We start from the raw sequence: 57671 nt of genomic DNA, 5'->3' as shown, positions 1-57671 counted from the left end.
CGCCGCCACACCGATGGGGAAGGACAGCACCAGGGTCACCAGCAGGGTAAACAGCGAGCCCACCAGGGCCGCGCGGATACCCGCCTGCTCCGGCTCGCGGGAATCGCCGTTGGTGAAAAAGGTTTTGTTGAAGCGCTTTTTCAGTTCACCGGAATCGCGCAGCGCGTTGATCCACACCGCCTTCTGTTCGGAGGTGCGACCGAGGAAGCCGTCCTTGCTCTTCGACAGGCTCTTCACGTAGGTGTCGACATCGTCGTCCGCGTTGACCCATACGGTTTCGCTCTGCCCCAGCAGTTCCGGGTTGTTCTGCAGGCGCTCGCGCAGGTCGAAGCCGGCACCGCTGGAAACCAGCGAATACAGCTCGCGTTTTTCGGATCGCCCGGTCACATCGGGAAAGCGCTCGCGCAGGGCATTGCGGATCACACCGTCGAAATTCGCCCAGGCGAGACTCTCCTGGTCCACCTTGTCGATGCCCAGCTCCGCCGGATCGTAATTCACCTGCAGCTGGATCTGCGACTGTACGAAAGCGCTGCTGCCCTTGCTGATGATGTCGGTAAACAGCACCAGCACTGCCAGCACACCAAAGGCAATACTCGCGATACCGAAACCGCGGAATATTTTTTCCTTGCGATGGCGACTGGCAAGCCTTGCAGCGATGCGCTCGCGCACCTGTTTCTGTGTCAGGTTGGTTTGGGTCAGATCAGTCATACTGTTCCCGGTATTTTTTCACGACGTGCAGGGCAATAAAGTTCAGAATCAGCGTGCTGATAAACAGCATCAGACCGAGCGCAAATGCCGCGAGGGTTTTCGGGCTGTCAAATTCCTGGTCGCCCACCAGCAGGGTCACGATCTGCACGGTGACGGTGGTAACGGATTCCAGCGGATTGGCGGTGAGATTGGCGGCGAGGCCCGCGGCCATCACCACGATCATGGTCTCGCCGATCGCGCGGGATACCGCCAGCAACACGCCGCCGACAATGCCGGGCAGGGCCGCCGGAATCACCACCTTGCGCACGGTTTCGGATTTGGTGGAGCCGAGGCCGAGGGCGCCGTCGCGCAGGGACTGGGGCACCGCGTTGATCACGTCATCGGAGAGGGAGGAGATGAACGGGATGATCATCACCCCCATCACCAGGCCGGCGGCCAGCGCACTCTCGCTCGACGCCTCGAGCCCGACGGACTGGGCGAGGTCGCGAATAAACGGCGCCACAGTCAGCGCGGCGAAAAAGCCGTACACCACCGTGGGCACACCGGCGAGGATCTCGATCAGCGGTTTGGCAAAGGCGCGCACGCGGTTGCTGGCGTACTCGGCGAGGTAGATCGCCGACATCAGGCCCACCGGCACCGCCACAAACATGGCGATGGCGGACACCATTAGCGTACCGGTAAACAGCGGCACCGCGCCGAAGGCACCGCTGGAACCCACCTGGTCGGCGCGCATCGCCATCTGCGGGCTCCAGTGCAGGCCGAACAGGAATTCGGTCACTGGCACCGCCTGGAAAAAGCGCAGGGATTCAAACAGCACCGACATCAGGATGCCGACGGTGGTAAAGATAGCGGCACAGGCGCACATCAACAGGATGACCCGCAGTACCTTTTCCACCTTTTCCCGCGCGCGCAATTCCGGGGTCACCCGCATCAGCGCGTAGGCACCAAGGCCGACGGCCAGAATCAGAATCAGCGCGGTCTGCAGCCACTGACCGCTCTGGCGCAGGCTGTTCAGGTGCGCGGCGGCGGCGGCGAGTTGCGGCGTGGACTCGCCCACGAGACTGCCGGCGGCGAGGTTCTGGATCTGCGCGTACAGCAGGTTCTGCCCGGACAGGGTCTCGGGCCGGTCAGCGACACCGCCCAGCACCAGCGCGCGGATGATGGCATCGTCGAACGCCAGCCACACGCCAAGGATGACCAGCGCCGGCAGCCCGCACCAGAGCGCGGTGTGCACGCCGTAATAACTGGGCAGGGAGGCCAGGCTGCGAATACCGCCGCGACTGCGGGCGGCGCCGATGGCGCGGCTGAAGCCGGTGCCATAGGCCACCAGAATCAGCAGCAACAGCAGGGCGAAGAGAGTGGGAGTCTGCATCGAATCGCTCGGTTGTCGGTTTTGCCGGCCATTATCCGGTCTTGTGTCGGCAATTTATATGGAAACGGCCAGACTCCCTGTTTGCAGAAACGGGAGCCTGGCCGGCAATTCCATCTACCTCGTTGCTGCCAGATTATTTGACGGCGAGGTTGGTCAGGGCGTTCAGCTTGCGCACATCGGTGGCCACCTGCTGGCGCTTGCTGTCGTGCAGCGGGATCATACCCTTGTCCGCCAGATATCCGTCTTCACCCCAGGCGCGCTCGTTGGTGAATTCTGCCAAGAACTGCTTGATGCCGGGCACCACGTCCACGTGGGCTTTTTTCACGTAGATGAACAGCGGGCGGGAAACCGGATAGCTCTGGTCGGCGATGGAGTCGAAGGTCGGTTCCCGGCCTTCGATCAGCGAGCCCTGTACCTTGTCCGCGTTCTGGTCGAGGAAGCTGAAACCGAAGATGCCCAGGGCATTCGGATTGGCCGCCAGCTTGTTCACGATCAGGTTGTCGTTCTCGCCGGCTTCCACATAGGCGCCGTCTTCACGGATGTTGTGGCAGATTGCCTTGTAGGCGTTCTTGTCGGATTTCTCCTTGGCGGCGACCCAGGGGAACTGCTGGCAGCCACCTTCCATCGCCAGCTCGGCGAAGGCGTCGCGGGTACCGGAAGTGGGGGGCGGGCCAAGCACTTCGATTTTGTGTGCGGGCAGTGCCGGGTTCACGTCTTTCCAGGTTTTGTAGGGGTTGGCCACCAGGGTCTCGGAACCGTCCGGGTTGGGCACGTCTTTGGCCAGCGCCAGGAAGATATCCTTGCGGGACAGCTCAAAGCGCTGGTCGCTTTTGGCGTTGGCCAGCACGATGCCGTCGTAACCGATCTGTACTTCCACCACGTCCACGCCGTTGCCGTTACACATTTCCAGCTCGGACTGCTTGATGCGACGGGAGGCACCGGTGATATCGGCGGTATTCTCGCCCACGCCCTGGCAGAACAGCTTCATGCCGCCGCCGGTGCCCGTGGATTCCACCACCGGGGTTTTGAACTGGGTGGCGCGGCTGAAGCGCTCGGCCACCACGGTGGTAAACGGGTAGACGGTGGACGAGCCGACAATGCTAATGTGGTCACGCGCCGCCAGGGCGGCGTTGGATGCCGCGATGGACAGGGCCGCCAGGGCCGAGGCCAGAACTTTTTTGCTCGCAGAACGGTTGTTCATTGCTTTCTCCAGAAGTGGTCGCCAAATTGGCCAAAATCTCTATACGCGGCGCATGTTATGTCGGGCTGGTGACGATTCTATGAATGAAACGTTACAAACAGATTACAGTCCCACACCTCTGCAACCGACCCCACCCAACCCTGTGGTCCACCCCCGGTGCTGGCGCGATTCCTGACCAGCGGTTACGCTCTCCCCCCTGGATAACAGAACAATAAAGATGATTTGAGAGACTTCCCATGACGTTTCTGTTGCGCGCCGCCAATGGCCTCGATCGCTTTGCCGGCGCCTGCGGCCGCCTGCTGGGCTGGCTGACCCTGGCCATGGTTCTGATCCAGAGCCTGGTGGTGGCGCTGCGCTACGGGTTTGACGGCGGCTCGCTCGCCCTGCAGGACGCCGTCACGTATCTGCACGGCGCCGCCTTCATGCTCGGCCTGGCCTATGCGCTGCAGGCCGGTGCCCACGTGCGGGTGGATGTCATCTATCGCACGCTGTCGGCCCGCGGCAAAGCCTGGGTAGACGCGGTGGGCTGCCTGATCTTCCTGTTGCCGCTGTGCGCATTTATTGCCGTGGGCGGCTGGTATTTTGCCGCCAACAGCTGGGCGGTGCACGAAACCAGCAACAGTGCCGACGGCCTCGGCGGCGTGTACCTGCTGAAAAGCCTGATTCCGCTGGCCGCCGCCGCCCTGGCGCTGCAGGGCCTTAGCCAGTTCGCCCGCGCCCTCAATACCCTGATGCAGGTGGAAGCCGAGGCCGCGCGCCAGCACGCCGCGGTCGCGCCGACTCAGGTGAAGGAACAACCCCGCGCTCTGGTGCGGGAAGCCGCTGGAACGATGCGGGAAGCTGCCGGGGAGGCTGGCGCATGATGGAACTGATTCCATTGCTGATGTTCATCGTGGTGTGTGGCGCGCTGATGCTGGGCTACCCGGTGGCGTTTACCCTGGGCGGCACCGCACTGCTGACCGCGGGCCTCGGCATTGTCGCCGGGGTGTTCGACGCGGAACTGCTGCGCGCCTTCCCCGACCGCCTCTACGGCATCATGCAGAACGGCACCCTGATGGCGGTGCCGCTGTTCGTGCTGATGGGCGTAATGCTGGAGCGGGCGCGCATCGCCGAGGAACTGCTGGTCAATCTGGCGCGGGTGTTTTCCGGCATCCCCGCCGGCATGGCGGTGTCGGTGGTGGTGGTGGGCACGCTGCTCGCGGCCAGCACCGGTATTGTCGGCGCCACGGTGGTGACCATGGGCCTGATGTCCCTGCCCACCATGCTGAACCGCGGTTACTCGCCGAAGCTCGCCACTGGCACCATCTGTGCCACCGGCACCCTCGGCCAGATCATCCCACCGTCCATCGCCCTGGTTTTGCTCGGCGATACCCTGTCCAACGCCTACCAGCAGGCACAGTTGTCCCAGGGGATATTCAACCCAAAACCGGTGAGTGTGGGCGACTTGTTCGTGGGGGCGATCATTCCCGGCCTGCTGCTGGTGGCCACCTACATCCTCTACCTGCTGTTCATCGCCCGGCGCGAACCGGCCACGGTACAGGGTCAGCATGAACAGGTGGACCTGGCGGAAACCCTGAAAAGCCTGTTCCCGCCCATTGCGCTGATGCTGCTGGTGCTCGGCTCCATCATCACCGGCGCCGCCACGCCCACGGAGGCCGCCGCCGTCGGCGCACTTGGCGCGGGTGTACTCGCCTGGAGCCGCGGCGCGCTGAACTGGGCGCGCGCGGGGGAAGTGGGGCAGAGCACCCTGCAGGTCACCGCCATGGTATTCGCGATACTCATAGGCGCCTCGCTGTTTTCCCTGGTGTTCCGCGGCTTTGGCGGCGAGGAAGTCGTCACTCACTTCTTCGAAAACCTGCCCGGCGGTGTCATCGGCGCCACCCTGCTGGTGATGCTGGTAATCTTCCTGCTGGGTTTCATCCTCGACTTTATCGAGATCACCTTCGTAGTTGTGCCTATCGTCGGCCCGGTGCTGCTGGCCATGGGGCTCGACCCGGTATGGCTTGGCGTGATGATTGCACTGAACCTGCAAACGTCATTCCTGACGCCGCCATTCGGCTTTGCGCTGTTCTATTTGCGCGGCGTGGCACCGGCGGAAGTCGCCACCAGCGCCATCTACCGCGGGGTGGTGCCGTTTATCGCTATCCAGCTGCTGGTGCTGTGCCTGCTGGCAGTTTGGCCTTCACTGGCTACCTGGTTGCCGGGCTATTTGGCAGGGTAAGGAATTGTGGATTTGGTACTGGCGCAATGACCGTAGAGCGCGGTTGTGAAAACCTGCAACCGGTGCGCCGCCGCAACAGAACCCGCTATGAAACCTCTACAAAGCCACCTTAAGACCCCGTCCTTTCCACAACCGATATACCGCAGGCAGCACCATCAGGGTCAGCAGCATGGCGCTGACCATACCCCCGATCATCGGTGCGGCAATCCGCTGCATCACTTCAGAGCCAACCCCAGAACCGACCATTACCGGAATCAATCCGATAAACACTGTAGCGGTGGTCATCAACACCGGCCGCATGCGCTGTCCGGCACCGCGGCGAATCGCATTGCGCAGATCTTCCAGCATCGGCTTGCGCTGCTCAGCCTCACACGCAGCCAAAGCAGAACCCCAAGCCTGATTGAGATACACCAGCATGATCACACCGATCTCCACCGCCACCCCGGCGAGGGCAATAAAGCCCACCCCCACGGCCACCGACAGGTTGTAGCCCAGCCAGTACAGCAGCCATAGCCCGCCGATCAGCGCCAGCGGCAGGGTGCCCATGATTACCAGCACCTCGCCCACGTGGCGGAAGCTGAAATAGAGCAACAGCACAATGATCCCCAGGGTGATCGGTAGCAGCAGCCCCAAACGCTCGCGCGCGCGCTCCATGTATTCGTACTGCCCCGACCAGGACAGCGAATAACCAGCTGGCAGCTCCAGCTCCTGCGACACCAGCTGTTGTGCCTCCGCCACCCAGGAACCGAGATCGCGATTGTGGATATCGACATATACCCAGCCATTGGGCCGCGCGTTCTCGGTCTTGATCATTGGCGGGCCGCCTTGTACCTCTATCTTCGCAACATCGCCGAGGGACAGGTGCGTCCCGTTCGGGGCTACCAGAGGCAGCCCGCGCAAACGTTCGGGGGAATCGCGCCAGGCCTGTGGATAACGCAGGTTGATGGGGTAGCGCTCGAGGCCCTCCACAGTTTCACCCACTTTCTTGCCGCCCACTGCGGTGTCGATCACCGTCTGCACATCCTGGATGTTCAGGCCGTAGCGGGCCGCCGCCGCGCGATCAATGTCGATGTTGATATAGCGGCCGCCCTCCACCCGCTCGGCAAATACCGATGCGGTGCCGGGTATGCGCTTCAGCAGGGTTTCCAGGCCGGTGCCGATTTTGTCGATCTGGTACAGGTCGGCGCCGGCGATCTTGATCCCCACTGGGGTTTTGATGCCGGTGGCGAGCATGTCGAACCTGGTCTTGATCGGCATCACCCAGGCATTGGTCACCCCGGGCAACTGTACCGTCGCATCCAGCTCTTCGCGGAGTTTTTCCGGGGTCATGCCCTCGCGCCACTGGTCGCGGGGCTTGAAGCGCACGATGGTCTCCACCATGGTCAGCGGCGCCGGGTCGGTGGCGGTCTCCGCGCGCCCCATCTTGCCCCACACCTGCGCCACTTCCGGTACCTGCATGATCATCTTGTCGGTCTGCTGCAGCAGCTCGCGCGCCTTGCCGATGGAAATGCCGGGATGGGTGCTGGGCATGTACATCAGGTCGCCCTCGTCCAGCGGCGGCATAAACTCGCTGCCAGTGCGGGAAAGGGGATACAGGCTGCTGGCGAGCAGTAACAGCGCGATGCCGACCACCCACAGCGGATACCGGATCGCCAGCTCCAGCGCCGGCCGGTACGCGGCGGTAAAGGCGCGGTTGATCGGGTTGGCCTGTTCCGGTTTCACATTCCCGCGCACCAGGTAGCCCATCAACACCGGCACCAGGGTGATGGCGAGGCCGGCGGCGACGGCCATGGCGTAGGTCTTGGTGTAGGCGAGGGGGGCGAACAGCCGCCCTTCCTGACCTTCCAGCGCGAACACCGGCAGGAAGCTCAGGGTGATGATCAGCAGGCTGAAAAACAGCGGCGGCCCCACCTCGCTCGCCGCCTCGCCCACCACCTGCCAGCGGTTGTCGTCATTGAGCGGGGTGCGCTCCATGTGCTTGTGCAAGTTCTCGATCATCACGATGGCGCCATCCACCATCGCACCAATGGCAATGGCAATGCCGCCGAGGCTCATGATGTTGGCGTTGATGCCCTGCAGATGCATCACGATAAACGCACCGATGATGCCGAGGGGCAAGCTGATGGCGATAACCAGTGACGAGCGCAGGTGGAACAGGAACAGCGCGCACACCAGCGCCACCACGATGAATTCCTCCAGCAGCTTGTGCCACAGATTTTCCACCGCACTGTCGATCAGCTCGCTGCGATCGTAGGTGGGGACGATTTCGACCCCGTCCGGCAGGCTGCGCTGCAATTCCTTAAGCCGCGCGCGCACGCCGTCGATCACCGCGCGCGCGTTTTCACCGAAGCGCATCACTACCACGCCGCCCACGGCTTCGCCCTCGCCGTCGAGTTCGGAGAGACCGCGGCGCATCTGCGGCCCCAAGTGCACATCGGCCACATCCCGCAACAGCAGCGGGGTGCCGCTGGCGTTCACCATCAGCGGCAGCTGGCGCAGGTCGTCCACACTCTGGATATAGCCGCTGGCGCGCACCATGTACTCGGCTTCCGCCATTTCCACCACCGAGGCGCCGGACTCGCGGTTGCCGCGCTCGATCGCGGCCTGTATCTGGGGCAACGTAAGGTTGTAGGCGCGCAGCCGCAGGGGATCCACCTGCACCTGATACTGGCGCACCATACCGCCCACGGTGGCGACTTCGGATACGCCGGGCAGGGTCTGCAGCTCGTACTTGAGGAACCAGTCCTGCAGCGAGCGCAACTGCGCCAGGTCGTGCTGGCCGCTGCGGTCCACCAGGGTATAGCTGTAGATCCAGCCCACCCCGGTGGCGTCCGGCCCCAGCTCCGAGCGCGCGGCCGCCGGCAGGCGCGGGGCCACCTGGCTCAGGTATTCGAGTACGCGGGATCTTGCCCAGTACAGGTCGACATCGTCATCGAAAATAACGTAAACGAACGAATCGCCGAAAAACGAATAACCCCGCACCGTGTGCGCGCCGGGCACGCTCAGCATGGCGGTGGTAAGGGGATAGGTGACCTGATCCTCTACCACCTGCGGCGCCTGGCCGGGGTAGCTGGTCTTCACGATCACTTGCACATCGGAGAGATCCGGCAGCGCGTCCACCGGCGTGTTGCGCAGGCTGTAGAGGCCGGCGAGCGCCAGCACCACGGCGCCGATCGGCACCAGCGCACGGTTGTGCAGGGACCAGTAAATGATGCGCGCGATCATTTCTGCGGCTCCTGCTGCATCTCCTGTTCGGAACCGTGATCCATATCGCCGTGGTCCATGTCGCCGTGATCCATGCTGCCGTGGCCCACAGGATCTTTCAGCGGGGCATCGCTGGCCATGGCGCGGGTGGCGATCACCTCGTACTTGCCGTCCTCCCGTTTCCGCAGCTGCACGCGGATGCTGGCGCCACTCTCCAGCGCTGCGCGCAGAGAAGCCTGTGCGGCCTCCGCCACGTAGAAGCCCATCACCATGCCGGGCCAGTCCCAGGCCAGCACCGGCCCGTGCTCGAGGCGCGCATAGTGGTTGTCATCGGGCATGCTCAGCACCTTGGCCTCGGCCCAGGCGGTACCCGCAGCGTCTTCATTCGCGGATTTTTCCGGTTTCTTTACAGATTTTCCGCCGCCAATTCGCTGCAGATCGGCACTGATGCTCGACTCGGAGTCGATCAGGAACTGTGCCGAGGTCACCACCTGGGTGCCCGCTTCGATGCCCTCGAGAATCTCCACCCGGTCGCCCAGCTCGCGACCGGCACGCACACGCACCGAGCGGTAGCGACCACCGCCTTCGGCGATCACCACGCGGTCCATTTCGCCGGTGCGGATCAGCGCGCTGCGCGGTACGGTCAGCGCATCCACTTTCGGCCCCGCCAGCTGCAGGCGCACGAACATGCCCGGGCGCAGGGATTTGTCCGCGTTCTTCACCAGCACACGCACCCGCAGGGTGCGGGTCTTGGGGTCCAGGTCCGGCAGGATGTGCACCAGCTCGCCCTGCCAGCGGCGGCCGGGCGCAAAGTCACCGTACAGCGTGGCCGTGTCACCCACCTGTACCTGGGCGCCCTGCTTGGGAAACAGTTCGCCCTCCACCCACACGGTATCCAGGGGGCCAATACTCATGAGGGTGGTGGCGGGGGTGACGTACATACCCTCGCGGGCGGCGAATTCATTCACATAGCCGTCGGCCGGGGCGTACAGCGTGATGGTCTGGCTCACCTGCCGCGAGCGGCTGACCTCGCGCACCTGCTCGGCGGGCACACCCAGGCTGTTCAGCCTTTCGCGGGTGGCCTCGATCAGGGTGCGGTTGCCGTTCTCCAGTGCCGCCACCAGCTCACTCTGGGCTTTCACCAGTTCCGGCGAGTAAAGCGCCACCAGCGGCTGTCCCTGCTTCACGCGGTCGCCAACGGCGGTGACCCAGCTCTTGTGCACCCAGCCGCTCAGGCGGGTGTGCACGTGGTGCAACTTGTCTTCGTCCAGTTGCACCAGTCCCACCGTCTCCACTTCGGTGGCCACCGGGCCTCGCTGCGCGCGGGTAGTGCGCACGCCGAGATTGTTCTCCACCTGCGGTGAAATGGTCACGGTGCCCGGCGCCACATCGCCTTCCTCACCCTCGTAAACCGGGATCAGGTCCATCCCCATGGGCGATTTGCCGGGTCCGTCGCGACGGTAATTCGGGTCCATGGGCGCAACCCAGTAAAGGATCTTTTTCTCCTTGCCGGCACTCGCCGGGCCATCGCCACCGCCGGACAGTCCGCGTCCGATCAGGAAACCCGCCAGCAGGGTGAGCAGAGCGAGGGTGAAAATCAGTACTTTGTTGTTCATTTCAGTGGCCGCCGATCATTTGCTGTTGCCATCGCCTGGGATAGCGCGGAAGTAACGGACGCGGGCGAGGGCGCGGAAGTAGTTGTAATTGAGCCGCGCCGCGCTGATCTGGGTCTCGATGGCATCCATGCGCGCGGCGATGACCGCCTCCAGATCTGCGGTGTTGCTGGCGTAGCCCTTGAGCACGGCATCGGCGGTGGCTTCGGCCTGACCCAGCAGCGTTTCACGATATTCCGCATGTCGACGATCCAGTGACTGTGCCATCGCCACGGCACCATTGAGCTCGGCGTGCAGCTGTTGCAGTAGATTCTGGCGCTGCAGCATGCCGGCACTTTCGCGCGCGCGGCTGGCGGCGAGGCGCCGATCCTGGCGGTCGCGGTGGAACAGCGGCAGATCGAAGGACAGCATTACGCTGGCGAAATCCGCGCCGTCGCTCATGGGGGTTCGATCCCGCTGGCCATAGCTGATGTCGACACCGAATTGCGGCTTGTAAGCCTCTTCAGCCAGTGCCACATCCGCGCGCTCCGCGGCCACACGGGCGCTACTGGCCGCCACCGCCGGGTGCTGCTCCAGGATCTCCATGGGTACCGGCAGCGACTGTGCGCTGACCCAGTCGCGGGTGTCCGCCCAGGCCGGCGGTGTAATTTCCAGCACCCCCCAGGCAGCGGCACCGATCCAGCGGCTGAGTTCACCGCGCGCACGATTGATCTCGCCATCCGCGGCGGCGATGCGGTCGTCCAGGCGCGCCAGCGCCAGCTGGGACTGCAACAACTGTTGCGACTGTATCTGGGCCGTGGCGAGGCGGGCGCGGTTGTAGCCCACCAATTCCTGCATCCAGCGACGGTTTTGCGTGAGCAGTTCGCGCACCCGCAATTGCTCGGCGACGGTCAGGAAGGCAATGCCCACTTCGCGCGCAAGTGCCTGATCCAAATCCGCGGCGCCGGCATAGCCCGACTCGGCGATATACGCACCGCGCTCTCCCGCAAGCGCCGCGGAATTCCCGCGGGGAAACTTCTGGCTGATTCCGATCACCTTCTGCGTCATCGGCTGTTCGTCAAACGCAAAGGTATCCGTAGGCAAGTTGACGATGCCGAGCTTCAACGTCGGATCGGCCCACTGGGCGTCCGCCACCGCGCTCTCTGCCGCGGCCTCGGCGGCAGCCAGTGCAGCGGCTGATCGTGGATCCTGCTCCTGTGCAATACGGATGGCAGCCTGCAGATCCAGCTGCGCATGGGCTGGAGCTGCCGCAAACGCCAGCAGCAACACTGCCCGGCGCACGTAAAATTTCATGGGGTATTCCTGTCGGTCAGATGCTCTGGCGCCCTGGGGGCGTCGTTTATCGAAGCATCAGGCCCGTCTGGGAGGACGCAACAGGTTTTGCGGGATGGGGGAAATCGGAGAGGGGTACAAGGGGCGATAGCGCGCAGGACTCAAGGAGGTTTGCGGTAAAAAGCCCTGCGGTGCCATAGCGAGCCCACATCCACCACTGGCACAGATAAGCTGGCAAACATCCATGGAAACAGCGCCGGTCGACTCGCAGCAGGACATATCCGGATGTTCGGGCGCTGTGTCTCCGCCGCATCCGGAATCCGCCATGGGCAGGTCCAGCGCAAAATGTTGGTCACTCATGGCGTGATTGGCGGACGTCGCCGAGTTGTCCTGGATGGCAGCATCCTGATTGCACACGGGCGCATTCACCAGCGCCAGGCTCTGGACCGCGAAGCACCACAGGATCAGGATCTTTACAAGAATGCGCATAGCCGGAATTCTAGGTGACCGGCCGGGCGTACAGCAAGGCCATGCCCCGCGGGAGGGTTTGGAAAACAACCGATTCTGCTGTTTACAACAAATTTTCAGGCATTCGACTCTGGCTAATTAGTGCCCAGTTTGTGCTAGAATGCGCCACCCGGGCAAGGTGACCGATATGCGCCGCCGGGCCAATAAATCTAAGAATTGTGAGCACTCGCGATGTCCGCCATTGATGAAGAACCGACACCCAGCGGTACCCTGACCCTGCAGACCCAGTCCATGCCCCGCGACACCAACCCCCAGGGTGATGTTTTCGCCGGCTGGCTGATGTCGCAGATGGATCTCGGCGGCGCCATCCTCGCCCAGAGTATCGCCCGCGGCCGCGTCACCACAGTCGCCGTCGGCAGCATGGTGTTCCTGCGCCCGGTACCGGTAGGCTCCACCGTCAGCTGCTACGCCGAAGCCATCGAAGTGGGCCGCTCCTCCATCAAGACCATGGTCGAAGTCTGGCTGACCCGCGTGGATACCGGTGAGCAGGTGAAAGTAACCGAGGGCGAATTCGTCTTCGTCGCCATTGACGATCGCGGGCGCACGCGGCCGCTGCCCTAAGCGATTGATATGCAGTGAATTCTAAAACGGGGCCAGAAGGCCCCGTTTTGCTGTGCCCCTAACTATTCACAATCATTGCACGGTGGGCACCCATCTTACGTTGCCGCATTCACAACACATTTTCGATTCGGGGTTTTCGGTCGCGACCGTGCCTCAATGCAGCTCGCCGCCGGACAGCACCACACCCAGCCCACGCAGCTGCGCCGCCACCTGCGGGTCACCACTCTCCCGCCAGCGCTGATACAGCTGCAGGATATCCCCGGCATCAAGCACCTGACCTCTGCCACACACCAACGCCACCAGTTCCAGCAGCCGGTCGAAGCGTCGCGACAGTTCACTGAATACCGAGCGGTTGTGGCGCGCATTCTCGCCGAGGTAGTCGTAGGCGCCGCCGCCCATGCCGATAAAGTAGTCGCGGCCGATGCCGCGGCGGGCGTAGTTTTCCGGGAACAGGGCACCTAAGAAGAGGGCGAGGTCGCCGAGCTGGCGCAGCAGCAGACAGCGGTGGTGGTGGCTGTCGACCTCCAGCGCGTCGCGATACAGTAGTGCGAGCGGGCGGATGTCCAGCTCGCCGCGGTCGTAACTGAACACCTGGCCGCTGTCGCCGAAGCGCGCCAGCAGGTTGCCGATATACCAGAGGGTGTCTTCCTGGGGGCGGGGCTCAAGGCCCGCGGCCTCGTCCTGCAGGCGCACGCGGAAAAAGTCCGCGAGGGTGTGTTCAAAGGTGGTTTGCGATACGGATGGCATCAGCTCCTCCTTAAACCGTCTGTCTCTAAAACTATAAATCCGCCGTTATCACAGTTCTATTTTTTGGGTATGAATTTTTATAAAAAATTTTTATAAGAATTCCGGTTTTTGTCCCCTTGAAATCTGTCTGGCCGCACACATTTTCGGGCTTGTCAGGGGGCTACCCCTGGAATCCCAACCTTTAACCATTGATATTCCTAGTGCTTATTGGGAGGACATCCGATGAGTATCAAACCGCTCTACGACCGGGTGGTTGTTAAACGTCTTGCGGCGGAAACCACCACCAGTGGTGGCATTGTTATTCCGGACAAGGCCGCAGAAAAACCCACCCAGGGAAAAGTGATCGCCGTCGGTAACGGCGCGCAACTGGCAAACGGCGAGCTGCGCCCGCTGGCGGTCAAGGTGGGAGACCGGGTACTGTTCGGCCAGTACGCCGGCACCGAAATCAAACACGACGGTGAGACCTATCTCATCGTCAAGGAATCCGACATTTTCGCCGTGCTCGAAGATGTGGAAGAACAGAAACAAGATAAGGAGAAAGCCGCATGAGTGCCAAAACCGTCAAGTTTTCCGACGACGCCCGCGAGCGCATGCTGGCCGGCGTGAACATCCTCGCCGATGCGGTGAAAGCCACCCTCGGCCCGAAAGGCCGCAATGTGGTGCTGAGCAAGAGCTTCGGTGCACCGCGCATCACCAAAGACGGCGTGTCCGTGGCCAAGGAAATCGAGCTCAAGGACAAATTCCAGAACATGGGCGCGCAGATGGTGAAAGAAGTCGCGTCCAAAACCGCCGACGTGGCCGGCGACGGCACCACCACCGCCACCGTACTGGCGCAGGCGCTGGTGCGCGAAGGTCACAAGGCCATTGCTGCGGGCATGAACCCGATGGACCTGAAGCGCGGTATCGACACCGCGGTGAAGGCCGCGGTAGAGGAGCTGGCCAAACTCGCCAAGCCCTGTGAAGACACCAAGGCCATCGGCCAGGTAGGCACCGTGTCCGCCAACTGGAATGAAGACATCGGCCAGATCATCGCCGAGGCGATGGAGAAAGTCGGCCGCGACGGCGTGATCACCGTGGAAGAGGGCAAGTCCCTCAACAACGAGCTGGATGTGGTCGAGGGCATGCAGTTCGATCGCGGTTACCTGTCGCCGTACTTCGTCAACAACCAGGAAAAAATGCAGGCGGAACTGGACAACCCGTTCATCCTGCTGTTCGACAAGAAGATCAGCAACATCCGCGACCTGCTGCCGGTACTGGAGTCCGTAGCCAAAGCCAGCCGTCCGCTGCTGTTGATTGCCGAGGATATCGAAGGCGAGGCACTGGCCACTCTGGTGGTGAACAACCTGCGCGGCATCCTCAAAGTCGCCGCGGTGAAGGCCCCGGGCTTCGGCGACCGCCGCAAGGCCATGTTGCAGGATGTCGCCATCCTCACCGGCGGTACCCTGATCTCCGAGGAAGTGGGCCTAACCCTGGAACAAGTCACCCTGGAACAGCTGGGCAGTGCCAAGCGCGTGGTGATCGGCAAAGACAACACCACCATCGTCGACGGCGCCGGCAATAAGGTGGATATCGACGCACGCGTGAAACAGATCCGCGCGGAAATCGAGGCCTCCACCTCCGATTACGACAAGGAAAAGCTGCAGGAGCGCGTGGCCAAGCTGGCTGGCGGTGTTGCGGTGATCAAGGTGGGCGCCGCTACCGAAGTGGAAATGAAGGAGAAGAAGGATCTGGTGGACGACGCCTTCCACGCGACCCGTGCGGCCGTGGAAGAGGGCATCGTCGCCGGCGGCGGCCTGACCCTGGTGCGGGTTGCCGACAGCCTGCGCAGCAGCGGATTGAAGGGCGCCAACGACGATCAGCAGGTGGGTATCAATATCGCGCTGCGCGCGATGGAAGAACCCTTCCGCCAGATCGTTGCCAACGCCGGCGTTGACGGCAGCGTGGTGCTGAACAACGTGCGTTCAAATGACAGCGCAAATTACGGCTACAACGCCCAGACCGGCGCCTACGGCGACATGCTGGAATTCGGTATCATCGACCCGGCCAAGGTGACCCGTTCCGCACTGCAGAACGCCGGCTCCATCGCCGGGCTGATGTTGACCACCGAAGTAATGGTGGCGGAGGCCCCGGTTGAGAAAAAATCTGAGCCGGCGGCGGACGCCTACGATTACTGATCTTTTGGCGTAGTAAAAACCATCAACGGGGCCGTAAGGCCCCGTTTTCTTCCATTGTTTCGGTGGTGGTGATCAAATACCGCGTCCTTCTGCATGCTTCGCATGTAGTACCTGCTTGCTGATGCTATTTTAGTTCCCAAAACCAGATTTCTTTGGAATCGAAATAGCAGTTTGAACTACATACTGCCATGGCATTTGATACATCTATGAGATCGATGTGTCCGCCCCCATAACCTGTAATTTTCCAGAATAGAACTACGCCCTTCTTCGTGCCGACTTTTTGAATAAAGTCTGACGGCTTATACAGTGTTGTTCGACCGAAGACGTGAGAGCGCATTAACTGATCAGCTTCAACAATTCGAAACTGGGTCTCATTCTTCTTCCTTGCACGGTAATTTTTCAGATAGAGCAGACGTTATAATTTCAGATGCCCTTTTATTGAGGGTGGTTTGATCTGCGGATTTTAGAGCAACGTACACTTGCTCCTGTATGGAACCTGGCAGGGCCACTTTGTAGCCACACCAGAAAATCCCCTCCGTACTATCCAACACTCCGGATAAGTACATTTCTGCTAAACGCCGCTGCTGCATATCCCGGCTCATGTATGCAGATAAAAAATCAGAACCTTTAAAATTTAGATTTTCGATAGACAAACGTTGCTTTTCATCTGACGGTATTTTTATGGATTGGCTCTGCGCATCGCATGAGATAATACCCACACACGCTAAAGTAGCGTAAATGTATTTACCAAACCTCAATTACCACTCCTCCCTAAGTTCGTTTAAAAAAGAAAAACAAGTTAAATCGAGTAATCACACCTTTCAGAACATGAAGTCTGGTCAGTGCACAAGCTTCTTTTGACAAGTTGTCAACGTGCCTTAGTGTCCAGCTTATCTTTAGAAAATATTTTCCTTGACGTCTGGAGTAACATCCCATCTACACTTAGTAATGAATGGCTGCCGGTCTACATTGATAATTTCATCTTTTTGTGTCAACTCACAGGTAACTACCAGAGGTTTGCCTCTAGACTCTGAGTTTTCTTCCCGTTTCCGTTTCACACCCGACCAGATCCTGAATTCTCTTCCACTGAAAAAAACGTTCACTAACTGCCCTACAACAAACTCCTGCGGCAAAAAATTAACAATATTTCGTTCAAAAATACCGGGAAGTTCAAAATACCCATTGCTATCAGTAAGTGTTTCGTCCTGAATTTTTTTCTGATAATCAGTGGTTCTCACGACTCTAGCACCAGCGGCCGGCTTCCCCTCAAATAAAATAACACCCGAGATCGGGGAGAATGTACAAACTTTACCGGCTTCGAAAATTGACATAGCAAACGCTGGACCTGGAATTATTACTAAAAGAATACACAATAAGCATCTACGCGACATATTCATGAGTACCCATGCGATGAGGCCATTTTGCGCTCCCTGATCGTGTAGAAATCGGTCTTTATACTAATAACCCACTCGCTAATGTCAAAAATATAAAACGGTGTCAGAGTCCATTTTTATAATGAGTACGTCCGTGCCATTTCTATAGTGGTTTTGTGAAGCATGATGTTATCGTCAACCACTCTTCATAAACAGCCTCGACCACTGGCACTGAATGGGGCGGACAATCACGGATTCCTGGTGGGGGAAATGGAGGCCTTATCAACGAGGCCATAGCGGTTTGCAAACGAGAAGGTCGTTGTTGCCGTGCAAATCTGCCGGAGGCAAATAAAGTGTTTTAAAAATAGCCGAATACATCGGCTATTGTTACGTCTGCTTTGTGTTTGTTATCTCAGTACCTGAGTACGGCTGACACTATCGGTGTTATATAGTTATTTTTTTACTCAGCGATGAGTAATAAATCAGGCTTATTGTCCACAACACTTTTTATATTTTTTGCCACTGCCGCAACTGCACGGCTCATTGCGCTCGGGAACCTTGTCGAGTTTGACCGTTCCCTTTTTATTGAGAATCGCGGTCAGTTCTGCAATGGACTCCACCGCGCCCTCGCTGCTGTCCACGGTGATCTCGGCATAAAGCTCAGCCTGCGCAACCAGTGCTTCCACTTCGCGCTTGCGCTCTTCGTTCGTCACCACCAGCAACAGGGGATATTTCCTGCTGCCGGATTTGTGCGAGCCCCGGGTTTCGTAGCCGAATTTGACGTGGTTTTCCCGCGGGTCCTGACGACCCTTGTAAAAGAATTTGCGGTTCGACATGTATTGATCCAGATGACGATAAAAAATCCGCGACCAGAAATATATGGTCGCGCTCAGAAGCTTTCGGGCTAATGCCCACAGAAAATTATTTCAGTTACAGCAGGCTCCGGCGGCCGGAGATGGCAGTTGCTATTCGTATTCCGCTTCGCGGATACGCTGTTGCCGCTCCTGCTCTTCACGCATCACAGCTTTGATTTCTTCCAGCACGCCATCAACATCCGCGCTGTCGCCGTCGTCTGTAAACGCCCCACTAAGAGGCGTGTCTGGCGTCAGGTTACCTTCCGCGTAAAGTGCCCACATTTCCTCGGCGTAGCGTGTGTGCAGCAGCTCGGGGGCAAATTCCCCGTAATAGCGGCGCATATTGTTGACGTCGCGGACAAACATTTCCCGCGCGCTATTGTTGGCGGCGGCGTTGACGGCCTGGGGCAAATCGATGATCACCGGGCCGTAATCATCCACCAGCACATTGAACTCCGACAGGTCGCCGTGCACGATGCCCGCGCACAGCATGAGCTTGATGTAGTGCATCATGAGCGCGTGATCTTCGAGTGCCTGTTCCTCCGAAATAAGTACTTCGCCGAGTCGCGGCGCCACGTCGCCGGTGTCGTCGGTGACCAGCTCCATGAGCAACACGCCATCGACACAACCATAGGTTTCCGGTACCCGCACGCCGGCCCGGCTCAGACGGGACAGGGCGTCGATTTCCGCGTTCTGCCAGATTTCTTCCTGCTGTTTGCGGCCGTAGCTGGAGCGCTTTTGCAGAGCCCTCGCCTCGCGGCCGCTGCGCACCTTCCTGCCCTCCTGGTATTGGGCGGCCTTTTTAAAGCTGCGTTTGACCGCGTCTTTATAGACCTTGGCGCAGCGAATATGGTCACCACAACGGACAATGAATATGTCGGCTTCTTTGCCGCTCATCAGGCGGCTGATCACTTCATCGATCAAGCCGTCATCGACGAGGGGTTGTAGGCGTTTCGGAGGTTTCACAGGCGTCCACTGGTTACTGGGAAGGGCGGCATTATGATACCAAAATCGTCGATTAAATAAGCAGTATCCGCGACATTCCGCGGTCAGGATGGCGACCGGTCGGCCACCATTGGCCGGACATTCCCACTTGGGCGCTTTCGCCGGATTATTTTCCCGGTTCGTTGCCACGTTTGCGCGATATTAAAAAGGGCCGACATAGTCGGCCCTCTTGCGATTGGCTTACGGCAACCGCCTACTGGATGGCACGGGTCTGATAATAGGCTTCTTCACTGATCCGGTGATAGGGAATTACCTGGCTTTCAAATTCTTTAAACGCCTTGTACACGCGATTGAATTGCGGATCTCTGGCCGCGGTTTCCTGCATGATCTGGTCGTTGATGGTTTTCAGGTGGGCGATGACATCGTCCGGCAGTTTGCGCAGCTCCACCCCGTGCTGCTCCACCAGCTCTTTCAGCGCGCGATTGTTGCGCGCGGTGTACTCGTCGAGCATGTCCTGGTTGGCGTCGCGGGCGGCAGTGCGAACGATGGCCTGCAGATCCTTAGGCAGTTTTTCGAAGGCGGTTTTGTTGATGATGATCTCGAGAATCGAGCCGGGTTCGTGCCAGCCTGGGTAGTAATAGTATTTGGCAATCTGGTGGAAACCGAAGGCGAGGTCGTTGTAGGGGCCGACCCATTCGGTGGCATCGATCACGCCGGTCTGCAGCGCCGTGTACAGCTCACCGCCGGGAATGGTGACCGCGGTACCGCCGGCGCGGTTCAGCACGTCACCGCCCAGGCCGGGAATACGCATCTTGAGCCCCTGAAGATCGGCGACGGAATTGATCTCGCGATTGAACCAACCCGCCATCTGCACACCGGTGGAGCCGCCGGCCATGGGGATCAGGTTGAACGGCGCATAGAGCTCTTCCCACAATTTCAGGCCGCCGCCGTAGTGCAGCCAGCCATTCATTTCCTGGGCGTTCAACCCAAACGGCACCGCGGTAAAAAACTGCGCGGCGGGGAGCTTGCCTTTCCAGTAGTAGGCGGCGCCGTGGCCCACCTGGGCGGCGCCATCGGAGACCGCGCCGAAGACGCCCATGGCCGGAACCAGTTCGCCGGCACCGTAGACCTTGATCTTCAGGCGGCCGTTGGACATCTCTTCGACTTTTTTCGCGAAGCGTTCGGGGGCGCTGCCGAGGCCGGGGAAATTTTTCGGCCATGTAGTTACGAGTTTCCACTCGAAGGTCTGCTGGCCAGTGTTCTCTAACGTTGTGATTTTCTGCTCTTGCGTTGAGCGGGAAACCACCAGCGCACCGAAGGTGAGTACCAGCAGGGCGAGCAGGCCGAGGATGACGGGGGGGTACCAGTTTATTTTTTTCATGCGCTTTCTGTTCGTTTTTATTTTTTCCGCCCCGGGGCCGGGGCGGTTCGCCTGCAGGCAGGCTCCTACATTCCGTGTATTTTGCAGAGCTCGATAGTGAATCAGAGAGGTTGCAGTTTGGCCATGGATACTACCAGCCATTTGGCTCCGGCATCGTCGAAGTTGACCTGCACCCGCGCGCGCGGGCCGCTGCCTTCGAACTGCACCACGGTGCCCTCGCCGAACTTGGCGTGGTCCACGCGGCCGCCCAATGCCAGCGGCGGCAGGTCGTCGTCGAAGTCCGGCGCGGCGTCGGAGTAGGGATTTACTCCGCCAGAAAACTTACCCCAATCCTTTCCAAAAGAGTTGGGTTGAAACAGCGGTTTGGAAATCTCGGTTTTGAGACGCACCTCGTGGATATATTCCACTGGAATTTCATTCACAAACCGCGACGGTTTGTTGTAGGTCTCGCTGCCAAATAACCGGCGGCTCTCGGCGTAGGTAATGTAGAGCTTCCGCATGGCGCGGGTGATGCCGACGTAACACAGGCGGCGCTCCTCTTCCATGCGCCCCGGTTCCTGTGCGGACATCTTGTGCGGGAACAGGTTTTCCTCCACGCCGGCCATAAATACCAGCGGGAATTCCAGTCCCTTGGCCGAGTGCAGGGTCATCAGCTGCACCGCATCTTCGAACTCGTCCGCCTGGCCCTCGCCGGCATCCAGTGCGGCACTGTCGAGGAACTGGTTGAGCAGCGGCACTTCCTCTTCTTCCACCACTTCGCCGTCGGCGTCGGTGGCCTGGGGCACGCCGTCGAAGCTGCGGCAGGCGCTCACCAGTTCCTGCAGGTTCTCCACCCGGGTCTGGCCTTTCTCGCCCTTTTCCTTGCTGTGGAAATCCACCAGGCCGGTCTGCTCGATCGCCATTTCGGCGATATGGTCGAGGGTCTTGTCGGTGCTCTCCTCGTCCAGCGCGTCGATCAGGCTGAGGAAGCTCGCCAGCGCGCTGCCGGCGCGGGCCGCCAGCACTTTCTGCTGCAGCATTTTCTCCGCCGCCGCCCACATGGAGCTGCCGTGTTCGCGCGCAAACTCGCGCACCATATCCACGGTGCGCGCACCGATGCCGCGGGTGGGGGTATTCACTACACGCTCGAAGGCGGTGTCGTCGTGGCGGTTGGTGATCAGGCGCATGTAGGCGAGCGCGTTCTTGATCTCGAGGCGCTCGTAGAAACGCTGGCCGCCGTAGATGCGGTAGGGCACCTGTTCGCGCAGCAAGGCCTCTTCCAGCACCCGCGACTGCGCGTTGGAGCGGTACAGGATGGCGACGCTGTCGCGGCCGTTGCCGTCGCGCACCCAGTCGCGGATGCGCTCGACAATAAAGCGCGCTTCGTCCTGCTCGTTGTAGGCGGAGTAGAGCGCGATGGGTTCGCCTCTATCGCCCTCGGTCCACAGCTCTTTGCCCAGGCGCCCGGTGTTGTGGGCGATGACCGCGTTGGCGGCGTTGAGGATGGTACTGGTAGAACGGTAGTTCTGCTCCAGGCGCACCGTCTGCACGTCTTTGCGGTCGACTTCGAAGTGCTGGATGTTCTCGATCTTGGCACCGCGCCAGCCGTAGATGGACTGGTCATCGTCGCCGACGGCGGTGATATGGCACTCGTCCCCGGCCAGCAGGCGCAGCCAGGCGTATTGGATGGTGTTGGTATCCTGGAACTCGTCGACGAGGATATACGGGAAGCGGCGGCGGTAGTGGGCGAGGATGCCGTCGTTGTTCAACAGCAGCTCGTGGGCGCGCAGCAGCAGCTCGCCGAAGTCGACGAGACCGGCGCGCTGGCAGGCCTCCTCGTAGGCGGCGTAGATGCGCACCATAGTGGCGAGCCAGGGATCGCCGCTCTGCTGGATGTACTGGGGACGCAGGCCTTCGTCTTTCTGCGCGCCGATCCACCACTGAGTTTCCCGCGGCGACCACTTCTTCTCATCCAGTCCCAGCTCGTTTTGCACCCGCTTGATCAGGCGCAGCTGGTCGTCGCTGTCGAGAATCTGGAAGTTCTGCGGCAGCCTGGCCTCCTGCCAATGCGCGCGCAGCAGGCGGTGGGCGAGGCCGTGGAAGGTACCCACCCACATGCCGAAGGTATTCACCCCCAGCAGCTCCTCGATGCGCCCGCGCATCTCGCGCGCGGCCTTGTTGGTGAAGGTTACCGCCATGATGGAGTAGGGCGATGCGCCCTCGACCATCATCAGCCAGGCGATACGGTGCACCAGCACGCGGGTCTTGCCCGAGCCGGCACCGGCGAGAACCAGTTGGTTGCCCGGCGGCGCGGCTACGGCCTCGCGCTGGGCGTCGTTTAGAGGGTCTAAGAGTTCAGATACGTCCATGGGCGCGATTGTATCAGGGGTCGGGGGAGAACTGGGTATATAAACAGGTTTTAAACAATCTGCGATTGCTTGTAGGAGCCTGCCTGCAGGCGAACCGCCATGGACTCCGCGAATGTTCGCCTGCAGGCAGGCTCCTACAGGGGTGCATCGACCGCCACGCAAAGCGCTGCCAACGCTCGCCAGCACTCCGCCATGCCGCTAAACTGCACAACCTGAACCAGAGAAGGTGTTGTCGTGAAGCCAGCGGAAGTCACGCAAAAAATCAGCGAACAGCTGAGTTCCATGCGCAAATCTGAGCGCAAGGTCGCGGAGTATATCCTCGCCAACCCCGGCGAAATCATCCATATGCGCATCGTCGACCTGGCCACCGAGGCCCAGGTGAGCGAACCGACGGTGGTGCGTTTCTGCCGCGCCGTGGGCTGTTCCGGGTTCCAGGAATTCAAGCTCAACCTGGCCCAGCAGCTGGCCTCCAGCCCCAGTTTCGGCCAGATTGCGGTGACCGAAACCGACACCATCGCCGAGTACAAGCGCAAGGTGTTCGACTCCACCGTCGATACCCTGCTGAACGTGCGTGACAAGATCGACGCGCGCGCGCTGGAAGCCGCGGTGACCGCCATCGCCGCCGCCAAGCGGGTGGAGTTCTTCGGTTTTGGCGCCTCCGGTGCCGTGGCCGCCGATGCCCAGCACAAGTTCTTCCGCCTGCAGCTCGCCGCTGCCGCCCACTCCGACCACCATATGCAGAGTATGTCCGCCATGAGCATGGAGCCGGGCGATGTGGTTGTCGCCATCTCGCAAAGCGGGCGCACCTCCTCGCTGCTGCGCTCCATGGAAATGGCCAAGGCCCAGGGCGCCACGGTGATCGGCCTCGGTCCCAGCGGCTCGCCGGTCACGCGCAAGTCCAGTATCCCCCTGGAAGTGGACGTGGAAGAGGACATCGAGCTGTACACACCGCTGTCGTCCCGCATTGCCCACCTGGTGGTGATCGACGTACTCGCCATCGGCGTTGCCCAGCGCAAGGGCCCGCAGCTGCAGGAGCACCTGTTGAAGCTGAAGAAGGGGCTGTACAACCTTCGCGAAGAAAAACACTGATCAGGGTGTAATATGCAGGGAAGCAGCGGCGAACAGACGACAAACTTCTCTGATGCGGACAGTCTCGGCGCCCCTGAAAAGCACCTGATTCTCGCCGCGGCCCTGATCCAGGGCCTCGCGCTCTACGCCCTCAAATTCTTCACCGCCGTCGACACCTGGTCGCCAGTGTGGCCGTACCTCAGCTACACCCTCGTCATCGCCATTCCGCCGTTGGTGATCGTCACCGTCGCCCCTCGTCTCGCGCGGGGTTACTGGTGGCTGGTGACCGGCTACGCCGTGTTGCTGGCGGCACTCGCCGCTTACCGCGGCTACCAGTGCACCCCAGCAACCAAGGTGTACTGTGGTGATCCCCACGAGTTCGTGCCGACGATCGCCATCGCCACCTTTATCGTCGCCTTTCTGCTGCGCGCCTGCGCCACCGGGATGGCACGGCTGCGAAAGCCGGAGTACTCCGCGCTGTTTCACTACTCCTGGGACAACGCCCTCACCGCGGGCCTGACACTGGTGTTTACAGGAATTTTCTGGCTGATCCTGTTTCTGTGGCAGGCGCTGTTCAAACTGGTGGGAGTTGCGTTTTTTCAAGAACTGTTCGCGCAGGACTGGTTCTTTTACCCGGTAACCTGGTTGGTGGCCGGCAGCGGCGCCATCCTGTTCCGCTCACAACAGAGCTTTGTGCTGACCCTGAAGCGGCTGCTGCGCACCATGCTGGTGGCGCTGCTGCCGCTACTGGCGGTACTCACCATCGTGTTCCTCGCCACCCTGCCGTTTACCGGCCTGCAACCCATCTGGGATACCGGGCGCGGCAGCGCGCTGTTGCTGTGGCTGGTGGCGCTGCTGCTGTTTTTCACCAACGGCGTGATCCAGGACGACTTCCCGTTTGCGCGCTATCCGCGCTGGATCAACCGGGTGCTGCTGCTGGCTTTGGTGGTTGCGCCGTTTTACACGGCCTTCGCACTCTACGGCCTGTGGTTGCGGATAGCCCAGTACGGCTGGACACCGGAGCGGCTGTGGGGGTTCGTGGTGGCACTGACGCTGGCGCTGCTGGCACTGAGCTACAGTCTGTCGATCCTGCGCCGCGGCGAGCGCTGGTCGGAGTGGCTGCGCCGGATCAATACCGGGCTCGCGCTGTGGGTGCTGGCGGTGTGCCTCGTCACGCAGTCGCCGCTGGTGAATTTCTGGCGCATCAGTGCCGACAGCCAGCTGGCGCGCTTGCAGGACGGGCGCACGGAGCTGGCGGATTTCGATTTCTTTTTCCTGCGGCGGGAATTGGGGCGCCCGGGCTTCGAGGCTCTGCAGGCAGCCAAAGCACTTCCCTCCATTCAGCGAAATGCCGACGTCGTCGAACATCTGGATGCTCTACTCGCACAACCCGATGCTATTTGGGAGTTGCGAAAAAATCCTCTTCAGGCGAAGGCCGAAATACAAAAGTTGCGGGAAATCGAAGTCATTCCCGCCAATAGCAGCCTGCCCACCGACTTCCATAACCGGCGATTCAGCGAGAACTGCCAGCTCCCCGAGCGCCAATGTCTGTGGCTCGAACAGGATCTGGATAACGACGGCAGCAGCGAATTTCTGCTGTTTTCCTTTCGGTCACGGCGGGATCAACAAAATTTCCTGCAGATCGTGGCATTTGCCAGGGTGGATGGCCACTGGCGGCAGATTGGTGTCAATAGCCGCGATACTGACGAGAGTTTCGAGGCTCTTCGGCTGCGCTTGTCCGCTGGAGAAATGGAAACTCGCGCGCCGCGATGGCCTGCGCTGTACCTGGGCGAAGAATTGTTACTCGACCCCACCCGGTAGCTATTCACCGCAAAATTCCCGGTTGTCATGGAATCCACCCCCATCGCCGGCTAAGATGCGCGCGCTACCGATTCCCCATACCCCGACGTCTAAGCTTGCCTGAGCGCCGGCGTGATCGCCTGCCGATGTACAAATGTCCACGTTTCCCGGATTGCCATGCCCCCGAACTTTTTGAATGCCGACGGCCAGCCGCCGCGCTGGCTCGCTCCGTGTCTCGCCGCACTGGTTGCGCTGACTCCCTTTGCCATCGACACCTATCTGCCGGCCATTCCCGCCATGGCACGGACCCTCGGGGTCGAAGTGGCTGTGGTGCAACACTCGGTATCGAGTTACCTGCTTGGCTTTGCGGTAGGGCAGATCTTCGGCGGACCACTCTCGGACCGCCTCGGCCGCATCCTGATCGGCACCATTGGTCTCGCTATCTTTATCGCCAGCACCGCGCTGATCCTGTTCACCAATAACGCGGAACTGCTGGTGGCGCTGCGGTTCTGTCAGGCGGTGGGGGGCGGTTTTGCCACGGTAATCTGCGGTGCCATCGTGCGCGACCTCTATCATGGCCGCGACGCAGCGCGCATCATGTCGATGATCGCCACCATGATGCTGATCGCGCCCATGGTGGCGCCGGTAATCGGCGCTACGCTGCTCAGTTTCGGCGACTGGCACGCCATCTTTATCTTCCTGCTGGTGTACGGCGTGCTGATGATGGTGCTGGTGCGGGGCATACTGCCGGAGACGGTGTCGAAGTTCCGCCGCGCGCGCCGCCAGCGCGAGTCCCGCACCACGCTGTTTCGCAACTACGGGCAGATATTCCGCAGCCCGCGCGCACTGGGCTTCCTGTTCGGGCAGGCGCTGGTGAGCGGCTGTATGTTCATTTACATCACCACCGCGCCGTTCGTGTTTATGGAGCGCTTTGGCGTTTCCTCGGCGAATTTCCCGCTGATGTTCGGCAGCTGCGTGCTGGGATTGGCGGTGATGATGCAGCTGAATATCCGCCTGCTGAAGGTGTTCGAACCGCGCCAGATCCTGCTGGCGGGGATGACGATGCTGACCCTCGCGTGCGCGCTGCTGCTGGTGAGTACCCTCTACTTCGGCGAGAACCAGACTTTACTGGCGTGGATGATGCCGTTGGTGATGGCGATGGGCAGCATCGGCATCATTGCCCCCAACTCCGCGGCCTGTTATCTGGAATTTTTCCCCAAGATCAGCGGTACCGCCAATGCGCTCTACGGCGCGTCCCTGTTTATTTCCGGGGGGCTACTCGGCGGTCTGGTGAACGGAATCCACACCGGTACGCTGGTGCCTATTGCGGCCGGGATGTTGTGCTGCGCGGGCGCCGCGCTCGCTATGGCTGTGTTTGTCGCCAGAGCGCGGCTGCCAATTGAGATCGAAGGCAGACACTGAGCGCAAGCCGGGCGCTCGCAGCTTCGTCGTAAAAATTAAGTGGCCGGGAGAGGAAAATTCAGATCAGCCCCTCTTCCTGCAGCGCCTTTTTTACCGCCGGGCGCGCCGCCATGCGCTCGGCGAAGGCCTTGAGCTTCGGCCAGCCGCCGGTATCCACTCCCACCTTGTCGCACCAGCTGTACAGGGTGAACAGGTAGGCGTCGGCGATACAGAAATCGTCCCCCAGCAGGTAGTCGCCGGCCAGATGCTCCTCCACAAACTGCAGGCGTTTGCTTACCTGTTTCCTGGCGAACTCCTTTTCCCCATCGTCGCCGTTCCAGAACAGTGGCACAAAGGACTTGTGCACCTCGGTGGAGAGGTAATTCAACCACTCCAGCACCCGGTAATGGTCCAGTGAGCCGTACTCCGGCGCCAGTTTTTTATCCGGTTTCTGCTCCGCCAGGAACTGCACAATCGCCGGGCCCTCGGTGAGCAATTCACCGCCTTCCAGTTGCAGCGCGGGTACATAGCCCTTTGGGTTGATCTCGGTGTAGTCACCACCGCTGTCGGTCGCTTTCGTCTTCAGATTGACCTGACACAGTTCCAGGTCGATACCCGCCTCGCAGGCGACAATGTGCGGAGACAGCGAACAGGCACCGGGGGAATAGAACAGCTTCATGGTTGCTCCTGGTTATTGCGTTGGAACAGGGGTCAACCGCGACCGTGGGGGGCGGCGTAATCCAGTTCCGGGCCCAGCGGCACTATGCCGGTGGGATTGATGTGCTTGTGGCTGGCGTAGTAGTGAGTCTTGATATGGTGGAAGTCCACGGTCTCGGCCACCCCCGGCCACTGATACAGCTCGCGCACATAGCCCCACAGGTTGGGATAGTCCGCCAGCCGCTGCTTGTTGCACTTGAAGTGACCGTGGTAGACGGCGTCGAACCGAATCAGTGTCGTAAACAGCCGCCAGTCCGCCTCGGTGATGCGCGCGCCGGTGAGATAGCGGTTGTTGCCCAGTCTCTGCTCAAGCTTTTCCAGCGTCTCGAACAGGCGGTGGTAGGCGGCCTCGTAGGCTTCTCTGCTGGTGGCGAAGCCGGCGCGGTACACGCCGTTGTTGACGTTCTGGTACACCAGCTCGTTGGTGGCGTCGATATCACCGCGCAGTTCCTGTGGATAAAAATCCTGCCCGTCGCCGGTGAGGTCGTCGAACGCCGAGTTGAACATGCGGATGATCTCCGCGGACTCGTTATTGACGATGCACTCGCGCTCCCGATCCCACAGCACCGGCACGGTGACGCGGCCACTGTAGTCCGCGCGGTGACGGGTGTAGATCTGGTGCAGGAATTCGCTGCCGTAGAGGTCATCGCCGCTGCTGCCCTCATCTTTGTTGAAGGTCCAGCCGTGTTCCAGCATGTAAGGGCTTACGACCGACACCCCGATAACGTCTTCGAGTTTCTTCAGCTTGCGGAAGATCAGCGTGCGCTGCGCCCAGGGGCAGGCGAGGGAGACAAACAGGTGGTAGCGGCCCTTCTCCGCGGGGAAGCCGCCCTCGCCACTGGGGCCGGCGGCGCCGTCGGCGGTGATCCAGTTGCGCAGCTGGGCCCCCTCGCGCTCGAATTCACCGCCACTTTTGTCGGTGTCGTACCAGCGATCCTGCCATTGGCCCTTGATCAACAATCCCATGGCGAGCCCCCGTCAATGTCGGTGTTTCTTCCTTGCCATGGCGTGGTCGATACTGAATTTGCCGGCGCCGGCGCAAGCGAGCGCCAGAAAGCCACCGGCGATGGTGAGATTTTTCATGAACATGATCTGCTGCATCTGATCACCGGGGACATTGTGGAACAGCCAGGCGCTCAGCAGACAGAAGGCGGCGAACGCGAGCGCCAGCCAACGGGTGCAGAAGCCGAACAGGATCGCGAGGCCGCCGCCGAGCTCCAGCAGGATCACCAGGGGCAGCAGAAATCCGGGCAGACCGGCGGACGCCATGTATTCCTGGGTGCCGGCGTAGGCGCCAATCTTGCCGTAGCCGGAGACGATAAACATTACCGACATGAGAATCCGCGCCAGCAGCTTGCCCAAGTCGCACATAACACCGTCGTTGTTCATTGCTGAACCCTCTCTTGTTCGCTTCCGCTCTGGAATGCGTATGAAGTGACAACGCTGTTCAGTGTAGTTCGGCTTTTCGCAAACAAAACCGCATATTTTCGCGGGAAGGGGCGAGTTTATCGCGCGCTCTGCCCAGTGCTTGTTTCGGTGCGCATTTCCGCCTGCTGCGGACGCGCCTCGTTATCGCGACGCTCCGCCTGGTATCCGCGCAGTATCCGATCCATTACCCATGTCGCCTTGTGAGCTTGCCGTCCTGGTGACGGGTGTTCCAGCTCACCATTCAGGTGCCGGACCATGTTTTCGATATGGAAGTACTGGATGTTTTCCGGGTGCTCGATGGTCGATACTTCGGTACCCGCGGCGGTCTCGAGTACAAAGGGACTGTCGCCAAAAATCGAGAACCGGATACTGCCGGTACTGCCGTCGATGATGGCCTCGTCGCTGCGGGCACTGGCGCCGAAGTTCCAGAAACCGGAACCGGTCGTCCCGCTTTCGAACATCCAACAGGCCGCCACCGCATCCTCGGCCGGATATAGCCCCTGCTGGTTGGCGGCCACACCCTGGGCACTGGTGATATCGCCCAGCAGATAAATGAACAAATCCAGCCCGTGGCAGGCGAGGTCGATGAAATGGCCACCACCGGACACCGCAGGGTCAGTGTGCCAGTCGTATTCCGCCGACAGATCGCGGGGCGACGGCGGGCGGGTGAAGCGCCAGCTGACATGCCGCACGGAACCGATCCGGCCCGCCTCCAACCACTGCTTTATTTTCAGGAAGCGCGGCAGCGAGCGGCGGTAGTAGGCGACAAACAACTCGCCGGCACTCGCGTCGAAGGCGGCCAGAATGTCCTCGCACTCGCGGTGGTTGAGCGCCATGGGTTTTTCGATGCAGCAGTGCTTGTTGGCGCGGGCGACCTGCAGCGCATATTCCCTGTGACTGCCCGGTGGTGTGGCGATATAGACCGCGTCGATCTCGGGGGCTTGTATCAACTGTTCGGCAGAGGCGTAGGTTTTCGGCACACCGTGACGGCGGGCGTAATCCGCGAGCTTGTCCGGGTCCCGTCGCATCACCGCAAGCAGGCTGGAACCGGGCACCCGGTTGAACGCCGGCCCGCTCTTCACTTCGGTAACATCGCCGCAGCCGATGATGCCCCAGCGGATCGGCCCGCCGGTGGATTGCTGTTTGTTTACGGTCATTGGACCTCCCGGTTTGGTTGATGCCGCTGTTGTTGATGCCGATCAGTTCCCGCGCTCACGCTGTCCGACGCATTGCGTCACTCAAACGGCGGCAGCCCCTCCCGCAGCGCCTGCAGCAGCAGGCAGGCGGCGGGGCCGGCGCGGTCTTTGTCCGCATAGACGAGATATACGGTGACGTCCCGCTCCCACGGCTCCTCGGTGCGCAGCGGCAACAGGCGGTCGGCCGACAGAGAATCCCGGATGCGCGTCTGCGGCAGCCAGGCGAAGCCCAGGCCGCGCTCGATCAGCTCAATGGAGGTGTGCACATTGCTCACGGTGATGCGTTGGTCCGAGCCCAGCCAGCCGGCGTCCTGGCGGTTTTTCAGGGCGGAGTCCCGCATCACGATCTGCCGGGCAGCCTTCAGGTCCTCGCGATTCACCGCGCGGCCCAGGTGGTGCAGCGGATGGTCCGGATGGGCGACAGGCACGAATTTCACTCTTGAGACCGGCTCGCCCACAAAGCCCTGGGGCACCCGCGCCGACAGAATGAAATCCACTTCCTGCTGCAGCAGAAGCTCCTCGCCGCCAGACAGCACCGTCTCGCGGATCTCCAGGCGGGTGTGCGGGAATTCAGCGGCGAAACGTTCAACCGCATTGAACAGCGCCTCGTAATCAAACAGCACATCCACCGCCAGACGCAGCTGCGCCTCCGTGCCGGCGGCGAGGCTCAGGGCAACGGCTTCCAGCGCCTCGGCCTCGTCCAGCAGGCCGCCGGCGCGGTTCAGCAGTACGCGTCCGGCGTCGGTGAGCTCCGCCTTGCGCCCGCGCACTTCCAGCAGATTGACGCCGAGGCTCTCCTGCAGCTTGTGCACCGCGTGATTGATGGAGGACTGGCTCTTGTGCACCGCATCCGCGGCCTGGGAAAAGCCCCCGTACTCCACCACAGCCTGAAACATGCGCCACTGTTCCAGCGTAACTTTGGCCATAGACTGTCCTTCGTCCAGATTCGATTTGTAAAAAAGTCGTGGATTCTGATGTATCGAGCAGCTCGAATGTTAGCTGCGATTTTTTGCCATTTTCTGGCGATTTTATCGGCCTATACTGCCGGAAATGGAGGAACAGAACCATGTCTAATTTCACACAGAACAGTGCAGGCAGTACCGGCGTACGCCCCGCAGTGCGGGTAGTGGCAGGCCACCCGTCCGCCGACGGCGCCGGGGTGAAAATCCACCGGGTGGCAGGCTTTCAGCTGAAGGACCTGAGCCCTTTCCTGATGGTCGACGAGATTCGCTCGGAGAATCCCGACGACTATATCGCCGGCTTTCCGCCGCACCCGCACCGCGGCATCGAGACGCTCACCTATATGTTGAGCGGCGAGTTTGAGCACCAGGACCACTTGGGCAATCGCGGCGCCATCAAACAGGGCGGCGCGCAGTGGATGCGCGCAGGGCGCGGCATCATCCACTCGGAGATGCCACATCAGCCCAAAGATGGTGGCAGCACCGGCATGCACGGCTTCCAGCTGTGGATCAACATGGCGGCGAAGGACAAGATGAGCAAACCCGTCTGGCGGGATATTCAGCCGGAGCAGATGCGCGAAATTATGCTGGACGGGCGCGGCTCTAAGATCCGCCTGATCGCAGGCCAATGGCAGGTGAACGGCAAATCCGAAGATGCGCCGCTGCTGGAGGCGGCGGCGCAAGCGTCGGTGGCAGATCTGCGTCTGGCCGCGGGTGCCGAGGTCAACCTGCCGCTGCCGGCTGGGCATACGGTCATGACGTATGTCTACAGCGGTGCGCTCGACACCGGGCACGGTGTGGTAAACCGGGGCAATCTGGTGTTGTTTGGCGACGGCGAATCATTACAATTGCGTGCGCCTGACGATGCACCAGATGTGGGCACCGGAATGCTGATACTGCGCGGCAGTCCGCTCGGCGAGCCGGTAGTGCACTACGGTCCCTTCGTGATGAATACCCGCGAGGAAATCGAACAGGCGGTGCGCGACTACAATAACGGCACGCTGACGGATTGAGTCAGGCCAAGTAGTCCGCGCTTTAGTTTGTAGGAGCTTGTTGCTCACGAATCACTCTTGTTTCGCAAGCAGCCATCCGTGGAACAGTGTCCGGCCCGGCCATCCATGGCCGGTCGCACGGGAGAGCAGCGAGCAGTGCTCGCTAAACACTCTCGCGGGCCCTGCAAGCAGGCTCCTACAGTTAGAGGTAACCCCCACGCACCGGAGCCCCCGCGCCCACATGGACGTTTATTACACCTTCTGTTTTCTCGCCGCTGTCTCCGTTTTCCTCGGTTTCCTCAATCAGTACGTACTGCGCGCCCAGGCTACCATTGCCATCACTGCCGGTTCCCTGGCGCTGTCGCTGATTGTCATCGGTCTCGGCAAGCTGGAGATCGTCGAACTTCGCGACTGGGCCGACCAGCTGCTGCCGCTGATGAATCTGGAAGACCTGCTGCTGAAGGGGATGCTCGGGTTCCTATTGTTTGCCGGCAGTCTGCACATCGATCTGCTGATGCTGCGCAACCAGAAAGTGGAAATCACCCTGCTGGCGATTTTCGGTACCCTGATTTCCACCTTCGCGGTGGGATACATGCTGTACTTTTTCTTCGGCTTTATCGGCATGCCGGTAGCACTGGTGTACTGCCTGTTGTTCGGCGCGCTGATCTCCCCCACTGACCCCATCGCCGTGCTGGCGATCATCAAAAACCTGAAAGCGCCGGAACAGATCTCCATCCAGGTGGAAGGGGAGTCGCTGTTCAATGATGGCTTCGGTATCGTGGTGTTTGCGGTGATTTATGCCCTCGCATTCCAGGGCACCGAACCCACGCTGCCGGCCATCAGCCATCTGTTCATCGTGGAGGCGCTCGGCGGGATCGCCCTCGGGCTCGCTCTCGGCGGTCTGTTCCACTGGCTGATCTGTTCCACCAACGAACACAGCCTGGAACTGCTGCTGACGCTGGTGATTCCCACTGCGGGTTTCGCCACCGCCAATATTCTCGGCGTGTCCGGTGCCTTGGCCATGGTGGTAGCCGGTATCATCATCGGCAACTTCACCCGCGAACGCGGCTTCTCACGGGTGAGCCAGCATGAGCTGGACAACTTCTGGGCCATCACAGAGGAATTCCTGAACGGCATCCTGTTCCTGCTGGTGGGCCTGTTCCTGATCACCATCAACTTCCAGCCCATCGACTATGTCTTGATTGTCGCCGCCATTGTAATTGTACTGCTGGGGCGCATCCTGGCAGTGGGTACACCCTTCCTGTTGCTCAAACGCCGGCGCAAATACCACCCGTATACCGAGCGCATTCTGATCTGGGGAGGCCTGCGCGGTGGCCTGTCGCTGGCGTTGGCAATGTCGATTCCTTCCGGCTTCGTGATCGCCGGTGACCACAATCTGCGCCACCTGTGGGTGGTGATGACCTATGGCGTGGTACTCTTTTCCATCGTGGTGCAGGGTTCGACCATCGCACCACTGATTCAGCGCAGCCGCGAAGCGGTGTTCCCGGAGGGCGATCCCGCCACCCCGGCAGACTGACGCAGCCACCGACAACCCATAACACCAAAGAACGTTCATGCCGCACGACAATTTCCTGCTCCAAGCCGTCATCTTCCTTGCCGCCGCTGTCGTTTCCGTACCGCTGGCCAAGCGTCTCGGCTTCGGCTCGGTGCTTGGCTATCTGGTGGCGGGCGTACTGATCGGTCCACACGTCATCGGGCTGGTGGGCGACACCAGCGACGAACTGCACTTCGCCGAATTCGGCGTGGCGCTGATGCTGTTTCTGATCGGCCTTGAGCTGCAACCGCGCAAACTGTGGTCGCTGCGCGGCGCCATCTTCGGCACGGGGGGCGCCCAGGTGCTGGCCACCGCCGCGGTGGTTTGCGGCATTGCCATGACACTGTTCGGGCTCAACTGGCGCACCGCCACCGCCGTTGGTCTGATTCTCGCGCTGTCATCCACGGCTATCGTGCTGCAGTCCCTGTCGGAAAAAAACCTGCTCAAAACCGAGGGCGGGCGCAATGCGTTCAGTGTGCTGCTGTTCCAGGACATCGCCGTCATCCCCATCCTTGCGCTGCTGCCACTGCTGGCAACGGTGGAAGTGGCCACCGACCCCGATCACCTGCAGGGTTGGGCCTATGCGCTGGCAGTACTCGGTGCCATTGCCGCGCTGGTGCTGGCGGGGCGCTACCTGCTCACGCCGCTGCTGCGGCTGGTGGTGGGCGCGCGCACCCGCGAACTCTTTACCGCCTGCTCGCTGCTGATCGTACTGGGAGCCGCCGCGGTCATGACCTGGCTCAACCTGTCTCCGGCCCTCGGCACCTTTATTGCCGGTGTGGTGCTGGCGGACAGCGAATTCCGCCACGAACTGGAAGCGGACATCGAGCCGTTCAAGGGCCTGCTGCTGGGGCTGTTCTTCCTCGCCGTCGGCGCCAACCTCGATCTCGCGCTGGTGATGCAGAAACCACTGCTGCTGCTCGGGCTGCTGGTGATGCTGGTGCTGGTGAAGTTTGCGGTGCTGTTTGCGCTGGCGCGGGTGCGCGGCATGGCGCGGGGGGAGGACTGGCTGTTTGCGGTGTCGCTGGCACAGGCCGGGGAATTCGGTTTTGTGCTGCTGGCGTTCGCCAGTCAGAACCAGGTTCTGCCGAGCGATGTGAGCAGCCTGTTGATCGCGCTCGTCGCCCTGTCCATGGCGTTTACACCGCTGTTGCTGTTGGCCTATGAACAGTTGATCCAGCCGCGCTTTTTCACCGGCCCGCGCACCCCGGATGTCCCCGACAGCAATCCCCAGGACGACGGCTCGCCGGTGATCATTATCGGCTACGGCCGCTATGGCCAGATTTCCGGGCGCCTGCTGAACGCCTGCGGTTTCGACACCACCCTGCTCGAACACAACGCCGAACAGTTGGAACTGGTGCGCCGCTACGGTATCAAGGCTTACTACGGCGACGCCTCCCGCGGCGATTTGCTGCACGCTGCCGGCGCCGACAATGCCAAAATCGCCATCCTTACGCTGAGCGACCAGGTCGCCTCACTGGAAATCGTCAGCCGTATTCAGAAGCACTTCCCGCACCTGACGATTCTGGCGCGCGCGCGCAACCGCATGCACCAGTATGCACTGATGGAGGCGGGCGTGCAGTACATCTACCGGGAAACCGTCGACAGCGCGCTCGATATTGGCGCCGGTGCGCTGCAGGTAATGGGCTGGTCCAAACACCGCGCTCAGCGCGCCGCGCGCAAATTCAAACAGCACGATCAGCGTATGCTGGAATCCCTGTTCCCCTACTGGCGCGACGAATCCCAGCACATCGCCCAGACCAAAATCTACCGCGAGCAGCTGCTGCAGGCCTTGCGCGAAGACCGCCGCGACCCGGACCTGCACCTGGACCACCACTGGGACAACAAGCGCGCAAACGCCGACAAACTGGGGCAGAGCAAAGGCAGCAAGAAGCAAAAAGATAGGGCCCCGGTTATCCGGCCGGGGCTTTGACCGGTTGCGCGAATCGCCTCAGCGAAGCGGCAGTACACCCGCGTTTTCCAGCACGTCCCGATAGGGCTGCAGCTGCGCGGCAAAATGCTGCCAGCGCCCGCTCGAGCGGCGGTGAACGGGCTCGCGTACCTGGATGGCACTGGCGGTGGCGGCGGGGTTGGGTGTCTTGTGGGGTTGCAGGCAGGCGTCTTCAAAGGGCAACCCGAGCCCGTGCAGCAGCGCGCGGGTCTCCGTCTCTGGTGCGGCCACCAGCGCGTCGTAATTTACCGTCACCATGCGCTGTTGCAGTAACCGCGCCCATTGCTGCATCAACTGGTGGTACTGCACGTAGTACTGGCCCAGCTCTTCCAGATCGTAGGACCAGGGATAGGCATCGGCGAACAATTGCTTGTACATGGCAAAACCGGCATCCATCGGGTGGCGCGCAACATGCACAAACCGCGCCCCTGGAAACGCGCGTGCCAGCATCGGCAAATAGAGAAAATTACCGGGCAGCTTGTCGGTGAAGAAGGGACGCTGGTCCCGCCGGTGGCGGATGGCCGCGCAGTAATCGCGGGCGGCCGCCACCGGATCAATCGTCGACGCCGCAGCGGCAATTTCCGTACTGTAGAGAGGCGGGCCGCCCACAGCGGTCTGTTTTTTTACCACCAGCGGCCAATGCGGCAGCTCACCGAGAGATTGTACCTGTGAGTGGCTGCCGACAATGCGCTCCACCAGAGTGCTGCCGGCGCGAGGCAGGCTCACGATGAAGATAGGTGCCTCGCCGGTAGATGGCGTTTCTGCGCCGCGGCAAAACCACTCCTCAGTGAACCCCTGGCGAAGTGCGGCGAACAGGCGTTGTTCCTCCTCGCTGCGGTAGCGGATGTCCCGGCGCCGATATTCCGCGCCGCGCGCATAGTGGCGCCACGCCTGCTGCCACAATCCCAAATCTTCCGACACCTTGCCCATGGCGTAGTGCAGATAGGCCTGCGCATTGCCGTTTTCCGCATAGTGCGCACTCAGCACCAGCATGTTCCGGTAGTGCAATTCGTCCTCCGCCCGGCGCAGCTGGGCGAGCTGCCAGTGGCTGCGGAAATGCCGTGGTGCCAGCTGCAGGGCGCGTCGCAGATACGCTTCTGCCTCACCGGTGCGGCCGAGAAAGACCAGGATAGCGGCGGCGTTCGATAGCAGCGTTGCATTGTCCGGTGCGATCGCGACGGCGCGCTCCGCATAAGGTGCGGCTTTCTCCTGCTTGCCCAGGTGACTGTAAATGGTGGCGAGCAGATCGAGCTGGCTCGCGTCCTCGCCAATCAGGCTGGCACAGGTGTCCGCTTCACACTCGCCGGCCATATGCTCGCCGCTCTGTACCAGGCAGCGGGCCAGTTGCAAGCGGATATCGCCGCGCTCGGGGGCGAGCGTCAGCGCCGTGCGGAAGGCGCGCAGGGCGGTCGAGGCGGCGCCGGCATCGCCGGCGGCGCAACCGAGTATCAGGTGGGCGTCTGCCTGCCTGGCGTCCTGACGCAGCACGTCGATACACAGCCTGCTCGCCTCGCGCCAGTCGCGGCGGGCGGCGGCCTGGCGCGCCAGATTGAGTTGCTGCTGGAGAGGGGAATCGGACATATCGGGCCAGTTGCCTAGTCAGATAGAAAAATGGGTTCAACGATGTTTGTAGCTGGCATACGGCGGCCGGTCCAGAGAAAAAAAGGGCGGGGCAAGCCCCGCCAAATGATAGCCCTGTGAGACTGGCGATCAGAATTCGTAAGAGAGGTTCACCCCGAGTGTGCGCGGCTGGCCCACGTAGTAGAACTGTCCGCGCTCGCCGTATTTCTTCTCACTGCGACCGCCATTGAAGTAGTACTCGTTGGTGACATTGTCCGCGAACAGCGATGCGCGCCACTGTTCCACACGGTAATCCAGGGACAGGTTGGCCACAGTGTAGGCATCCAGGGTTTCGTTGTCGTAATTGTCGCCGACGCTGTTCAGCAGGGTCTGGATCTCATCCTTGTAGTAGGCGTTGCCGCGCAGAGTCAGCTCCCCCTGGGATACCGGAATGAAGTAGTCAAAACCGAGGTTGGCCTGGAGGTTGGGTACGCCGGGGAAGGCATCGCCGTCGAAGCCGTCGATCCCCGGGGCGTCGCCGTCGAGGCGGTGGTCGTAGTAGGTCACCCAGCCGTTCAGGCTCAGCCTGTCGGTGGCGGAGAACTGAGTGGACAGCTCGATGCCATCGATCACACCCTGGCTGCCATTGCCGGTGATGTTGATGCCGGCGACTTCGGATTTGGTGCCCACCTGCAGGTCTTTCCAGTCAACCCGGAAGAGGGCGCCGTTGAAGATCGCGCGCCCATCCGCCAACGTGGTGTGCCAACCCAGCTCGTAGTTCACGGCCTTGTCGGATGCATAAGTTCTTTCGCTTTCCAGCAGATTGGGACCGAAATTCAGGCCGCCGCGGCGGAAGCCTTCTGCCACCGTTGCGTACAGCATCACATCGTCGGAGAAGTTGTAGCTGCCGTTGAGTTTGAATACGGTGTCGTCGATGTCACCGCTGCCTTCCCGACAATCGCGCTCGGGGCCGGTGTACATGGGGTACACGTAGCAGTCGTAGGCAACACTCTCTTCCTGCTGGAAATAGCGCGCCCCAAAAGTCAGCTGCAGCGCGTCGGAGGCATGGAAGGTGGCCTCACCGAATACCGCGCGCTCTTCGAAATCGTCGTCACTGTAGTGCCAGTATTCCAGATCTGTGGAGCCCGCTTCCGCCAGGCCGTTGTCGTAGTCGTAATAGGCGTCCCAGCCCGGGATGTATTCGCGCGCATCCAGCAGGGTGTTGGTCTCCTCGTAATAGAAACCGGCAATCCAGTCGAGCCACTCCGGGGAGTTGCCGTCGGTGGACAGGAAGCGGGTTTCGTGCACCAGGGAGTCGGTCTGGTTGTCGTCCACGGCGTAGGTGGAGTACTGCGGGAAGTCGGTGTAGTGCGCGTAGAGGATCGCCAGGAAATCGCTTTGATCGCGGCGACCGTACCCCTCGTAGCTGGCCCGGGAGGTGGTGGAGAAGATTTCGATCAGGTCGCTGTTCCAGCCGAATTCGATATTGAACAGGTCGTCCTTGTTATCCCGCGGTTCCACATACAACAGCGCCGAAGTGAAATCGCCACCGGTGTACTCCGGGTTGACCGCCTGGCGGCCACCGGCCTTCTGGTCCTGCAGGTAGTAGGTTGCCTGGGCGAAGAACTCGTCGCTCGGTTCCCAGCGCAGGGCGGTGCGGATCGCGGTGGTTTCCTCGCTGTTCACATCTTTGACGTAGCGGGTATCGTTGGACACACCCGGCTCCACCAGCACATTTTCGTAGTCGACAAAGCCGGCGTCGTCCACACGGGTGCCGGATACGCGCAGCGCCAGAGTGTCGGAAAACGGCAGGTTCAGCACACCGCTCACCTCGCTGGAGAGGCCCTCGCTCTCGCTGTTCTGGTACAGCTCAGTGCTGACGGAGCCCCCGGTGGCTTCGGTACTGGGCTTGTTAAGGATATAGCGCAGGGTGCCGCCCATGGCGCCGCGGCCGTACAGAGTACCCTGGGGCCCGCGCAGTACTTCCACGCGCTCGACATCCACCAGCTTAAAATCGATCAGCAGCGGGGTGTCGTTGACGTAGCGGGAAATGATGTCCTTGCCGCCCTGGTTTTCCGACGCCTGCAGACCGCCCACGTTCATACCGCGCAAGGTCACAAGACCAGTACTGCGGGCGCCGGCGTCGATCATCTGCATGCCGGGAATAAACTGCGACATCTTGGTCAGGTCATCCACGCCGGCATTTTTCAGGGATTCACCGGTAATCGCGGTGATGTTGTAGGGAATTTCCTGGATGCTTTCGGCGCGGCGGCTGGCGGTCACCACCACCTCTTCGATCATTGCGTCTTTTTCCGGTTGGCTCTGGGCCAGCACCGCGGCCGGTGCGCCGTTGACCAGGGCTATGGCCAGTGCGAGCAGTTGCTTGTTGGATGGCTTCATCTCTTTACCCTCGGGTGTCGTTGTTTTTGTAGGTCTGTGATTTCGCCACGGCAAAGCAACGGCGCACGGGCGCGCAACCAGTCGCGGTGCCGGGAGAGGATTCTGGAGAAAAATTCAGGCAGGAATGCGCTGCCCGCTACCAGATCTGGCAGCGGTCAACTAATTATCGAACCACTCACTGAGGTGGAAATCGCAGGAGCGCTTGCACAGCGGATCGCCGGCTGCGCTTTTGGTATGCAACATAAAACCATTGTTCTCGGATTTATGTTCCGGTTCTACCGAATAGACCGAGGCAACACAAGGTAAAAAGTAACGGCGGGATATTTTGGTAAAGTTTTTGTCAGCAAGTTGCGGAATGTCAGCTTGCTGACAGGCTGCTTGTCCAATCTATCAGGCCGGCGTTGACGACGATGCCGGCCTGATAGATCAGCGGACTTCAGTGCAGGGTGCGCCCGGCCTGGCGTACCAGTTCTGACACAGCGTGATGAGCCTGGATAAATACCTGGCGGATGAAGTGCAGGGTCATTTCCGCCCCGTCGCGCAACGCGATGCCCAGCATCTGTGCCATACGCCGGATCAACCTGAGCACCCAGATGGAAATATCCTCGGCGAGTTGCAGGCCTTTATTCATCAACATAGCGAGACGGTCCAACAGGGTGAAGGTGGTACTGCCGGCCATCACCACCGCAATACCGGTGAGATTGACCAGCTTTTTCACAACCCACAGGATCGCGGCACTCAGCAGTCGCGCGGTATTCAATGAGAAGGAAATCACACCCTCGGCCTTCAGCCAGGCTTCGATGCTGGAGTCAAGAAAGTCCTGGGGGCGTCGGGATTTAAGTTTGGGCCAATCCAGCGGCTGGTTATCTTCACCTCGGGTGGACTTTGCGTATCGGTCCATACTATGAAATTCCCACGGCTTCAGATGCAGCCCGGAAGGCAATAGAAAATCGCCTTCTCCTCCATCGGGAACATGGAAAAATGGCCAGGTCGGAACCATCGGTACCGGATCTGTCTGGTGGTATACCCGATAAATATTGCTCGCGCCAATACGGCGCCCGGTTTTGGAGGCGTAGTATTCAAGGCCTACCCGGGGCGAACCAAAGGTATAGAGTTTTACCTGACGCCCCGAGTGGGATTTCAACCAGTCCGCCGTAAGCGTTGCCAATGCACCACCGAGACTGTGGCCGACACAGTGAATAGTGTGAATATTGGTAGAAAATTGGGGCAGCTGATCTACAAAGGAATTGAAGGCCGACAGAAATCCCTGGTGAACCATACCACCGGTTTTCGCACTCTTTAGTCCGGCATTCAAGTCTGTCAGTCCATCCATCAGGCTCGCGGTACCTTTGATCGCAATGATTGCCTGATCCTGATAGCTGCTACCGGATTTTCCTTCCGCCGCTACCGCCATCATATGGGACGTCTGCAGGAGAATACCCCCGGTTTTTCCTGTAAGCCCGGTGTTCTGTAGCTTCTTGTCTTCTCCAAGCTCAAGGTAGTTTTTGAATGCCGTATGAAACGCGCCTCTGGTTTTTTCGTTTTTTACCGCGTAAACACCGGAAGCCAGCCGCGCGGCGAAGTTCGGATCCAGTTCAGACATCATGATTTCCCTATGTAATTTTCAACATCAATTCCACTGACAATTGGTGACAAGAATCGTATCAAAATCTTCTATCGCTACCGGCTCGCGGGTAAGTTCGCACTTGAGGTCGAGCGGATGACCTCCCAATTCAGAGTTCTTGTCCGGGCTCATTTTGCTATTGACCCAGATCTCATACTCTTTACCTTCGAATTCGACATTGACGACCTGGGCGACCACAAACTGCACAGGCAGAAGCTGGCTGAGTGAACGCTCTTTGACCTCCGGTAGCGCAACATAACCATGTTCGTCTGCGGTGAACTCATCCACCTGCTCTTTCTGCCACTCGACAATTCTCGTCACCTTGGCATTTGCCGCCGGGTTTCCATCGTGTGTAATCTTCAGGTTCATTCCGGAAAAGGTATACGCCTTCCCAATATCAAGTACCGCCATACAATATCCACTCATTGGCAACAAAAAAAACAAAGAAAGTATTTTTATAAAGTTTCTATTCAATTTTTACCTCTATCACCAAGTGCAATTGGTAAGCAACATTGCTCTGAAATCCCTAACCAACCGCCCCTCATTCAAAAGTTCGCATTTCAGATTTATCGGCTTTCCATCAAGTTCTGAGTTCTTGTGTGGACGCCTTTTGGAATTTATCCAGATATTGAATTCTTGATCGAGAAAATGCACATCCAACGCCTGAGATGCGACGAACTCTGACGGAAAAAATTGCATAACAGAACGCTCACGAACCTGTGGTAGGACTACCACCCCATTACTGTCTGTAAAAAATTCATCCAGTCTTTCCCTTTGCCATTTGATTCGTCTTTTAACAACGGCGCCCGCCGCGGGCTTTCCCTGGTAGGTAATTTCCAGGCGCATTTCGGAAAAGGTATAGGCCTTGCCAATATCGGTAAGCAGCATGAGTAAGGCAATGGCGATAAGAATGATTGCCCAGATTGGTAGTCCAAATTCCTGCAAGTTTCCGCTCCATGGAATAAGCAATAGCGAAACTTTAGCGGACTTGTAAGGGGTTAAAAACCGCTAATTTATACGAGTATTGGTACGAGAGTATCACTTACAAGTAATTCCGCGGGCTGTAGAAATTGTGCCAGAGTCGAATTTCGCTGTTTATTTTCGTATCTGCGAATGAATGCCGGTCTAACCGGTCAATTCTGTGCGGCGGCGTCGCCTTTGGATGGGGTAGCGAACTGACGGCGCAGGTATTCCAGCAGCCGTTTCCTCTGCCCTTCATCCAGCTCGCTGGCAAAGCCCGGCATCATTATTTCTTCGCCGCCTACGGTGCGGCTTATTCCGTGCAGAATTACCTGGCGCAGGTTGTGATCGCTCTTGGCGCCAACGGTCGAGTTGTAAACCAGTGAGGGGTAATAGCCGTCCCGGCTGCCGGTACCGTCCACACCGTGACAACTGGCACAGAGGCCGAGGTACAGGCGCGCGCCGTCGGAGCGACTGTTGGGGCTGCGGTCTATGGCGAGGGTATTACCGCGTTTGATAATCACCTGGGTGGCGGGAGAGCCCAGGCTCTGGCGCGGATATTTCTCCCCGCTGTCGATCGGGGGGATGCTGCGCAGGTAGGTGACCATGGCGGCGATGTCGCCGTCGGTCATTTTCGCAAAGCTGTTTTCGATCGCTTCCGCCATGGGACCGCCGGCCTGGGCAAGGCGGTTTACGTGCCCGGTTTTCAGGTACCGGGTGAGTTGCTCCGAGCTCCACTGGCCGATGCCACTGATCGGGTGCGGAGTAATGTTGTAGGCCTGCCAGCCGTCCAGTACCGGACCGCCCGCGAGGAAGCCTTTGTCGGTTTCGTTGTGCGCTTTTGTCTGAAAGGCGATTCCGCGTGGCGTGTGGCACTCGCCGCAATGCGCGAGGCTCTGCACCAGATACGCGCCGCGGTTCCACTCGGCACTTCGCTGCGGGTCGGGTGTGAATGGCTCACCCGGTGCGAACAGGAAATTCCAGATTGCCAGTGGCCAACGCGCGCTGAGCGCACGGCGGATCTTGTTGGCGGGTGGAGTGTCGTGCACTGGCTCCAGCCCGAACATGAAATAGGCGTAAAGTGCCTTGATGTCATCGTCGCTGATTCTGGAATAGGAGTCGTAGGGCATGGCGGGGTAGAGGTTGCGACCATCGCGGCCGATGCCGCGACGCAGCGCGTCGTCAAACTCCTCCAGGCTCCAGCCACCGATACCCTGTTGGATGTCCGGCGTGATATTGCTGCTGTACAAGGTGCCAAGCAATGGGATTTTCATCGGTCTGCCGCCGGCAAAAGGGGCCCCTCCTGCGCGTGTGTGGCAGGCCTGGCAATCGCCGGCGATGGCGAGGTAGCGGCCTTTTTCAATCAGCGCCGGCTGGTCCAGTTCCCGGTTTACCTCCTCCGCGGCCTGTTCCCAGGCCTCCTGGGCCATCACCCGATCCACTGCCAGCAAACCGGAAAGAACAGCCGCGCTGATACAGGCCATCGCGAATTTCACCCTTACCCCTCCCCGAGCAGGCAGTCCGCCAGGCGCAGGGCAAGGGCGGCGATGGTGAGGGTGACATTGACGGTGCCCACGGTGGGCATTACCGAACTGCCGGCAATAAACAGGTTGGGGTGATCGAAGGTGCGGCAGTCTTTGTCCACCACCGAGTCCGCCGCGCTCGCGCCCATAATGGTGGTGCCGGTGATGTGGTTGTTGGGGGCGAAGCTGTCGGTAAAAGTCACCTCGCTGCCGCCCATCAGTTTGGCGATCTCCGCATAGGTGGCGCGGGTGTGCGCCGCACTTTGCACAACGTAGTCATCGATGCTGTAGGTGATCTCCGGCCGCGGAATACCGCTGGCATCGGTTTCCGATGTGCTCGGGCGGATGCGGTTCTCCGGGCGCGGCAGAATCTCGTGGAAGCTGTTGAACTCCACATAGCGCGCGGCGCGGTCGCGGATGCGCGCGGTGAGCTCGGGAATGTCGATGGGTTGGCGCTGCCCAAGCACGGCGCGCGCCGCTTTTTCCACCGCGGAGATATTCGACAGCTGCAGTTTTTTGCCCGCGTACTGCGCGCGAAAGGCTCCATCGCGGAAGCCGGTAACCGAGGTCATCTCCTGCGGACCGCGCCCCGGCCACAGGCGCTCGTCGGCGTAGAAGCGCACACCGGTGCCGGGGTGATCCATCAGGTTGCGGCCCACCATATCCGAACTGTTGCCAACACCGGTGGGATTGTGGCGGCCAAATGACATCAGCATCAGTTTCGGGGTTTCGATGCCGTTCGCGGCGAGGATGAAGTTTTTGCCGGACACCCGGTGATTATCTCCCGCCGGATCCTTGTACTCGGCGGCGACGATCCGATCACCCTCGCTCACCAGACGGTTCACCACCGCGCTGTGAATCAGCTCGGCACCATTCGCCTCGGCCTTTTCCACATGCACTATGCCGTTGTACATGGCACCGATGGGACAGATGGGCATGCAGTTGTTGTTGCCGCAGCAGGTGGGGCGGCCGTCGTAGGGCCGGCTGTTGCGCGCCACAGGCTCGGTCACCACCCGCCACGCCGGGTTGTGCTCGTTCATGCGCAGCTTCACGCGCGCCTCGTTGTAGGAGAGGGGCAGGGGCTCCATGGGATAGGGCCCGCTGCGGGGTGAGCCCAGATCCTCATCCTGTGGGCCCCATACGCCCAACTCCTGTTCCGCACGCAGATACCAGGGTTCCAGATCGCTGTATTCGATGGGCCAGTCGCGCCCCACGCCATAGAGGGTTTTCAGCCTGAAATCGCTGGGCAGGAAGCGCCAACAGGAGGCGGCCCAGTGCCAGGTGGTTCCACCGACGGCGCGAATGTATTGGGAGTTAAATGGATGGCTGCCCTTGGATATCAGGTAATCGTTGGCGAACTCGCCGTACTCCGGGTGCGGCGCCCAGGGCGCGGAGCGGTAGGCCGCCATAAAGTCGGTCTTGTCTACCTGGTTGCGGAAACGCTCCACCGTCTGCCAGCGCGGCACCCGCGGGCCGGCCTCCACGATCAGTACGGACTTGCCCGCCCTCGCCAGCTCATTGGCCACCAGCGCCCCGGCAACGCCGGAGCCGATCACCACATACTCCGCTTCCCTGCCCGCCAAATCTAAACCCCTCCGGAATACGCAACCGGCGCGCTCGCCCAATCGCCGGGTTTACCCGTGCAGTAGGAGGGTACGGGAAAGATGTCCGCGGTGAGCCGGTACATCAGCGCGCGCTCAAACGTCACCAGGGTTTTGCCCACGGTGCCGAGAAACCAGGCGGCGACAATCAGCTGCGCCACCGGTGAGTGGCGGTCGTCCGCGCCGGGGTCATCCGGCAGCAGGTCCAGCTGTTGTGGAAAACTCGGGTACTCGCTGTTCAGTGCGGCCAGCAGTCGCGCCGCCACACGGTGATCCAAGCGCGTGTTGACCGGCAGCGGCCTCAACAGGGCTTGAGAGACGGTGTAAAACTTGCTGAGCCGGCTTGCGGCGTCCTGCAGTTCAGGCGGTTTTGCCTGCAACAGTGCGGTGGGCAGCATCGCCAATCCACCACCGAGCAGAATTTGATTGCGCACAAAACGGCGCCGGCCAAGACAGCAATGCAATTCTCTCAACCTCCCGCCAGCCACCACCTCAACAGAAGTGAAAGCAGACCAAGCGTTGCAACGCTCATCATCCAGATCAACGCCATCCAGCCGAGGCGCTTCCATACGCTGCTATCAGCCCGCATCAGTGATACCCCTCGGTGCCCACCTTGCCGCGAAACACCCAGTACGCCCAGGCGGTATAACCGAGAATCAGCGGAATAATAAACAGTGCGCCGACGAGCAAAAACAGCTGACTGTTGTGCGGTGCTGCGGCTTCCCAGAGCGTGATCGACCGCGGCACCATGTACGGAAATATACTGATGCAGAGCCCCACAAAACCGAGGAAAAACATCGCCAGCGCCATCAAAAATGGCAGCACTTCCCGACCTTTTCTCAAGCTCCAGAAAAAAATGCCGGTGCAAATTGCAACAAGAAGCGGTACCTGCGCCGTAAGCAATACCTGCGGCATGGTGAACCAGCGCGTCCAGTAGTCATAGCTCAGGAATGGCGTCGCCGCACTCACCGCCGCCAACACGACGACGGTGGCGATGCCGAGCCGGAATGCCAGTCGGCGGGCGTGCGCCTGGCAACTGCCCTGCGTTTTTATGATCAACCAGGTGGCTCCCAACAGAGCATAGCCGACCGCCACACCAATTCCGGTGAGGCAACTGAAGGGGCTCAACCAGTCGATCCATCCCCCGGCGTAGGCATTGTTCTCTACATCGATCCCCTGCAGTATCGCGCCGATTGTCATCCCCTGTGCGATGGCGGCCACCAGCGAACCCACCGTAATCGTAATGTCCCACAGCGGTTGGTGAGCGGGGTCGCGCCAGCGAAATTCGAACGCGGCGCCGCGGAATACCAGCCCCAGCAGCATCGCAATCATCAGCGGGTAGGTTGCCGGCAGGATGATCGCATAGGCCAGCGGGAACACGGCCAGAAGTCCACCACCACCCATCACCAGCCAGGTCTCGTTGCCGTCCCACACGGGGGCGACGGAATTGATCGCCTGGTCTCGCTCTTCGCCCTTGCTCAGGTATGGAAACAGAATACCGACGCCGAGATCAAAACCGTCCAGCACCACATAGGCAAACACCGCAAAGCAAATGATGGCCGCCCAGACCAACGCTAAATCAATGCTTCCCATCGGCGGCTCCCCCTTTGGCCCAGGCGGCCTCCATACTCGCCGCCGGTGTGATGCCGGCCGCGCGTACCGGCACGTGGGACGGCTCCGTTTCGCCGCGATGGGGTGGCTGGCCCATCAGGCGCAGCAGGTAATAAATACCCGCGCCAAACACCGCAGAGTAGACCAGAATGAACGCGATCAACGATGTGGCCACTGCAGGTGCATCCAGCGGTGACGCCGATTCAGCAGTTCTCAGCAAACCGTACACAGTGAATGGCTGACGCCCCACCTCGGTGGTGATCCAGCCCGCAATCACCGCGACAAATCCCGCCGGCCCCATCAACACCGCTGTGCGGTGCAGTGCCCGGGATTCGAACAGCCGTTTACGCCGCCGCGCGATCAGGCTCCACAGCCCCAGTGCCAGCATCGCCAAGCCGATTGCCACCATGACACGGAAGGACCAGAACACCACCGCCACCGGCGGCCAATCCTCCCGCGGATAGTCCGTGAGGCCCGGCAGCGGCGCGTTCGGATCGTGTTTCAGCACCAGAGACCCCAGTTTGGGGATGGCCACCTTGTAGTGGACCTGAGCGGTCTCTTGGTCTGGCAGTCCAAACAGGATCAACGGCGCACCGTCGGGGCTGGGATCAAAATCCCCCTCCATCGCCAGTACCTTTACCGGCTGGTGTTCAAGGGTATTCAATCCGTGCAGATCGCCGGCGACGATCTGGATCGGTGTCACCACCACCGCCATCCACATCGCCATGGAAAACATTTTTCGCGCACCGGGGTTGCTGCGGTCTTTCAACAGATGCCAGGCGCCGACGCCTCCAACGGCAAACGCGGTGGTGAGGTAGGCGGCGATGACCGTGTGTGCCAGGCGGTAGGGAAAACTGGGGTTGAAGATGACATCCCACCAGGAGCCGCCGACAACAAACTGACCCTGCTCATTGATTTCAAACCCCGCCGGAGTCTGCATCCACGAATTGACGGATAGTATCCAGAAGGCAGAAATAAAGGTGCCCAACGCCACCATACAGGTGGCAAAAAAGTGCAACCGCTTGCCCACCTTGCTGATGCCGAACAACATGACACCGAGGAAACCCGCCTCGAGAAAAAACGCGGTGATCACCTCGTAACCCATTAATGGCCCGACAATCGCCCCCGCCTTGGTGGAAAAGACCGACCAGTTGGTACCAAACTGATACGACAATACCACCCCGGACACCACCCCCATGCCGAACCCGACCGCAAAGATCTTCATCCAGTAGCGGTAAAGGTTGGCGTAAACGCCACGACCGGTTTTTAGCCAAAGTCCCTCTAGCACCATCAGATAGCTCGCAAGCCCGATGGAAAAGGCGGGAAATATAAAATGGAACGACACGGTGAATGCAAACTGCACCCGCGCCAAAAACACGGCGTCTAATTGCTCTAACAAGGTTTCCTTACCTCAAGGGCTGGCTTTTCGTTTGTCCTAGTAAACAGTAGTCGCCACAAAGAGCCTGTCGAGCGGTTTGTCTGGCAAACAAAAAAGTCGGGGCAAAAAAAGTTGGGGTGGACCAGCGTTTTGACGCTGCATCTAACGGTCAACCTTTTTCCACAACCGGTTTTTCCCTATGTGCGGAAAACAGCGATGGATAGTTTGAAATACTTGCGTCCACCGCACAGATTTCAGTCAGTGGTGGACAGCGGCGACTGGTCCACAAATATCAGGGCACCGGTGTCAAATCCGAGTTCGCCTGCGCGCTGGATAAAGCGTTTTTTTACCGAGTCATCCACCGTCGGCGTACGCGACAACAACCACAGGTAGGACCTGTCCGGTCCGGAGATCATCGCGTGGCGATAGTCGTCATCCAGTTCAAAAATGACGTAGGAGCCGTAGAAGGGGCCAAAGAAGGATACCTTTAGGTGACCGACATTGGGCTCGCCGACAAAAAAGGCCTTGCCGACCGATTCTTTCCAGCGCGCGTGCTCCGCATCAAAACCCCGGTTCACCACCTTCACCCCACCGCCGTCCCGCAGGCTGTACTCCGCGGTTACCCGGCTGAGCCCGCGCTCGAAGGAGTGGTCCAGGCGCGCAATCTCATACCAGCGGCCGAGATAGCGATCCAGGGTGAAATCGTCTACGGGTTCCACCCCCTCCGGGACGCCGGTACAGCTTGCAACCAGAGTGCTCAGCAGCACGACCAGGCCGGCGGCAAAATTTCTCATAACAATCCCCAAATCCCCCAAATCCTTTGTTACGCCACACTTCAAACAACAGATTAGGTGAATACAAAAAAGCCCGGCGGGATTTCTCCCCCGGGCTTTTTTTCCGCCATGGATTTAGAAGCGCGCCTCCAGTCTCAGGGTCGCCAGTCGCGGCGCGCCGAGCGTGATGGAGTAGCCGCCGTCGTCCGGCTGCACGATGTATTCCTCATCCAACAGATTGGAGACGGTGAGATAGGCGCCGAGATTGTCCCACTCGTAGCCGGTGCGCAGGTTGACCAGCCAGCGGGCATCGCTTTTTGGATCGAAGCGTGGATCGCTCTCATCCAGGCCGTTGGCGTGGGGGTTTACCACGGCCAACGCATCGCCCTGGTAGTTGGCGTTGGCATTGAAGATGATGCCCTGATCGCCGCGGTAGGTTACACCCAGATTGGCGGTTTCGCCCGGGGCGCCAGCGAAGGCGCGGCCGGAGAGATCCAACTCCTGGTCGTTAATGGGAAACTCCTTGAACTCGGTATCGGAATAGCCGATGCCTGCGTAACCGCTCCAGCTGGCGTTGAGCTGGTAGGCCAGTTCGAGTTCGGCGCCGCGAACCACGGAACGGCCCACATTGCGGGTTTCGGTGTCGTAGGTGTTTTCCGACAGCTGCACGGTGATCTGCTGATCTTTCCAGTCGACATAGAACAGGTTGGCGTTGGCGGACAGGCGGCCGTCGAGCCACAGGGAGCGGAATGCCAGTTCGTAGTTCCAGGTGTACTCGGGATCGTAGGAATAGGTGGTGGCGCGGCCAATATTGCTGGCCACACCACCGGAGCGGTAGCCCTTCTGCGCGGTGAAGCTGGTGGACATGTCCTCGCTCCAGTGCCAGGTGGCGCCGGCTTTTGGCAGTACCGCGCTGAAGTCGTCTTCCTTTTGCGGCTCGGTGCCGCTGGCGGCGTCCGCCATGGCCAGCATCTGTGCGTTGAGGCCGGCCACCAGTGCGGCCGTCATCGGGTCGAACGAGGGATTGGCCGGGTCCGGCAACTGATCGGCGTTGGCGATAACAAACTGGTTGTCGGCGGCATTGGCCTGGGTCTCGCGGTCATAGCGCAGGCCTGCGAACAGGTCCAGGCGGTCGCTGACGGAGAAGGTCGCATCCGCAAACAGCGCCCGGGATTCAACCGCCTGGGTACTGTAGCCGATGGTGTTCAGCGCGGCCGGGTCAAAGTCCGCATAGAGGCCGAGCACCGCCTGGGCCAGCGCCGGAGACAGGCCGAGTCCTCCGAGTTCCGGCGGTGCCATCAGCAGTTGCGGCACGCCCAGCTCGGCCATGCTGAGGCTGCGCAGTCCGCTGTAGGCGTCCTCTACGTCCAGGTCGGAATAATATGCGCCAAGTACGCCGGTTACCCGCTCGTAGGCAAAGTTGAGCAAAAATTCCTGGCTCAGCGTCTGGTCGATGCGCTCATCTTCCTGGGTCTGGCCGGGTGTGGCGCTGGCGTCGCCGTCCCACTCATAGCCGTAGGTAACGTCGCTGTAGGCGGTGGTAGAGGTGAAATCCCAGCTGTCGTTCAGCTTGTAGCTGAGCTTCAGGATCGCCATGTCGGTTTCGGAAAACTCATGGGTGGGATCATTAAACGTGGTCCGCTGGTTTTCGAACGGGTTTTCCACGGGATCGATCCACTTTACCCCGATGTCGGTTTCGCTGTTGGTCAGCGTCAGCAGCGCGCGGAAGTCGGGCAGGGCCTTGGGCTCGTATAGCAGCTTCATGCGCAGGGTCTGATCCTGCTCAAAGTTGCTGTTTTCACCGCGAGTGACGTTGGGGATGTAGCCGTCGAAGTCGCGGTCCTCGGCGGCAATACGGATGGCCAGTTGATCTTCGATGAGCGCGCCACCGAAGGCCACCGCTTTTTCTTCGCGGCCTTCTTCGCCCGCGCCGAGGCGCCCCTTAAAAGTCCAGTCGTAACTCGGGTCGACGGTGTTCATCACGATCGCACCGGCCAGTGCATTGCGCCCCTGCAGGGTGGATTGCGGGCCGCGCAACACCTCTACCTGCTGCACATCCCATGTGGAGAAGGCACCTTCCTGTATCGCGCGGTAGGGCAACACCGCACCGTCGGAGTAGACACTGGTGAGAAAGCTGTTGCCGCCGCCAGACACGTTAAACGCGTCGATACCGCGAATGGTAAAGCCCACGCCCGGGTTGCCGGTGACGTTGGGAGTACGCTCCATTACATCGTAGAAACCATTGATGTTCTGCTCCTGGATATCCCGCTCGGTCACCACCTTCACACTGGTGACGGTGTCCTGCAGTGAGCGCTCGGTTTTCTGGCCAACAACCATTACCTGCTCAAGACCGGTGTTTTTTTCATCGTCCGTCTGCTGAGCGAGGGCGGACACGGAAAAGGCGAGACCAGACGATAACCCCAGGGCGATGGCGCGAGAGAGTGGGCGCCGCAGGAACTGAATGGCAGACATAGATTGCTCCATTTTTTATGTCAGATAACCAGAGAGAAGTAACAACACGGCGTTCGTTTTAATGAGTCGACGGCCCAGGTCGCTGCGAGCATTTGAGCGCCCGCGGTCTGGCCATTTCCGGATGTTCGAAGTTTTTCTGCCGGATTGTTGGGACGAAACCGGCACAATGGTATCATTCGCGAAATTTAATGAGAACTATTATCAAACTTAATAACAGTCAGTAGATTATGGAAATACAGCTGATAAAACTGTGTGCGGGGGCACTGGCATTCACCGGGTGCCTGCTGGCTTATCTGGCCTCTCCGCGTCAGCGCCTGTTGCGCGGGCATCTGGAACGCAAATCCGCCTGGGGTCTGTTTGCCGGCCTCCAGCTGTTGGCCTGTGTGTTGCTGGCCAATGTGTACCCGGCAGTCTCCGCGGTGCTGGTGGTGCTCTCACTGGTGATGTTCGCGTGGATCGGCCTGGTGCTGGCGTCTTCACATCTGGCCGGGCGGCCGGTACTGGTGGGCTCTGTGGGCCTGGTTCTCTCCTCCCTGATCATGGTGACCGGATAAATGTGGCCCAAATCCATTGCGGGGTTCTTCCTCGGACTGCTGGTGTCCACCAGCCTGGTACTCAATCTGAAGCTGCTGCCCCTGGCCATCGACACCCGCCTGCTCAGCGGGCTGCTGCTGGCGTTCCTGCTCTGGGCAGCGGTAATGACCTACTGCTATCGCGCCAGTTCGATCAAGCGCGCCAGCCTCCACTGCGCGGGCCTGCTGGCGGTATCGGTGGCGCTGAATGCAGTGGTTCTGTTCGCCGGACTCTGATGTGCCGGTGGCGATAATAAATACGGGATTTGCAAACCAATGAGTGACAAGAACGCCGGTATCAAGAACCTGATCGATGCCCACAGCTGGCTGGGCGTGATCATTTCCGTGGCCCTGTTTATCGTCTTCTGGGCCGGCTCCATCGTACTGTTTCACCATGAGCTGCAGGCCTGGGCGCAGGCCCCGCACTTTGCCATCGACCGCGAAGCGCCGGACCTGCCGGTGGAACAAATCGTCGCGCGGAAGCTCCGGGAGCACCAGCTCAACAACCAAGAGCACCTCACGGTGCTGCTCGCCGACGATCACCATCCCTACCACCAGATTTACATCGACCTGAAAACCGAGGAAGGTTACGAGGGGCCGGAGCAGGTGGCGAAGCTGTTGGTACACCCGAAAACCGGCGAAACCCTTGCCGAACTCGACGACTTCTATCTCGCGGACTTCCTGCTGCACCTGCACTATGACCTGCGCCTGCCGGGCGGCATCTATCTGGTGGGAGTGGTCACGCTGATATTTCTGGTGCTGATTTTTACCGGTATCTATATCCACGCCCGCAAACTGATCGGTAACTTTTTCCTCTACCGCAATGAAAGCAGGCGCAGCAAGTTACTCGACATGCACAACGTGGTGGGCGTAATGAGCCTGCCGTTCGGGCTGATGTACGCGCTCACCGGTGTCATCTTCAATATCTCCATCGTATTCCAGATCGCTTTTGCGCTGTTCCTGTATCAGGGCGACCAGAACGCCATGCTGAAAGATGCCGGTTACACCATCGTCACCGAAAAACCCAGCGGCAAACCGCTGGATATGCAGCCCGCATTTGACTACGCGCGCAGTGTCGAACAGCAGACCGGCGCACCCATCGCGATGCTGCGCTTCTACAATTACGGCGATGAGAATGCAGTGATGCAAACCTATGCCGTGGACGACTCGCGCTTTGCACAGACGGTGGAACACTTCTATCAGGTGCGCGATGGCAGCCTTGTGGGCCAGGCAGACGCGGAGCATCGCAACGCGGTGCGCACCGGTCTCAATGCCATGGCAAGCCTGCACTTTGGCAGCTTCGCCGGCGTCGATCTGCGCATCCTGTACCTGCTCCTCGGCCTCGCCGTAGCCGGCATGATTGTAGTGGGTAACCTGATGTGGCTGGACAAGCGCGCACTGCAAAGAAACGTCAGCCCGAGAACCATTGGCTTCGTCGCCAGCCTCACCCTCGGCGGTTGCGCCGGTGTGGTACTCGCCACCGCCGGCGGTTTCCTGGCCGAGCGCGTGATGCCGCTGGCGCTCGCCGCCCGCGGCGACTGGCTCGCCTATATTTTTGCCGCCTTGCTGGCAGCCACCACCGCAGGCGCCTTCGGTGTTTCCGACAAGCGTCAGTTCCTGCGCATTACCCTGTGGGCGACCGCCGCGCTGTTCGCCACTACCGTGATCGCGGACTGGGTTCTGTTCGGTGCGCGTATGGGCGAGTTGTGGGAAGACGGCGTGCATCAGGTGATCGGTGTACAGACCGGATTGCTGGTGGGAGCGGCCGCCTGTGTGTGGATAGCAAAACTTCTGGGGAAAACCGCAGGGCCTGTAGCGGATGCAGAAGGCGCGGAGTTTTCGCTGGCGAACAGCTAAACCCGCCAAAACAACACAAAAGGGGCGTCACAAAATGATGCCCCTTTTTTAACTGTAAAAATTGCCTGACGGGATCGGTTCCCGGTGGTAAAGGTCTTTCTCTTCGTATCAACCACAGAAGTCGGATACGCTGACAATCTCTGCATATTCACCGGCGAGATTGCTCAGAAAAATCCAGTAAACATCCTCTGCAGACGCTTCTTTACCATCGAGCCGACGCAGTGGAAATGCCGCGGTGGCTTCCCGGGGCAGCAATACACGAAAACCCTTGCCCGCCGCCACGCGTACCGTGGCATCCACCGAGTGGTTGACCAGCACACCACAGATCACCAGTTCGGTAACCCGCTGTGACACAAGCCACTGCTCCAGGTCGGTATCAATGAACGCGCAGTTTTCTGATTTGGTAAATACCTCTTCCGAATCCGCGGGCATGGTTTCAGATTTGAATTTGAAGTGCGGAGATTCCGGATGATAGGGGGAATCGGGAAATTTTGATGCGTGGCGCACATGCGCGATGGGCAATCCAGTCTTTCGCCAATATTCCAGCAGCAAAGCTATCGCCTTTTCCGCATCGGGATTATTGCGATATTCATTGTCGAAATGATCGATGGCCTGTTGCACATCAATGACGATCAGCGCGGGGTTTTTGCTCTGGAACACTGAAATTCCGGTACAACCCAAAAAATCCATTACCCAATTCCACTCTGCGAACTCGAACTGGATAGAGTCGATAAAACCGGCGGGGTTGCCACCGGTTTTGATCATCAAAAGGAATTGCTTTTAACCCCCGATTCTCCTGCGCCAAATAGCGCCGAGTGCCAGCAGGCAAAGTAGCCAGAGGCCGACACTGCCGCCGCTGGAGCCGCCGGAGTTGCCACCCCCCGGGCTCACCGGGTTTTCACCACCACTGGAGTCATCCCCACCGCCGGAATCCTCGTCACCGGAATCCCCATCACCGGAATCCCCGTCGTCTTCATCCGGGAAATCCGGAGCCTCCAGGGTGAATTCGAAGATGACTTCATCGGAGGACAGCATCGGGTTGCCATCGTCCGTCACCACGATACTGACGCGGTAGCTACCCGGAGACATGGCTTGCGGATCAAACGTGAAGGATGCCTGATCGCCCGGCGTCACTGGCAACTCATCGGTATACCACTGGTAACTGTGGCTGTCGCCGCCGTTAACGTCGGTCACCTCAGCCGCCAGCGTCACTTCACCGGCATCGGTGGTAAACACGGTTCCCGACTCACCGTTTTGCGTGGCACTGATGCTCGCCGTTGGTGCGATATTGCTGTCGGTGAACGTCATGCGGTGTTGCTGGTGCTCGCTGTCGATCGGCATCTCAAAAGGTTCATCACTGCCGGCCCAGGCCGATGCCAATTCAAGCGTAAAACGCTCATCCGGCTCGACAAGGTCGTCTCCGGCGACGGGAATCTGCAGCGCTGCATTCGCCAGCGACTCGGCAGACTCAATGATCACACCCAGATTGGCGAGATCTACACCTTCATCCCCCTCGGTCACCAGGTCCGCCGCGGTGACATCACTGTCAGACTCCAGCCAATTTACCAGTACGGCGACCGGGTACTCCGGGGAGGGGCCCGACAGGCTTATCGCCACCAGGGCCAGGTTCTGCTCACCGGTGATGGATTCGGACAGGCTGAAGCGCACCATCGGGTAAATCTTCACGGTCTGTGCCATGGGCTCTGACCGATTACCCTCGTCGTCTACGGCAACCCATTGCAGCGCCAGATTGCCGCTGGGCAGCGATACCTGCTGCTCGGCGTTGCGCGCCAACACCTTGCCGTCGAGCTCCACTTGGTATTCCAGCTCGTTGTCGAAGTTGTCGTACGCCTGAGCCTGCATCACGTTCAGGGTGACCAGAGTGGTTTCGCCAGTGGCGGCCACGCTGATGGCTTCCGGCACCTGCTGCATTTCCGGTGCATCGACATCGACCCAGCGCTCCGAATCATTCGGGTAGGGGTCTGCGTCATTCACTACACCGTCGTTGTCGGTGTCGTTCAACGATGCGTCCAAGTTTAGGCCGGAGGCGGATTGGCAGGTGCTGTCGCAAGCTTCGAGCCACGCATCCGGCAGGCCATCGTTGTCGGCATCAACCGAGGCGGCGGCGTTGTTAACAAAAGCGTCTTCATCGTTCACCACGGCATCGTTGTCGGTGTCGTTCAGCGATGCGTCCAGAGTCAGGCCGGACGAGGACTGGCAGGCGCTGTCGCAGCTGGCGAGCCAGGCATCCGGCAGGCCATCATTGTCGGCATCGACCCCGGCAGCAGCGTTGTCAACAAATGCGTCTTCACCGTTCACCACACCATCGTTGTCGGTGTCGTTCAGGGATGCGTCCAGAGTCAGGCCGGAGGTGGACTGGCAGGCGCTGTCGCAGCTTGCGAGCCAGGCATCCGGCAGGCCATCGTTGTCGGCATCGACCGCGGCGGCCGCAATGACCGGGAAGGCATCCTGTTCGTTGGCGACGCCGTCATTGTCGTTGTCATCGTCCAGCGTCAGGCCCGAAGCGGTTTGACAGGCACTGTCGCAGTTATCGAGCCAGGAATCAGGCTGGCCGTCGCCATCGGTGTCGACGGAAGCGGCTCTGTTGTAAACAAAAGCGTCTTCATCATTCACTGCGCCGTCGTTGTCGGTGTCGTCCAGGGATGTGTCCAGAGTCAGGTCGGAGGCGGACTGGCAGGCACTGTCACAAGCCTCAAGCCACGCGTCCGGCAGGCCGTCATTGTCGGCATCGACCGCAGCGGCCGCACTTACCGGGAAGGCATCCTGCTCGTTGGCAACGCCGTCATTGTCGTTGTCATCGTCCAAAGTCAGGCCCGAAGCGGTTTGACAGGCACTGTCGCAGTTATCGAGCCAGGAATCGGGCTGGCCGTCGCCATCGGTGTCGACGGAAGCGGCTCTGTTGTAAACAAAAGCGTCTTCATCATTCACTGCGCCGTCGTTGTCGGTATCGTTCAGCGATGCGTCCAGTGTCAGGCCGGAGGCGGACTGACAGGCGCTGTCGCAGCTGGCGAGCCAGGCATCCGGCAGACCGTCGTTGTCGGCATCGACCGCGGCGGCCGCACTGACCGGGAAGGCATCCTGCTCGTTGGCAACGCCGTCATTGTCGTTGTCATCGTCCAGCGTCAGGCCCGAAGCGGTTTGACAGGCACTGTCGCAGTTATCGAGCCAGGAATCAGGCTGGCCGTCGCCATCGGTGTCGACGGAAGCGGCTCTGTTGTAAACAAAAGCGTCTTCATCATTCACTGCGCCGTCGTTGTCGGTGTCGTCCAGGGATGTGTCCAGAGTCAGGTCGGAGGCGGACTGGCAGGCACTGTCACAAGCCTCAAGCCACGCGTCCGGCAGGCCGTCATTGTCGGCATCGACCGCAGCGGCCGCACTTACCGGGAAGGCATCCTGCTCGTTGGCAACGCCGTCATTGTCGTTGTCATCGTCCAAAGTCAGGCCCGAAGCGGTTTGACAGGCACTGTCGCAGTTATCGAGCCAGGAATCGGGCTGGCCGTCGCCATCGGTGTCGACGGAAGCGGCTCTGTTGTAAACAAAAGCGTCTTCATCATTCACTGCGCCGTCGTTGTCGGTATCGTTCAGCGATGCGTCCAGTGTCAGGCCGGAGGCGGACTGACAGGCGCTGTCGCAGCTGGCGAGCCAGGCATCCGGCAGACCGTCGTTGTCGGCATCGACCGCGGCGGCCGCACTGACCGGGAAGGCATCCTGCTCGTTGGCAACGCCGTCATTGTCGTTGTCATCGTCCAA

The 57671-nt window shown here is 60.3% G+C and carries 48 protein-coding genes and 1 pseudogene (1 of these 49 running past the window's edge); 14 read left to right on the top strand and 35 right to left on the bottom strand.

The window, feature by feature from the left end; all coding sequences use genetic code 11:
• From pstA to FDY93_RS02495, 3 genes are all read right to left on the bottom strand, one after another.
• Positions 1-699, bottom strand: the 5' portion of a protein-coding gene (gene pstA, locus FDY93_RS02505) for a phosphate ABC transporter permease PstA (protein WP_371808108.1). Its footprint begins 594 nt before the window's first position; the window shows 699 of its 1293 coding nt (coding positions 1-699); the start codon lies at positions 697-699; the stop codon falls past the left edge of the window.
• A 1-nt stretch (position 700) separates the two neighbouring features.
• Positions 701-2080, bottom strand: coding sequence for a phosphate ABC transporter permease subunit PstC (gene pstC / locus FDY93_RS02500; protein WP_138234178.1), 1380 nt, complete (start codon positions 2078-2080; stop codon positions 701-703).
• 133 nt (positions 2081-2213) lie between these two features.
• A complete protein-coding gene (locus FDY93_RS02495) occupies positions 2214-3281 on the bottom strand; it encodes a PstS family phosphate ABC transporter substrate-binding protein (RefSeq protein ID WP_171018871.1) in 1068 nt (355 codons plus the stop codon).
• 236 nt (positions 3282-3517) lie between these two features.
• Here FDY93_RS02495 and FDY93_RS02490 point away from each other — a divergent pair, with 236 nt between their 5' ends.
• Both FDY93_RS02490 and FDY93_RS02485 read left to right on the top strand, forming a co-directional pair.
• On the top strand, positions 3518-4144 hold the full coding sequence (locus FDY93_RS02490) for a TRAP transporter small permease subunit (protein ID WP_138234177.1): 627 nt from the start codon (positions 3518-3520) through the stop codon (positions 4142-4144).
• Positions 4141-5502 carry a TRAP transporter large permease gene (locus tag FDY93_RS02485; RefSeq protein ID WP_138234176.1) on the top strand — a complete coding sequence of 454 codons (1362 nt, stop codon included), beginning with the start codon at positions 4141-4143 and terminating at the stop codon, positions 5500-5502. The genes FDY93_RS02490 and FDY93_RS02485 overlap by 4 nt, the downstream gene beginning before the upstream one ends.
• Before the next feature lie 96 nt (positions 5503-5598).
• On the opposite strand, the gene FDY93_RS02480 is transcribed toward FDY93_RS02485, so the two are convergent.
• From FDY93_RS02480 to FDY93_RS02465, 4 genes are read right to left on the bottom strand one after another with little or no spacing between them, the layout of a single operon-like run.
• Entirely contained in the window at positions 5599-8727 is a 3129-nt protein-coding gene (locus FDY93_RS02480; protein WP_138234175.1) for an efflux RND transporter permease subunit, read from the bottom strand.
• Positions 8724-10322 (bottom strand): efflux RND transporter periplasmic adaptor subunit, encoded by a 1599-nt coding sequence (locus tag FDY93_RS02475; protein ID WP_138234174.1) that lies wholly within the window; start codon positions 10320-10322, stop codon positions 8724-8726. Before FDY93_RS02475 ends, FDY93_RS02480 begins: the two co-directional genes overlap by 4 nt.
• 15 nt (positions 10323-10337) lie before the next feature.
• The gene (locus FDY93_RS02470; RefSeq protein WP_138234173.1) at positions 10338-11612 is read right to left on the bottom strand and encodes a TolC family protein; all 1275 of its coding nucleotides are present in this window, start codon (positions 11610-11612) and stop codon (positions 10338-10340) included.
• 57 nt (positions 11613-11669) lie between these two features.
• Positions 11670-12080 carry a hypothetical protein gene (locus FDY93_RS02465; RefSeq protein WP_138234172.1) on the bottom strand — a complete coding sequence of 137 codons (411 nt, stop codon included), beginning with the start codon at positions 12078-12080 and terminating at the stop codon, positions 11670-11672.
• Between the two features lie 210 nt (positions 12081-12290).
• Here FDY93_RS02465 and FDY93_RS02460 point away from each other — a divergent pair, with 210 nt between their 5' ends.
• Entirely contained in the window at positions 12291-12680 is a 390-nt protein-coding gene (locus tag FDY93_RS02460) for an acyl-CoA thioesterase (protein ID WP_138234171.1), read from the top strand.
• 153 nt (positions 12681-12833) lie between these two features.
• Here FDY93_RS02460 and FDY93_RS02455 read toward each other — a convergent pair whose 3' ends face one another.
• Complete coding sequence (locus FDY93_RS02455; RefSeq protein ID WP_138234170.1) at positions 12834-13427, bottom strand: hypothetical protein; 594 nt, start codon at positions 13425-13427, stop codon at positions 12834-12836.
• A 222-nt stretch (positions 13428-13649) separates the two neighbouring features.
• Between FDY93_RS02455 and groES the strand changes: the two genes are divergently transcribed.
• On the top strand, positions 13650-13976 hold the full coding sequence (gene groES, locus FDY93_RS02450; protein WP_138234169.1) for a co-chaperone GroES: 327 nt from the start codon (positions 13650-13652) through the stop codon (positions 13974-13976).
• Positions 13973-15601 carry a chaperonin GroEL gene (gene groL / locus FDY93_RS02445; protein ID WP_138234168.1) on the top strand — a complete coding sequence of 543 codons (1629 nt, stop codon included), beginning with the start codon at positions 13973-13975 and terminating at the stop codon, positions 15599-15601. Before groES ends, groL begins: the two co-directional genes overlap by 4 nt.
• Positions 15602-15725: 124 nt before the next feature.
• Here groL and FDY93_RS19930 read toward each other — a convergent pair whose 3' ends face one another.
• From FDY93_RS19930 to uvrD, 7 genes are all read right to left on the bottom strand, one after another.
• Positions 15726-15938 carry a T6SS effector amidase Tae4 family protein gene (locus tag FDY93_RS19930; RefSeq protein ID WP_138234167.1) on the bottom strand — a complete coding sequence of 71 codons (213 nt, stop codon included), beginning with the start codon at positions 15936-15938 and terminating at the stop codon, positions 15726-15728.
• Between the two features lie 34 nt (positions 15939-15972).
• Entirely contained in the window at positions 15973-16359 is a 387-nt protein-coding gene (locus tag FDY93_RS02435) for a Rap1a/Tai family immunity protein (RefSeq protein ID WP_138234166.1), read from the bottom strand.
• Positions 16360-16497: 138 nt separating this feature from the next.
• Positions 16498-16932 (bottom strand): DUF6795 domain-containing protein, encoded by a 435-nt coding sequence (locus FDY93_RS02430; RefSeq protein ID WP_138234165.1) that lies wholly within the window; start codon positions 16930-16932, stop codon positions 16498-16500.
• 530 nt (positions 16933-17462) lie between these two features.
• Positions 17463-17810, bottom strand: a complete 348-nt coding sequence (locus tag FDY93_RS02425) for a PBPRA1643 family SWIM/SEC-C metal-binding motif protein (RefSeq protein WP_138234164.1) — start codon at positions 17808-17810, stop codon at positions 17463-17465.
• Between the two features lie 129 nt (positions 17811-17939).
• Positions 17940-18794: a PA4780 family RIO1-like protein kinase gene (locus tag FDY93_RS02420; protein ID WP_138234163.1), complete on the bottom strand. Its 855-nt coding sequence runs from the start codon at positions 18792-18794 to the stop codon at positions 17940-17942.
• A gap of 232 nt (positions 18795-19026) precedes the next feature.
• Positions 19027-20154: a TRAP transporter substrate-binding protein gene (locus tag FDY93_RS02415; RefSeq protein WP_138234162.1), complete on the bottom strand. Its 1128-nt coding sequence runs from the start codon at positions 20152-20154 to the stop codon at positions 19027-19029.
• Positions 20155-20255: 101 nt separating this feature from the next.
• Complete coding sequence (gene uvrD / locus FDY93_RS02410) at positions 20256-22502, bottom strand: DNA helicase II (RefSeq protein WP_138234161.1); 2247 nt, start codon at positions 22500-22502, stop codon at positions 20256-20258.
• A gap of 234 nt (positions 22503-22736) precedes the next feature.
• Between uvrD and hexR the strand changes: the two genes are divergently transcribed.
• From hexR to FDY93_RS02395, 3 genes are all read left to right on the top strand, one after another.
• Positions 22737-23591 carry a transcriptional regulator HexR gene (gene hexR, locus FDY93_RS02405; RefSeq protein ID WP_138234160.1) on the top strand — a complete coding sequence of 285 codons (855 nt, stop codon included), beginning with the start codon at positions 22737-22739 and terminating at the stop codon, positions 23589-23591.
• 12 nt (positions 23592-23603) lie between these two features.
• Positions 23604-25391: a DUF4153 domain-containing protein gene (locus tag FDY93_RS02400; protein ID WP_138234159.1), complete on the top strand. Its 1788-nt coding sequence runs from the start codon at positions 23604-23606 to the stop codon at positions 25389-25391.
• Positions 25392-25547: 156 nt separating this feature from the next.
• Positions 25548-26792, top strand: a complete 1245-nt coding sequence (locus FDY93_RS02395; RefSeq protein WP_138234158.1) for a multidrug effflux MFS transporter — start codon at positions 25548-25550, stop codon at positions 26790-26792.
• Positions 26793-26850: 58 nt separating this feature from the next.
• Here FDY93_RS02395 and gstA read toward each other — a convergent pair whose 3' ends face one another.
• The 5 genes from gstA to FDY93_RS02370 all read right to left on the bottom strand — a co-directional run bounded on the left by gstA (position 26851) and on the right by FDY93_RS02370 (position 31038).
• Positions 26851-27450, bottom strand: coding sequence for a glutathione transferase GstA (gene gstA, locus FDY93_RS02390; protein ID WP_138234157.1), 600 nt, complete (start codon positions 27448-27450; stop codon positions 26851-26853).
• Between the two features lie 32 nt (positions 27451-27482).
• Positions 27483-28454 (bottom strand): glutathione S-transferase family protein, encoded by a 972-nt coding sequence (locus FDY93_RS02385; protein WP_138234156.1) that lies wholly within the window; start codon positions 28452-28454, stop codon positions 27483-27485.
• A gap of 12 nt (positions 28455-28466) precedes the next feature.
• On the bottom strand, positions 28467-28877 hold the full coding sequence (locus FDY93_RS02380; RefSeq protein WP_138234155.1) for a DoxX family protein: 411 nt from the start codon (positions 28875-28877) through the stop codon (positions 28467-28469).
• Between the two features lie 116 nt (positions 28878-28993).
• Positions 28994-30073, bottom strand: coding sequence for a Gfo/Idh/MocA family protein (locus tag FDY93_RS02375; RefSeq protein WP_138234154.1), 1080 nt, complete (start codon positions 30071-30073; stop codon positions 28994-28996).
• A 77-nt stretch (positions 30074-30150) separates the two neighbouring features.
• On the bottom strand, positions 30151-31038 hold the full coding sequence (locus tag FDY93_RS02370; RefSeq protein ID WP_138234153.1) for a LysR family transcriptional regulator: 888 nt from the start codon (positions 31036-31038) through the stop codon (positions 30151-30153).
• Between the two features lie 140 nt (positions 31039-31178).
• On the opposite strand from FDY93_RS02370, the gene FDY93_RS02365 reads away from it, so the two are divergent.
• The 3 genes from FDY93_RS02365 to FDY93_RS02355 all read left to right on the top strand — a co-directional run bounded on the left by FDY93_RS02365 (position 31179) and on the right by FDY93_RS02355 (position 35551).
• Complete coding sequence (locus FDY93_RS02365) at positions 31179-32084, top strand: pirin family protein (RefSeq protein WP_138234152.1); 906 nt, start codon at positions 31179-31181, stop codon at positions 32082-32084.
• 220 nt (positions 32085-32304) lie between these two features.
• Positions 32305-33600: a cation:proton antiporter gene (locus FDY93_RS02360; protein ID WP_138234151.1), complete on the top strand. Its 1296-nt coding sequence runs from the start codon at positions 32305-32307 to the stop codon at positions 33598-33600.
• 37 nt (positions 33601-33637) lie between these two features.
• The gene (locus FDY93_RS02355; protein ID WP_138234150.1) at positions 33638-35551 is read left to right on the top strand and encodes a monovalent cation:proton antiporter-2 (CPA2) family protein; all 1914 of its coding nucleotides are present in this window, start codon (positions 33638-33640) and stop codon (positions 35549-35551) included.
• 18 nt (positions 35552-35569) lie between these two features.
• On the opposite strand, the gene FDY93_RS02350 is transcribed toward FDY93_RS02355, so the two are convergent.
• The 13 genes from FDY93_RS02350 to FDY93_RS02295 form a co-directional block, all read right to left on the bottom strand.
• Complete coding sequence (locus FDY93_RS02350; RefSeq protein WP_138234149.1) at positions 35570-37150, bottom strand: sulfotransferase; 1581 nt, start codon at positions 37148-37150, stop codon at positions 35570-35572.
• 129 nt (positions 37151-37279) lie between these two features.
• The gene (locus FDY93_RS02345; protein WP_138234148.1) at positions 37280-39529 is read right to left on the bottom strand and encodes a TonB-dependent receptor; all 2250 of its coding nucleotides are present in this window, start codon (positions 39527-39529) and stop codon (positions 37280-37282) included.
• Between the two features lie 436 nt (positions 39530-39965).
• Positions 39966-41132, bottom strand: a complete 1167-nt coding sequence (locus FDY93_RS02340; RefSeq protein ID WP_171018870.1) for a lipase family protein — start codon at positions 41130-41132, stop codon at positions 39966-39968.
• A gap of 27 nt (positions 41133-41159) precedes the next feature.
• A complete protein-coding gene (locus FDY93_RS02335) occupies positions 41160-41564 on the bottom strand; it encodes a DUF6795 domain-containing protein (protein WP_138234146.1) in 405 nt (134 codons plus the stop codon).
• A 75-nt stretch (positions 41565-41639) separates the two neighbouring features.
• Entirely contained in the window at positions 41640-42098 is a 459-nt protein-coding gene (locus FDY93_RS02330) for a DUF4198 domain-containing protein (RefSeq protein WP_138234145.1), read from the bottom strand.
• A 188-nt stretch (positions 42099-42286) separates the two neighbouring features.
• Positions 42287-43609, bottom strand: coding sequence for a c-type cytochrome (locus FDY93_RS02325; RefSeq protein WP_246068430.1), 1323 nt, complete (start codon positions 43607-43609; stop codon positions 42287-42289).
• 2 nt (positions 43610-43611) lie between these two features.
• Positions 43612-45219: a GMC family oxidoreductase gene (locus FDY93_RS02320; RefSeq protein ID WP_138234144.1), complete on the bottom strand. Its 1608-nt coding sequence runs from the start codon at positions 45217-45219 to the stop codon at positions 43612-43614.
• 2 nt (positions 45220-45221) lie between these two features.
• Entirely contained in the window at positions 45222-45671 is a 450-nt protein-coding gene (locus FDY93_RS02315; RefSeq protein ID WP_171018869.1) for a sugar dehydrogenase complex small subunit, read from the bottom strand.
• Positions 45672-45706: 35 nt separating this feature from the next.
• The gene (locus tag FDY93_RS19925) at positions 45707-45826 is read right to left on the bottom strand and encodes a DUF2474 family protein (RefSeq protein WP_171018868.1); all 120 of its coding nucleotides are present in this window, start codon (positions 45824-45826) and stop codon (positions 45707-45709) included.
• Entirely contained in the window at positions 45826-46830 is a 1005-nt protein-coding gene (gene cydB, locus FDY93_RS02310) for a cytochrome d ubiquinol oxidase subunit II (RefSeq protein WP_138234142.1), read from the bottom strand. The genes FDY93_RS19925 and cydB overlap by 1 nt, the downstream gene beginning before the upstream one ends.
• Positions 46817-48247 (bottom strand): cytochrome ubiquinol oxidase subunit I, encoded by a 1431-nt coding sequence (locus FDY93_RS02305; protein ID WP_138234141.1) that lies wholly within the window; start codon positions 48245-48247, stop codon positions 46817-46819. The genes cydB and FDY93_RS02305 overlap by 14 nt, the downstream gene beginning before the upstream one ends.
• A 233-nt stretch (positions 48248-48480) precedes the next feature.
• On the bottom strand, positions 48481-49020 hold the full coding sequence (locus tag FDY93_RS02300; protein ID WP_138234140.1) for a lipocalin family protein: 540 nt from the start codon (positions 49018-49020) through the stop codon (positions 48481-48483).
• A gap of 114 nt (positions 49021-49134) precedes the next feature.
• Positions 49135-51471: a TonB-dependent receptor gene (locus FDY93_RS02295; protein WP_138234139.1), complete on the bottom strand. Its 2337-nt coding sequence runs from the start codon at positions 51469-51471 to the stop codon at positions 49135-49137.
• A gap of 227 nt (positions 51472-51698) precedes the next feature.
• Here FDY93_RS02295 and FDY93_RS02290 point away from each other — a divergent pair, with 227 nt between their 5' ends.
• From FDY93_RS02290 to FDY93_RS02280, 3 genes are read left to right on the top strand one after another with little or no spacing between them, the layout of a single operon-like run.
• Positions 51699-52025, top strand: coding sequence for a hypothetical protein (locus FDY93_RS02290; protein ID WP_138234138.1), 327 nt, complete (start codon positions 51699-51701; stop codon positions 52023-52025).
• Positions 52026-52280: a hypothetical protein gene (locus tag FDY93_RS02285; protein ID WP_138234137.1), complete on the top strand. Its 255-nt coding sequence runs from the start codon at positions 52026-52028 to the stop codon at positions 52278-52280. It begins immediately after the preceding gene.
• A 39-nt stretch (positions 52281-52319) separates the two neighbouring features.
• Positions 52320-53900, top strand: a complete 1581-nt coding sequence (locus FDY93_RS02280) for a PepSY-associated TM helix domain-containing protein (RefSeq protein WP_138234136.1) — start codon at positions 52320-52322, stop codon at positions 53898-53900.
• A gap of 108 nt (positions 53901-54008) precedes the next feature.
• Here the strand turns inward: FDY93_RS02280 and FDY93_RS02275 are convergent, their stop codons facing one another.
• Both FDY93_RS02275 and FDY93_RS19385 read right to left on the bottom strand, forming a co-directional pair.
• On the bottom strand, positions 54009-54665 hold the full coding sequence (locus tag FDY93_RS02275) for a cysteine hydrolase family protein (protein ID WP_246068456.1): 657 nt from the start codon (positions 54663-54665) through the stop codon (positions 54009-54011).
• A gap of 15 nt (positions 54666-54680) precedes the next feature.
• Positions 54681-57671, bottom strand: a pseudogene (locus FDY93_RS19385) (hypothetical protein); the annotation flags it as partial.

Source organism: Microbulbifer harenosus (genome assembly GCF_005771435.1).
In the GTDB taxonomy this organism is placed as follows: domain Bacteria; phylum Pseudomonadota; class Gammaproteobacteria; order Pseudomonadales; family Cellvibrionaceae; genus Microbulbifer; species Microbulbifer harenosus.
The sequence above is the reverse complement of the archived record's forward strand: the minus strand, read 5'-3'. Positions and strand labels throughout refer to the sequence as shown.

What these genes read in the sequence shown, in the direction of transcription:
- pstC (WP_138234178.1), bottom strand. Translation starts at nt 2,080, where the DNA reads ATGCAGACTCCCACTCTCTTCGCCCTGCTGTTGCTGCTGATTCTGGTG.
- FDY93_RS02495 (WP_171018871.1), bottom strand. Translation starts at nt 3,281, where the DNA reads ATGAACAACCGTTCTGCGAGCAAAAAAGTTCTGGCCTCGGCCCTGGCG.
- FDY93_RS02490 (WP_138234177.1), top strand. Translation starts at nt 3,518, where the DNA reads ATGACGTTTCTGTTGCGCGCCGCCAATGGCCTCGATCGCTTTGCCGGC.
- FDY93_RS02485 (WP_138234176.1), top strand. Translation starts at nt 4,141, where the DNA reads ATGATGGAACTGATTCCATTGCTGATGTTCATCGTGGTGTGTGGCGCG.
- FDY93_RS02480 (WP_138234175.1), bottom strand. Translation starts at nt 8,727, where the DNA reads ATGATCGCGCGCATCATTTACTGGTCCCTGCACAACCGTGCGCTGGTG.
- FDY93_RS02475 (WP_138234174.1), bottom strand. Translation starts at nt 10,322, where the DNA reads ATGAACAACAAAGTACTGATTTTCACCCTCGCTCTGCTCACCCTGCTG.
- FDY93_RS02470 (WP_138234173.1), bottom strand. Translation starts at nt 11,612, where the DNA reads ATGAAATTTTACGTGCGCCGGGCAGTGTTGCTGCTGGCGTTTGCGGCA.
- FDY93_RS02465 (WP_138234172.1), bottom strand. Translation starts at nt 12,080, where the DNA reads ATGCGCATTCTTGTAAAGATCCTGATCCTGTGGTGCTTCGCGGTCCAG.
- FDY93_RS02460 (WP_138234171.1), top strand. Translation starts at nt 12,291, where the DNA reads ATGTCCGCCATTGATGAAGAACCGACACCCAGCGGTACCCTGACCCTG.
- FDY93_RS02455 (WP_138234170.1), bottom strand. Translation starts at nt 13,427, where the DNA reads ATGCCATCCGTATCGCAAACCACCTTTGAACACACCCTCGCGGACTTT.
- groES (WP_138234169.1), top strand. Translation starts at nt 13,650, where the DNA reads ATGAGTATCAAACCGCTCTACGACCGGGTGGTTGTTAAACGTCTTGCG.
- groL (WP_138234168.1), top strand. Translation starts at nt 13,973, where the DNA reads ATGAGTGCCAAAACCGTCAAGTTTTCCGACGACGCCCGCGAGCGCATG.
- FDY93_RS19930 (WP_138234167.1), bottom strand. Translation starts at nt 15,938, where the DNA reads ATGCGCTCTCACGTCTTCGGTCGAACAACACTGTATAAGCCGTCAGAC.
- FDY93_RS02430 (WP_138234165.1), bottom strand. Translation starts at nt 16,932, where the DNA reads ATGTCAATTTTCGAAGCCGGTAAAGTTTGTACATTCTCCCCGATCTCG.
- FDY93_RS02425 (WP_138234164.1), bottom strand. Translation starts at nt 17,810, where the DNA reads ATGTCGAACCGCAAATTCTTTTACAAGGGTCGTCAGGACCCGCGGGAA.
- FDY93_RS02415 (WP_138234162.1), bottom strand. Translation starts at nt 20,154, where the DNA reads ATGAAAAAAATAAACTGGTACCCCCCCGTCATCCTCGGCCTGCTCGCC.
- uvrD (WP_138234161.1), bottom strand. Translation starts at nt 22,502, where the DNA reads ATGGACGTATCTGAACTCTTAGACCCTCTAAACGACGCCCAGCGCGAG.
- FDY93_RS02400 (WP_138234159.1), top strand. Translation starts at nt 23,604, where the DNA reads ATGCAGGGAAGCAGCGGCGAACAGACGACAAACTTCTCTGATGCGGAC.
- FDY93_RS02395 (WP_138234158.1), top strand. Translation starts at nt 25,548, where the DNA reads ATGCCCCCGAACTTTTTGAATGCCGACGGCCAGCCGCCGCGCTGGCTC.
- gstA (WP_138234157.1), bottom strand. Translation starts at nt 27,450, where the DNA reads ATGAAGCTGTTCTATTCCCCCGGTGCCTGTTCGCTGTCTCCGCACATT.
- FDY93_RS02385 (WP_138234156.1), bottom strand. Translation starts at nt 28,454, where the DNA reads ATGGGATTGTTGATCAAGGGCCAATGGCAGGATCGCTGGTACGACACC.
- FDY93_RS02380 (WP_138234155.1), bottom strand. Translation starts at nt 28,877, where the DNA reads ATGAACAACGACGGTGTTATGTGCGACTTGGGCAAGCTGCTGGCGCGG.
- FDY93_RS02375 (WP_138234154.1), bottom strand. Translation starts at nt 30,073, where the DNA reads ATGACCGTAAACAAACAGCAATCCACCGGCGGGCCGATCCGCTGGGGC.
- FDY93_RS02370 (WP_138234153.1), bottom strand. Translation starts at nt 31,038, where the DNA reads ATGGCCAAAGTTACGCTGGAACAGTGGCGCATGTTTCAGGCTGTGGTG.
- FDY93_RS02365 (WP_138234152.1), top strand. Translation starts at nt 31,179, where the DNA reads ATGTCTAATTTCACACAGAACAGTGCAGGCAGTACCGGCGTACGCCCC.
- FDY93_RS02360 (WP_138234151.1), top strand. Translation starts at nt 32,305, where the DNA reads ATGGACGTTTATTACACCTTCTGTTTTCTCGCCGCTGTCTCCGTTTTC.
- FDY93_RS02355 (WP_138234150.1), top strand. Translation starts at nt 33,638, where the DNA reads ATGCCGCACGACAATTTCCTGCTCCAAGCCGTCATCTTCCTTGCCGCC.
- FDY93_RS02350 (WP_138234149.1), bottom strand. Translation starts at nt 37,150, where the DNA reads ATGTCCGATTCCCCTCTCCAGCAGCAACTCAATCTGGCGCGCCAGGCC.
- FDY93_RS02345 (WP_138234148.1), bottom strand. Translation starts at nt 39,529, where the DNA reads ATGAAGCCATCCAACAAGCAACTGCTCGCACTGGCCATAGCCCTGGTC.
- FDY93_RS02340 (WP_171018870.1), bottom strand. Translation starts at nt 41,132, where the DNA reads ATGTCTGAACTGGATCCGAACTTCGCCGCGCGGCTGGCTTCCGGTGTT.
- FDY93_RS02335 (WP_138234146.1), bottom strand. Translation starts at nt 41,564, where the DNA reads ATGGCGGTACTTGATATTGGGAAGGCGTATACCTTTTCCGGAATGAAC.
- FDY93_RS19925 (WP_171018868.1), bottom strand. Translation starts at nt 45,826, where the DNA reads ATGCGGGCTGATAGCAGCGTATGGAAGCGCCTCGGCTGGATGGCGTTG.
- cydB (WP_138234142.1), bottom strand. Translation starts at nt 46,830, where the DNA reads ATGGGAAGCATTGATTTAGCGTTGGTCTGGGCGGCCATCATTTGCTTT.
- FDY93_RS02300 (WP_138234140.1), bottom strand. Translation starts at nt 49,020, where the DNA reads ATGAGAAATTTTGCCGCCGGCCTGGTCGTGCTGCTGAGCACTCTGGTT.
- FDY93_RS02295 (WP_138234139.1), bottom strand. Translation starts at nt 51,471, where the DNA reads ATGTCTGCCATTCAGTTCCTGCGGCGCCCACTCTCTCGCGCCATCGCC.
- FDY93_RS02290 (WP_138234138.1), top strand. Translation starts at nt 51,699, where the DNA reads ATGGAAATACAGCTGATAAAACTGTGTGCGGGGGCACTGGCATTCACC.
- FDY93_RS02285 (WP_138234137.1), top strand. Translation starts at nt 52,026, where the DNA reads ATGTGGCCCAAATCCATTGCGGGGTTCTTCCTCGGACTGCTGGTGTCC.
- FDY93_RS02280 (WP_138234136.1), top strand. Translation starts at nt 52,320, where the DNA reads ATGAGTGACAAGAACGCCGGTATCAAGAACCTGATCGATGCCCACAGC.
- FDY93_RS02275 (WP_246068456.1), bottom strand. Translation starts at nt 54,665, where the DNA reads ATGATCAAAACCGGTGGCAACCCCGCCGGTTTTATCGACTCTATCCAG.